The organism is Robertmurraya mangrovi (genome assembly GCF_034427655.1).
GTDB lineage: Bacteria > Bacillota > Bacilli > Bacillales > Cytobacillaceae > Robertmurraya_A > Robertmurraya_A mangrovi.
Window position 1 is genome coordinate 115344 of record NZ_JAXOFX010000008.1, and the last position, 57671, is coordinate 173014.

The following is a 57671-nucleotide window of genomic DNA, read 5'->3' on the forward strand; positions in this document are numbered from 1 at the left end:
AAAATTTTTTTAATCATGCTGTACCTCCTATATGTAAGCTCTATTTTATTTTACATTAAAAGAACAAAACATATAAAGTTCTTAAAAGCCAAAAAGAGACGGCAAATGTGACAAAACTGTAAAAAATTCCTTGTATGGTTTCTTGAGGACTCCATTTGTTCTTCTTAAAAGCATAATAAACATAAAAAATAGTTGTGACGACGGCAATAATGAGTCCTTTTGTTCCTCCATCAAAATAAAGAATACCGAGTGGGTTTTCAACAATCAAAGTGGGTCTAAAGAAAACGATGCTAAGCTTATAGATGAATAAAAGCATGACAAATGCATTAAAAAGAACATCACTAAACTCTTTTTGGAATTCCTTTCTATCCCGGAACACATACTTAATGACGAGGTAAACAAATAAAATACTTAAAAGAATGAGTAGCCATTTTGTATTTAAATTTAATGGGCCAATTTGAATAAAATCCATTTCATAACTCCTCTACTTTACTTTTCCTGTCTTTATCTTACCTTATGCATTTTCATCCCTACAATTAAAAAGCTTATCTAATAATCACCATATTTCCGTTTTTTCTGAATATTATGTATCATTATAATCAAAGGGGTGAAAGGACATGAAGATACTTGTCTTAGGAGGAAGTCGTTTTTTAGGAAAAACCTTTGTAGAAACAGCTTTGAATCAAAATCATGAGGTGACTATTTTTAACCGTGGGACAAGAAATGAAGAATTAAAGGAAGTAGAAATCCTAACGGGTGACCGATATGGAGATTTGAGTGCTCTAAAGGGAAGAAATTGGGATGCAGTACTAGATACAAGCGGATTGGCACCACATACCGTGCGTAGAGCGACTGATATTCTGAAGGACAATGTAGGGCAATATACATACATCTCTAGTATATCGGTTTATAAAGATTGGGTTCCAACCAATATTACAGAGGACTACCCTGTTCATACTATGTCTAGTGAAGAAGCAGATAAGATTACATTGGTAGGCCCTGACTTTTCAATGGAATATTACGGTGCATTTAAAGCTATATCAGAAATGGAAGCAGAAAACAATATGCCAAGTCGAGTGATGAATGTTCGAGCCGGTCAGCTTGTTGGTCCTCACGACTATACCGATCGTTTACCATACTGGATTGATCGTGTAGCGAAGGGTGGAAAAGTGCTAGTCCCTGGTAGACCGGATCGTCCTGTTCAATTAGTAGATAACCTTGATTTAGCGAATTGGTTTTTGAAAATGATGGAACAAGGAAAAGGTGGTACTTTCAATTCAACTGGCCCCGATTATACCTTAACGATGAGTCAATTGCTTGAACACTGCAAGGCCATTAGTGGAAGTGATGCAGAATTTGAATGGGTCGATGAGTCATTTATAAGAGATAATAATGTCGCACCATGGACAGAGCTTCCTCTTTGGATACCGGAAACCTATCCGCTTTCTGAAGGTGAAGAACCATGGAGAGGTACTTTCTCTATAAATGTTGATAAGGCCATCTCAAGTGGGCTAACTTTCCGTCCTATTGAGGAAACTCTTAAAGATGTATATAAGTGGCATTTAGAACGACAACATACCTCGTTTGAATGGAGAGCTGGTATTACGTTGGAACGAGAAAAGGACCTGCTAGCGAAGTGGAGTTTAGTAAAGTCCTAATCAATTTTTTAGTATAAGAAAACACCATGCCCTAGAGGAGCATGGTGTTTTATTTATCTTAGTTCTCTTGTAATTTCTCACGAAGAACCATTGGTAGAATACCACCGTGACGGTAGTAGTCGATTTCAATTTCAGAGTCGAAACGGATAACCACTTCGAATTCTTTTTTGTTACCAGCTTCGTCTGTTGCTGTAACTTTGATTAGGTCACGAGGTTTTACAGTTTCATCAACTTGAACGTCGATTGTTTCTTTACCTGTTAAACCTAATGTCTCAGCACTTTCTCCATCTTTGAATTGAAGAGGAAGAACACCCATTAACGCAAGGTTTGAACGGTGAATACGCTCGAAGCTTTCAGCGATAACTGTTTTAATTCCTAAAAGGTTTGTACCTTTCGCAGCCCAGTCACGTGAAGATCCCATTCCGTAATCTTTACCAGCTAATACTACTAAGCCAGTTCCTTCTTCTTTGTACTTCATGCAAGCATCATAGATAGAAGTAACTTCGCCTGTTGGCCAGTGAGTTGTGTAGCCACCCTCTGTACCTGGAGCAATTTGGTTACGGATACGGATGTTAGCGAAAGTTCCACGCATCATTACTTCGTGGTTACCACGACGAGATCCGTAAGAGTTGAAGTCGCGAACTTCTACACCGTTTTCACGTAGATATTTTCCAGCAGGAGTATCTTTACCGATTGCACCAGCAGGAGAAATGTGGTCAGTTGTTACAGAATCACCGAATTTACCAACTACACGTAGACCAGATAAAGGTTTTACTTCTTCTGGATCTGGTTTTAACCCTTCAAAGAATGGTGGGTTTTGAATGTAAGTTGATTGATCATCGAATGAATATAATGCTTCGTTCGTTGTTTTGATTTCGTTCCAACGCTCGTTGTCATTAAATACATTTCCATACTCTCTACGGAATAATTCAGGAGTTACAGTTTGATGTACAACATCATTTACTTCTGCAGTAGTTGGCCAGATGTCTTTGAAGAATACATCGTTACCATCTTTATCTTTTCCGATTGCTTCGTTTTGAAGATCGATATCAACTGTACCAGCTAAAGCATAAGCAACTACTAATGGTGGTGATGCTAAGTAGTTAGCTTTTACAAGCGGGTGGATACGTCCTTCAAAGTTACGGTTACCTGAAAGAACAGAAGTTACTAGAAGATCGCTATCAGCAACAGCTTTTTCGATCTCATCTTTTAATGGACCAGAGTTACCGATACATGTAGTACATCCGTAACCTACTAGGTTGAAACCAATTTGCTCTAAGTAAGGAAGTAATCCAGAGTCACGTAGGTACCCTGTAACTACTTTAGAACCAGGAGCTAATGATGTTTTAACGAATTTAGGAACTTCCATACCAAGTTCAACTGCTTTTTTCGCAACTAAACCAGCGCCTACTAATACGTAAGGGTTAGAAGTGTTTGTACAGCTTGTAATCGCAGCGATTGCAATAGCACCAGTTTTCATAACAGTTGAATCACCGTTATTGAAGTTAACTGTTACTTCTTTTTCGATTTCAGCAGCGTCAAGACCAAATCCTTGGTTTCCTTGTGGAGCTGTTAACGCTTTATTGAATTCGCCTTTCATTGCAGAAAGTGGAATTAAATCTTGTGGACGCTTAGGACCAGAAAGATTCGCTTCAATAGCTGAAAGATCAATTTCTACTACATTTGTATAAACTGGCTCTAAATCAGGATTGAAGAATAAACCATTTTCTTTGCAATATGTTTCAACGATTTTAATTTGCTCTTCAGAACGACCAGTTAAGCGCATGTAGTTTAATGCTTCACCATCAACTGGGAAGAAACCACAAGTAGCACCATACTCAGGAGCCATGTTTGCAATTGTTGCACGGTCAGCTAGTGGAAGTGCAACAACACCAGGTCCGAAGAACTCAACGAATTTACCAACTACACCTTGGCTACGAAGAACTTGAGTTACTTTTAACGCAAGGTCAGTAGCAGTAGCACCGTTTGGAAGTTCGCCTGTTAATTTAACCCCAACTACTTCTGGAACTGGGAAGTATGAAGGTTGACCAAGCATTCCAGCTTCCGCTTCAATACCACCAACACCCCATCCAAGTACACCGATACCGTTGATCATTGTTGTATGTGAGTCAGTACCAACAAGAGTATCTGGGAATGTTTCAAACTCACCTTCGCCATTTTCAAGAGCGTGAACAACATTTGCTAAAAACTCTAAGTTAACTTGGTGAACGATACCTGTTGCAGGTGGAACCGCACGATAGTTATCGAACGCTTTTTGAGCCCAGCTTAAGAACTGGTAACGCTCTTGGTTACGTTCAAATTCAAGAACCATATTAGCTTCAAGAGCAGCAGGTGTACCATATTCATCAACCTGTACAGAGTGGTCAATAACTAGGTCTACTGGCTTTAATGGGTTAATTTTGTCTGGATCTCCACCCATGTCAGCCATTGCTTTACGTAAAGAAGCAAGGTCAACGACAGCTGGAACTCCTGTAAAGTCTTGTAGGATTACACGAGAAGGTTTGAATGGTACGTCAACCTCTTTAACCTCGTTTGTTCCCCATTTTGCTAAATTTTCAACGTGCTCTTTCGTGATTACACGACCGTCGTATTGACGAAGCACAGACTCTAGTAAAACCTTAATAGAATATGGTAGATTCGAAACTTTACCAATTCCAGCTTCTTCTAGAGCAGCTAATTGATAGTAATTGTACTTTTTCCCATCTAATTCAAATGATTTACGGGAATTAAAAACGTCATGTTTAGACATATGTATTACCCCCTCTTGTAATAATCATATACCAATATAGGATTAATTGTCGAAAAGTTTTTAAATCCTAACTTTTCTCACATTTCCTATATTAATACAACCTTTTATATAAGTAAATAACAAGAAAGTTATTGTTTTTGATAAGTTTTCCTTATCTTAAAAATGATATTTACTATATAAAAAGTGACAAACCTTCTTAAATCAAACGCTTACAATAAATTCGACTGTCTAAAAGGTTCAAAATAATTATACCAAAAAATCTTTGATTATATTTGTATGAAGTTCTTAGATTAGAAAAAAATAACGAAATGGAGGTGATCATCATGGGTAAAAGAAAAGCAAATCACGTGATTGAAGGAATGAATGCAGCAAAATCCCAAGGTATGGGTGCTGGATATAATGAAGAACTTGCAAACGAACCTCTAACAGAGGCGCAGAAACAAAATAATAAAAAGCGCAAAAAAAATCAATAAAGAACAACCCCCTTCACAACTGTAAGGGGGTCTAATTCTATTCGGTTTGGTTCACTTCTTCTACGATTTGACGGAGATCTTGCTGGAATTGCTCTAGCTGTGCTCGTTGATGCTCTGAAGCTACTTCAAGTGCATTTTCAATCTGTGCAAATGCCTCATTGACTTCATTTTTTAAATGTTTTAACTGATGACCGTAACTTGCACTATCCTGAACAATATCATTATAAAGTCCTTGCGCTTCATTCACACCTTGCTGAGCAGCTTGAAACGCTTGCTGTTTATCTTTATGGTATGGCATTTTTGAGTACACTCCTTATTGTTTGTTATTTATGTTGAAATTTAGCTTATAAGTATGTTGTTTTCACCTGAAAATTTGAAGCGACCTTTACGTTAAATTGTGCAGTGCATGATAAAAATATTCGGTATAAAAACACTTTTACACCCCATCCTATAGTTAGGAGGGATGTAGAAATGGTTAATAAAAACGATGGAAAAGATATGAGAAGAAATGCTCCAAAAGGAAATGAATCGGGGCAACCACAACCATTAAGTGGTTCTAAAAAAGTAAAAAATCGTAACCATACGAGACAAAAACATAATTCGCATCATGATATGTAAATAAACGAAAAGCTGTAGAATCAAATCGTTCTACAGCTTTGTTTCTAACTAATATTTAATAAACAATCAACTAACAAACACTCTTCTTCTTTACTCACCGTTCTCAAATCTATCACAATTTCATCTTTCTGAATCCTAACAACAACAGCAATCTCACTCTCATTCCTAAGTTTATATGCAACCTTTTCAGCTGAAAGAGTTTTGTGTTTAAGGACGGCTACATAGGTAGGTAGCTCTACTTCCGGCATGGTACCTCCACCTACTTGGCTAGTGGAAGCTTGAATAGCGGTATCGAAAGTTTCGGTTCCTAAAGCAGCCACAAAATGTTCAACCCTCGCCTTCAATTCAGCTTTAGTAGCTAAGACATCCCGAACAACTGGAATATTCTTCACTCCATTTTCTCCCTTAAGATAATCCATCAAAGTTCCTTCGAGAGCAGCCAATGTCATTTTATCAACCCGTACAACACGGGCTAGTTGGTTCTTTTTCAGCTGGTCAATCAGTTTCTTATTCCCTGCAATGATACCGGCTTGTGGTCCACCTAGAAGTTTGTCCCCACTAAACGAAACGATGTTTACCCCCATGTCTAATACGTCCTTCACCACAGGCTCATCACCAATTCCATTTTTACGATAGTCATACAGTACCCCGCTACCTAAATCCTCATAAAAAATCACATCATGCTTTACCGAAAGTTCGACCAACTCCTCTGTTTCAACGGTTTTCGTAAAACCCAAAATTTTAAAATTACTAGTATGGACCTTCATAATCATAGCCGTTTCTTCTGACAGAGCTTCTACATAGTCTTTTACATGCGTTTTATTGGTTGTTCCTACTTCAACGAGTTTGGCACCACTCTCTTCCATTATCGATGAAATTCGGAACGATCCCCCTATTTCAACCAGTTGACCTCTTGACACAATCACTTCTTTATCATGGGCCAATGCACGCAAGATTAAGTAAACAGCTGCAGCATTATTATTTACCACCATGGCCGCTTCTGCACCTGTAAGTTCTTTTATGAGATCTTCTACATGGGTATGCCTAGAACCTCTCTCCCCTTCTTCAAGCTTATACTCTAAGTTAGAGTAATTTTGAGCGGTTTCCACCACATGTTTGATCGCATTTTCACTTAACCTGGCCCTACCTAGATTTGTATGTAAAACTGTACCCGTACAGTTGATGACCCTTTTTAAAGTGTAATCAAATCTTTTATCGATTTTTGACTGTAACTTTGCAAACAGCAGATTGATAAAGCTTTCTGTTCCAGGTTCGGCTCCATCCCAGTTCCCTTTTATTATAGATTCTCTTATCTCGCTAATGATTTCTTTAAGTATGTTAGTCAGTTGATTTTGATCAATCCCATATTCACTTAAAAGTTGTATAAACTTTTCATTTTTTTGGACTTCATGAATGGGAGGTATAGATCTTAATAGCTCTTTCAATAGAGACCCTCCAAATTTTAATCACTTATTACAAAATTAGACAGGTCTATTATAACATTTTTCACCTTCAAAGTTAGACATGAATAGAATGAGATTAGCTCTATTATTATTGTCTTGTTTTCTTGGCCTACAAGAAAAGGAGTGGAAAATAAATGTCAGGTTTAAAAGAAGAACCCTCTTTTGATATAGAACAGATGGAGAAATGGTTAGAAACGTATTTCCTCGATCCCCTCACTACTTATTTAGACGAAACCACATTCCGGGTAGATATTTTTGAAACGGATCTAGAATTCATCATAGAAGCATTATTACCCGATTTTAATCCCAAACACATTTCCGTCTATTTATGTAACAATAAAATCCAAATACAAACGTACAAGAAAGGGATTGGTAAAAAGGAGTATAAAAAGCGAACCATTGACTTCCCTTTTAGCGTCATAGAGAAATATGTTCATGCTCATTATTCAGAAGGAATCCTCGAAGTTTATATTTCAAAAGAAATACCAGGTTCGGGTAAAAATCATTTTGTACGATTTAACTAAATATCCACCCAAACAAACATACTTCTCATCACTTGAGAAGTTATTTTTATTACAAATACATTTCAGGTGCCTGTCACCTTTAATAATATTAAATAAAACCCCTATTCAAAAGTGAATAAGGGTTCCTTAAAAGGCATTATGCCTCCATTTTATTAATAATTTCTTGAGCTTTCGGGAACACGCCCGTTTCAAGCTTAGAATAATATTTTTCACCATTAATGGTTACTTCAAACGCTCCACCTGAAACTGGAATGAGCTTCATTTCCGTGATTTGTGAGCGAAAATGGGTAAACAGTTCTTCCGCGAAACTCGCGGCTTTTGGTGCGTAGTTTCACATCATGCAGAATTCAACAGTAATTTGGAAATTCTTCATTTTTATTCCTCCAAAGATTAAGATTTCAAGATTTCACAAAAAATTCTTACTTTGTGATAAGGTAATTGTAGTACAAACTATATTTTTCCGCAATCCTTCAACATTATCAGGAAAAATTGTCTAAAAATGATTTTCTTCCTTACACACTGTATACTAAAAAAGGGAGGTGGACAAGCATGAGTGAACATGAAAAAATCAGACTTACTTCATTGTCAACAAAAGCCGGCTGAGGATGCAAAATTGGTCCTGAGGACTTGGCGCAAGTTTTGCGTCTATTACCAAAGCAAGAACCGGTACCAGAGCTATTGGTTGGTCACGAAACGTCAGATGACGGGGGTGTTTTTCAATTAACAGATGATTTAGCATTAATCCAAACGGTAGATTATTTTACCCCCATCGTGGATGATCCATATATGTTTGGCCAAATCGCAGCGGCAAACGCGCTTAGCGATGTTTATGCCATGGGTGGAACTCCAAAAACGGTTTTAAATATTGTTGGCTATCCAGTAAAAAAATTAGGCGCAGAAATGCTTGCCGATATTTTAAGAGGTGCAAGTGACAAAGTAAAAGAGGCTGGTGCGGTGACGGTTGGCGGTCACTCGATAGATGACCAAGAGCCGAAATTCGGTCTTTCCGTTACTGGAATTGTACACCCGAAAAAAGTATGGAAAAATATTGGGACTACACCTGGTGATGTCCTAGTTTTAACGAAACCTATAGGCGTTGGTATTATGACAACGGGTATTAAGCGGTCAGCGGTATCAAAAGAACAAGAAGAAGCAGTTACAAACGTAATGGCTACTTTGAACAAAAATGCAGCTGAGCTCCTAAGTGAATTTTCTCCAAAAGCAGTTACAGATGTAACCGGCTTTGGATTATTAGGTCATGGGAGTGAAATGGCTAGAGGTAGTAATGTTAGTCTAGAGATTGAATTTAGTCACGTTCCCCTACTAGAAGGTACATACGAACTGGCAAAAAACGGTATAGTTCCTGGTGGTTCAAAAGCAAATCATAACTGGTTGGAAAATGATGTACATTATGAGGATATTTTACCTGAAGAACAACTCATTTTATGTGATGCCATAACTTCTGGAGGTCTACTTATTGCCTTATCTTTAGATGAAGCTAGTAAATACGTTGATATCGCAAGAGAAAACGGTGTTTCAGAATGCTCAATTATTGGAAAAGTAACCGAGAAAAAAGATAAATTAATTTACGTAAAAAGGTGAAGTCATTTTGATTTCACCTTTTTTGTATCCAAATTTAAAATTATCTACCATCGATATTGTTTTTTCAGGTAGGAAATACTTTATATATAAATATTATTAGGGGGTGTAGTAATGTCTGGATGGAGAATACAATCACAATTTCTTGGGGCAGGTCTTGCCAATAACCGAGATGTCGGTGACGATACAAAATTAACGGAAGATAGATACGAGTTATATGTTAACAATGAATTTGTAGGCTATAAAACACTTCTAAACCAATCGGATAATTTAAAAGACGTGAATGATTTCTTACAAAGACAAGGGTTTCAACAATTTACAAGTGATCTAGAAGGAGATCATTATAATATCAGTACAGAAAGTGATTTAGTTCAACCGATAAAGGATGCTTTAGGAGTTTACTGCAGCAATAGGTAACGACTGTATAAGGCGAAAAAAAGACCGAAAATTATTCGGTCTTTTCCCCTATTAACAACTTTTCTTTTAATTTTTCAAGCATATCAACCGTCATTTTAGACAGGTCATACTCAGCTTTAAAGCCCCACTCTTCTTTTGCAGCGGTCGCATCGATTGAATCTGGCCAGCTATCAGCAATACCTTGACGGATTGGATCCACATCATAAGAAATTTCAAACTGAGGAATATGCTTTTTAATTTCAGCAGCAATTTGCTCAGGATCAAAGCTCATGGCTGTCACGTTGAATGAGTTACGATGCTTTAACATGCTAGCATCTGCTTCCATTAAATTCACTATAGAATTTAATGCATCGGGCATGTACATCATATCCATGTACGTCCCTTTATTAATATAAGACGTATATTGTTCGTTTTTAATTGCCTCATAATAAATTTCTACGGCATAGTCCGTTGTTCCACCACCCGGAGGAGTTACATATGAAATTAAGCCTGGGAAACGAAGTCCTCTCGTGTCCACTCCGAATTTATGATAGTAATAATCGGAAAGTAATTCTCCCGCTACTTTGTTCACTCCATACATGGTTGTTGGACGGTGGATCGTATCTTGTGGTGTATTTACTTTTGGTGTCGATGGACCGAACGCACCGATCGAGCTTGGCGTGAAGAATTGGCTCTTCGTATCTCTCGCCGTTTCAAGAGCATTCATCAATCCGCCCATATTTAAATTCCACGCAAAAACAGGGTTAGCTTCTGCTGTTGCAGATAATAATGCAGCCATATGAATGATTGAGTCTACATTATATTTTTTTGCAATTTCTAACATTCTATTTCCATCAGTTACATCTAAAATTTCAAATGGTCCAGACTGAGCAGCCTCACTGTCTGAATTTCGAATATCAGTTGCTACTACATTGTCCGTACCATAAATATCTCTTAATTTTACCGTTAGTTCTGACCCGATTTGGCCTAAAGCACCGGTTATTAATATACGTTTCATCATAATCCCCCAGAAAAATTAATACGAAAATCATCGTTGATTGTCTACTTTATCTATACGAACGAAGGAACGAACGGGGTTAACCCCGTTCCGTTACCAACTTGACTTATTGGATAATTCCCATCTCTTTACCCACTTTTGCGTAAATCGCAATCGCACGGTCTAACATTTCTTTAGTGTGGGCAGCAGATGGCATATTACGTACACGACCTGTTCCACGAGGTACAGTTGGGAATACAATCGATTTTGCATAAACGCCTTCATCATTCAAGCGTTTACTGAATTGTTGTGTTTTCACTTCGTCCCCAATAATACAAGGTGTAATTGGAGTCTCACTTTGACCAATATCAAAGCCCAGTTCTACTAACCCTTTTTTCAAGTAGTTTGCATTTTCCCATAGACGCTCATTTAATTCTGTGCTTTCCATTAGGATTTCAATCGCTCTCATACTTGCTGCCACATCTGCTGGAGTTAACGATGTTGAGAATAAAAATGGTCTGCTGCGAACTTTTAACCAATCAATTAAGTCTTGTTTACCCGCTACATAACCACCAACAACACCGATTGCTTTTGAAAGAGTTCCGATTTGGAAATCCACTTTATCAGATAATCCAAAATGTTTAACCGTCCCAGCACCTTTACCCAATACACCAGAACCATGCGCATCATCTACGTATGTAATTAAGTCAAATTCTTCTGCAATTTCAACAATCTCAGGAAGCAGGGCAATGTCTCCATCCATTGAGAAAACTCCGTCAGTGATGACCATAATTTTGTTATAAAGTCCTGACTCTTTTGCTTCTTTTGCTTTTGCTCTTAAATCTTCCATATCGGAGTGGTTATAGCGGATAATTTTAGCCTTTGACAGACGGCAACCATCGATGATAGAAGCATGGTTTAGCTCATCTGAAAGAATGGCATCATTTTTATCCATAACCGCTGAAATGGCAGCCATATTACAGTTAAAACCTGATTGATAGGCAATGGCCGCTTCTGTATGTTTAAACTCTGCTAGTTTCTCTTCCAATTTCACGTGTAGTTCAAGCGTTCCATTAATCGTACGAACCGCACCTGCACCAACACCAAAACGGTTAAGAGCATCTGTAGCAGCATCTTTTAATCTTTGATCCGTTGCTAATCCTAAGTAGTTATTTGAAGAAAGGTTTACTAACTCTCTACCACCAATAGTAATCGTTGGTCCATTTGGACTTTCAAGTGGATCGATAACATTGTATAAACCTCTGCCTTTTAAATCCTCTAAGTTTTCTTTTAAAAATGAATCCAAAATTTTACTAGACATATTAATCCCCCTATTTCATAAATGAAAATGTCATTATTACGTATACATTTGTGTTTTTCAGAAATACACTAAATGCCTTTTAAAAATCAAGTTATATAAGGGTTTACTCATAATTACTTTAACATATAATTCTAATTTGTACATATATAGAGGACATACATTTTATTATTTTTTTCTATTTTATTAGTGTTTCCTATTTTTAGTTCATTTACATATTAAATGTTATTGCTTACTTTACACACGAGTGACTAAATACTTCAAGCTTAGTTGTATTATTTTTCCTCAATCTAATATGACCTCCGTTTTTCATTAGAACTCCTCGCCTTTTTACTTCTATTGTAAGAATGGTACGAAATTCTTTAGATAAATTTAGTTTTCTTGCTTGTCTCAAAGTCTTTAGTAGTTGAACATTAGTCAGCTTTTTTAAGGAATCCATTCATTTCCTCCTAATTACATCATGGTTTATATATGTATAACCGAATTCTCTTACTCATAAACTAGCAAACTCTCTCTAGCAAATTTTATGGTAAAATTAGACTGACCATTGAATTTGGAAGGTGACCTTTTGAAAAAAATACATTATGCTTGGATCGTTCTTTTCTTATCCTTCATTGCCTTGCTCTCTGCGCAAGGAGTGAGACTATCATTCGGAGCTTTTGTTTCACCTTGGGAAATAGACTTTTCTACTAGTCGAGCGATCGTTTCACTCATTGCCTTTGTCAGTTATCTAGTTTACGGATTATCTCAACCCTATATTGGGAGATTAATTGATACATACGGCGTTAGAATGATTTTGTCATTTAGCATCTTGTTGATTGGTGTAACCACCATATTGACCTACTTTGCTACTAATCCGTGGCAATTAATCATTATCTATGGAGTCATTTCTTCTATTGGTTTTGGTGGAGCATCCAATGTTGCCGGCTCTATTATTGTCGCCAACTGGTTTTCTGAAAAAAGGGGATTTGCTTTAGGATTAATGTCTGCTGGTACCGCTGTAGGACAGTTACTGCTCGTTCCGTTTTCACTATATTTAATTAGTCATTTTGGATGGAAAAATACAGTCCTAATACTAGGATTTTTCCTAGTTTTTGTGATTTTTCCGATTATATTCTTTTTCATTCGTAATTTTCCGGCTGACAAAGGGATAGAGGCTTATGGAAATATAGAAACACACCAGAAGAAGTTAGCTACAAAAGAGGAAACACCTTCTACAACACCTAAGCATTTATCTATAATTCAACTCCTGAAAAACAAGGCGTTTTTATTTTTGTTGTTGCCGTTTTTTGTTTGTGGGGTAACAACAAGTGGACTAATGGATACCCACCTTATTCCGTTTGCGCAAGTTTGTGGGTTTTCACCTGCTGTAACAGGCACTGCCGTTAGTTTATTGGCGGGTTTTAATATTGCGGGAACCATCTTTTCAGGCTACTTAGCTGATCGGTTAAATCCTAAATATATATTAACTATTCTGTATGGTAGCCGTGCTTTAACGATTGTATTACTCATCTTAATATCTAGTGATCAACATTTATTTCAGTTTGCAATTACTCAGTCACACTTGCTTATTATTTTTGCTATTACTTTCGGAATTGTGGATTTTGCCACAGTTGCCCCTACCATCAAACTAGCGACAACCTATTTCAAACACTTATCTGTAGGGGGAGTCATTGGATGGCTATTCTTAAGTCATCAGGTGGGCTCGGCGCTAGGAGCATATATTCCGGGAGTTCTATTTGATTTAACAGGTGGATACAATATTTCGTTTGTGCTATCGATTTGTTTATTAGTGGTTGCTTCTATATTTAGTTACTTGTTACCGAATGTGGTAACCACAAAGGATTGAACTAAAGCAAAAAAGGCCTTGATTGGCCTTTTTGCTTTAGTTGTTCAGTTTTTACCAATATTTTTTAGTTTATTCGAGCGGCTTCCTACAAATTGGACATAAGTTTTTCTTATAGCTTCGTGGAATCCTTTCATTACAGTACCTACAACCTTTTCTAATAACGGGTTGATTATCCATATCATTCGAATAGCCATAACCATTCATAGCATATTTAATAAAAAAGCTCGTGAATACAGCTAAAATTCCACCCGCTGTTAAAAGTGCGATTATCATGTCATTCACCTATACTTTCCACTACATAACTAAATTAATTGGCGTAACTAGTCATTTTCTGAGAACCAGGCTTGACTCAGCAGTCTTATCCCGTCTTTAATCTGCTCAACGGTCAATCCTCCAAATCCCAATAATACGAGGTCATCGGAAAAAGGGGTTTCACCTTGCCAATACGGTTTTGTTGAATAGACTTTAACACCCTTCTTAAGTCCTTTTTCTATTAAATCTAAATAATAATCGTTTTTCACTCGCAACAGAATATGTAAGCCTGCTTTTTCACCAATCACTTCTACTCTATTACCCATCATTAATTTAATAGATTCAAGTAGTACTCGATGTTTTTCGTGATAGAGTTTTCTCATCTTCCTTATATGTCTATCAAAATCACCACTACACATAAATAAAAATACTGCTCTTTGTATGATGGGTGAGACACCTTGGCTATAGATATTTAATTCATCCTTATACTTTTCTATTAAATTAGGAGGAAAGACAATATAACTTAGTCTTGCTGAAGGCAAAAAAGATTTAGAGAACGTACCAAGATAGATTACCTTTTCACCTTTATCCAGTGACTTTAAAGCTGGTATCGGCTGTCCTTCGTATCGAAATTCACTATCATAATCATCTTCCACAATAAACGCATTATGCTGTTTGGCCCAATTTAATAGTTTTAACCTCTTCTGAATACTCATCACCATACCAACTGGAAATTGATGTGAGGGTGTTACGTAAACCAGCTTAGTATCCAGTTTCTCGAGCTGGTCCAACTTTAAACCGTCGGACTCTAATTCAACGGCATGTGTTTCGCATTGATTTAATTTAAAAACGGAGCGAACCCCATCATATCCTGGATCTTCCATAGCAACCGTTTTACCTTGAAGTTGTAGAATCTGAAGGAGAAAATTCATAGATGATTGAGTCCCAGCAGTCAGCAACACCTGCTCAGGCTGACAATGGATTCCTCTTGAGTGAAGGAGGTAAGAACAAATTTGTTCCCTTAGCTTGTAATCCCCTTGCTTTTCTCCATACATTAAAACGTCGGAGGGTTGATAGAGAGCTTCATTTAAATACTTTTTCCAGATTCTAAGAGGAAATGAATCTAGTTCAATATCCCCATATTGAAAATCATACAAAACTTTTTTTGTAGGCTCTGTTTTAACTTTAGGAAATATAGAAAATGATTGAGATTTCGGAAAATCCTCTTCAAGTTGAACCACCCGCATCCCACTCTTTGGCATGCTTTCAATATACCCTTCCGCAAGCAGCTGCTGATAGGCTGTCTCTACTGTATTTTTACTCACCTTTAAATGCAAAGCTAACTGGCGAATGGAAGGAAGTTTCGCACCTGCCACCATTCTGCCAACCTCTATTTCATCCTTTATGTGTTGATATAACTGTACATATAGAGGCTTTCCTTTTTCTAAATTTAATATTGGTGTTATATCCATTTAATCTGTCCCTTTATAAAATGAATGATATATCTCTAACTTAGAGGTCAGTTTGAATGTTTATACCATACCACGAATTAGGGGAATCGAATAGAAAAAAATGTTAAACATATCTAATTGCTTTTAACACAAATACAAAAAAGAGCCAATCTCTTTACGATGGCCCTTTGAAACATTCCTTTTGTAAACCATAATCCAATGTGTACCTTAATTAATGTGGTAAATTATCATTCAGTTTTCGTTGATCAGCAATGTCATTTTGGCCATCAAGAAGATGTGTCATTCCTCTAACTAATGTGTCATCCTCTAGTAAGCTCCAAATATGATAGCCTAAATCCTCTCTTTTTAACAAAATATCCTCTAAAACTTGAACCGTACCGAAATCATTTAATTCATGGGCACGTTTAATGGTTTTTCTCATCATTCCCTGGATTTTGATTTCATGTTCTAAGTCGTTACGTAGAAAATCTCTCATTGTATAGCGTCCTTCTACTTCATGCTTAATATAGGAAATTTCGTGTTGGGTAACAGGATGTGCAGTAGGAACCACTCCAAGTCTTGCAACCCTCTCCCCAACATCATCAATATGCTTTTGAGTTACATCAATATGTTCATCTAATATATGATGCAAACTACCAAATGACTCTGCTCCTTCTGTTAACCAGTGGTGCTTTGTATATTGGTGAAGGGCAACATTAAGTGCACAAAGATGCTCGTCTAATTGAAGGCCCATTTCTAAACGAGTCTCATAAGGAAGACTAATTCCAGATCCTTCTTTTCTAGCGGTTCTTGGCTGTTGACGGAGGACCATTTTTTCAGGGTGATTAGATACATGTCCAGGCATATTTGGATCAAAGCCTGTTTTGTTCAATTTAAATTCATCATGAGCAAATCCTTGGTTATCATGAGTTTCCATTATTTTAACTCTCCTTTTATATGTAATAAATACAACCATATTTTGTACGGAGAGTGGTATTTTATCCAACATTGTTTCAGTTAGTACAAAACCTTTCTACTTTCCCTTATATTACGACATTGTCCTAATTAATAAGACAAATTCTGAATAAAAATCCAAGAGCATATATTACACGGAACACAAGTATGTGAAGGAGCTGATCCAAATGAATTCTGTGTCTCCAACCTTGTTTAGCTTAATTGATCCCTATGTCTATCAAACTTTATTAACGATTGTTGGTAGAGAAGTAACTGTGCAAACCGTTCGTGGTACCGTACGAGGAAATTTAAAAACCGTCATGCCTGACCATGTAGTTGTTGAGTCAGCAGGGACACCTTTCTTTATTCGTACACAACAAATTATTTGGGTATTCCCTAGTACAACAACGTATAAGCAAGCATAGAGAGGAGGTATTTCATGTTTACTAGAATGGATCGGATCGCTATTGAACTTCCCATTCCGGAAATTGGTGATGCAAATGCAGCAGCTGCCGTCCAAGAATTACTAGGCGGAAAATTTGGAGAAATGTCTACTCTTAACAACTATATGTTTCAATCTTTTAATTTCCGCGGTAAAAAAAAGCTGAAGCCGTTTTATGATTTGGTGGCTAGTATGACTGCTGAGGAATTTGGTCATGTAGAGCTTGTTTCCACCTCTATCAACCTTTTATCAAAAGGGAACACATTTCCGGGAGACCCAGACATTGCCCCTCTTCAATTAGGTAAAGATGCAAGAAATACACAACATTTTATTGCATCTGCACAAACCGCATTACCTTTTGATTCTATGGGTAAGCCATGGACTGGAGACAATGTATTTAGTAGTGGAAATTTAGTATTAGACCTACTCCATAATTTTTTCCTTGAAGTAGGAGCACGTACACATAAAATGCGGGTATACGAAATGACCGACCACCCGACGGCAAGAGAAATGATTGGCTACTTACTCGTTAGAGGCGGAGTTCATGTTGTAGCTTATGCAAAAGCATTAGAAATCGCAACAGGCGCAGATGTTACAAAAATGATTCCTATCCCTAATCTAGACAATCGGAAATTTGATCATGCCAAAAAATTTGAGGATCAAGGACTCGGGAATATTCTATATACATGGAGTGTAAAGGACTATCGTGACATTGATCAAATTTGGAAAGGATCTCACCCTCAAACAGGAGATCCACTTAAAGTCATTATTGGCAATCCTGAAGGGGCACCAGTACCAGATTTAGAAGAATTACCAGAAGAGTTTGCTCCAGGCATAACAAGAGATGATTATGAAAGAATCGCAAAAAAATTAATGAGTAAACTCTAACAAAAGGCGGTTTTCAAAACCGTCTTTTTAGTTTCTAACTTCCTAGCCCACCAATTTAAAAACCCCTTTTCCCTTCCTGTTGTCAACTGAAAAATTTTCGACAATTTTATTAAAAATTCGATATTTTCATCATTCCACGTTACAAATATAGTGTATAATTAGCGAGTATCGTGTTAGCTTAAAATACATAGACACTCATTCACTACCATAGGCTAAATTTACATGTTAGTAGGAATAAGATGGTCATACACCATTTCTTTTATTCCCTAAATTGCCTTACTAAAAATAAACAAAAAGGAAATAGTATATGACGAAAAAGAAAATCGCTTGGGTTACAGATAGTACTGCTTTTATTACAGAGGAACTTAAAAATCATCCCGATGTTTATGTTGTGCCTTTAGGTATTACTTTTGATGACGCAACATTTTTAGATGGTGTAGACCTTGATACAGAGGAGCTATACGACCGAATTAATACTCAAAAAGAGATACCGAAAACCTCTCAACCATCAGTAGGAACGTTTGCTGAATTATATGAGAACTTACGAACGAATTATGAAAGCGCTGTCGCTATCCATGTTTCAAGTAAGCTAAGTGGAACGATGAGCAGTTCCATTTCTGGTGGTGACATGGCAGGTATGGCATTAGAAGTGGTTGATTCAAAGTCTATGTCTTTTGCAATCACTACGTTAATACACATCGGACTTGAACTTGAAAAACAAGGTAAAGACTACAAAGAGATCGCAAACGTCTTACGAGCGGAAGCTGATAAAAATCAAAACTACATTCTTCTTGGTAACCTAGATCAATTTTATAAAGGTGGAAGAATGTCAGGAACACAATATTTACTTGGAAGCATCTTAAAAATTAAACCAATTATTCGAATTAATCCCGAAGGAGCATTCGAACTGTTTGATAAAGTTCGTTCAGAGAAAAAGGCTGTAAAACGATTAATCGAACTTCTTGGTGAAGCATATGAGAGAAACACGATTAAGCAAGTGGAGATTATGCATGGTAAAGTTCTGAACAAGGCGAAAGAACTGGAACAAGAGGTCCTTGCTGTTTATCCTAATTTAAAAATTGTTATAGGAGAAATCAGCTCTACCATTGCTGCACATGCCGGTGAAGGTACAGTTGCTATCCTTTGGCATAATGAATAGATATTATGGTCACTTCAAGTTTGAAGTGGCTTTTTTATATTTTTTAGATGTCCCTCTCCCCTATTTCTCCAGGCAAAATTGTTACCTAAAGTTTGTATTTTTCTTCAAGGATTACAAACAATACCTATGTACAACATGAATGGAGGAATATGGATGAAGAAAGTAATTAGCATTTTATTAGTAGCTATTATCTGTTCAAATGTATGGGTCAACCACGCACTAGCTGCAGTAACTGAAGATGAAGTAGCTACTGTATTAGCCGAAAAGGGGTTAGACAGAGCTACTTTCCAGGAAAAACTAGATTACTTTGAGTTAACGCTAACTGATTTTGAATCAGCAGAAGATTTAAGTGATTTTATTGGAACACCTATTACAAATGAAAGTCTTGATGAGATGTTATCTCGATATGGTATGACAAAAGAAGAATTAGATGCTTTATTAGCTGAGTACGGGACATCTGTTGAAGAACAATGGTCTATTGAAGAAATAGAATTTGCGCTGGACTTTTATCAAAATCATGAAGCAGAAATGGAAGGTTTAGAAGAGTTTTTAGCGGCTATTGGCCTTACGGAGGATGAAATCCATAAGCTTTTTGCCCACTTTGAGTCACTAGATCAAGTAGCTCTTGAAGAAAAAATGGAACAAATGGGGACAAGACTTGAAACATTCTTAACCTATGATCCGGAAGCAGAATTTACAGACGCTCAAGTTGATGAGTTAATTTCTGTTTGGGAAGAAATGCTTGGTATCCTCCATTTAAGCCCGAAATTCTACCTTGTGGATGCTAGTGGTGCTAAAACGGCGGTTACTTTCCGTGAACTAACAGCAATGGAAGAGTTAACAAGTGATGCTTTATTAATTGAATTATATACATCTGCTGGAGAGTTGTTATTAGATATGCAAGTTTCAGCAGACATGCTTACAAGTGACTTTATCGTTAATGCAGGTGAAAAATTAACGGATATTGGAGATATTGCTGGTGAGCTCACGAAACTGAAACACCAACAAATGCCTGACACTGCTTCACCATATGGTATGAACATTCTAATAGGTTTATTGCTTGTAATGATCGGGGTAACTCTATTTATTATCAGGAACAGAGCGACCAAGCAGGTATAATCATGAACGCGCTTTTTTCAAAAGGAATTTCTTTAGCTTTAATCGGAGTTGGATTAATCGTTCTATTTTGGAATACAGCTTTATTTCTAGAAGGATTTTATGCGGGTGAAAATATAGAAATCAATGAAAGTTTGGAGGAAAGCTCGACTGCTACCTCCTCACCTTACTCAAAAATCCAGGTTACTAAAAAAAAGCTGCCATTATACTCTACCGCTCCTGATGTTGGAGAGAAGATTGGTGATATTGCGATTCCTAGACTTGAACGCTCCTTGCCTATTATTGAGGGTACCTCTAATGCGGTTTTAAGAAAGGGAGTTGGACACTTTTCAAGCAGCGTCCTTCCTGGTGAAAAAAACAATTGTATTATTTCTGGACATCGAGATACGGTTTTTAGAAGGCTGGGGGAAATTAAATTACATGATCCCTTAATCGTCACGACAGAGGCTGGGCAGTTTCTTTATAAAGTGAAAAGGATTCGAATTGTTGATGCAGACGATTCTACGGTAATGAGTCCTAGACCTAGAGCTACGTTGACCGTCACGACTTGCTATCCCTTTTACTTTTTAGGGAATGCGCCACAGCGATATGTCATTGTTGCTGAATTGGTTAAGAGTACTCGTATGTAAAATGGGTTGGTGCCTGCTAATAGGTACCAACCCTCTCTTTTTGATGCTAAAAAAAGATCTATTTTTCTATCCAAGTATACATATATTGTTTATCTTCATACTCTTCAGTTGATTTGAAGGTTTTAAGCGGCTTAAATGTATCAATCATGACCGCTAGCTCAAGAGTTTCTTTCTTTCCGATACTCGCTTCTGTTTTTCCAGGATGAGGACCGTGTGGAATGCCGCTTGGATGTAAGGTAATAGAACCTTCCTTAATTCCTTTACGGCTCATGAAATTTCCTTCCACATAATATAACAATTCATCACTGTTCACATTGCTGTGATAGTATGGTGCAGGAATGGCTTCCGGGTGATAGTCATACAATCTTGGAACAAACGAACATACGACAAAATTATGACCCTCAAACGTTTGATGAACTGGCGGTGGCTGGTGAACGCGTCCTGTGATCGGTTCAAAATCTTCTATATTAAATGCCCAAGTATACAAATATCCGTCCCAACCAACCACATCTAGAGGATGATGATTCACAACATGTGAATGTAGGTATCCTCTTGATTTGGTAACCACTTGAAACTCACCTTTATCCGCATATGTGATTAGTTTTTCAGGACCACGGATGTCTCTCTCGCAAAATGGACTATGCTCTAGCAATTGTCCATATTCATTTCGATAACGTCTAGGAGTGGTAATCTGACTAAAAGATTCTACAATGAGTGCCTTTGTAACCTCATCTTCAGAAGGAATTACTCGATAAATCGTCCCAATCGGAATGACAACATAATCACCCGGTCTATACGTAATCGTTCCAAACATCGTTTCAAATACACCCGAACCGTAGTGAATGTAGAACATTTCATCTCCATCACTATTTCGGTAGTAGTCATCCATTACTTCGTTGATATTAGCTGTTGCAATAAGGAGGTCGTCATTTCCTAAAATATACTCTCTACCTTGAACGGCATTACCGCTCTTTTTAATTTGATCGGTTAGGAAATGGCGATGTTTTAATGACTCTTGATCTTCGTATGGTGGTATGTACTTGCCGAGCAGCTCCACTTTTGCAATTTCTGTTGGCATATGATGGTGATAGAGGATTGATTGAGTACCGGAGAATCCTTTCGTTCCCATTACTTGCTCTCTATATAATGTACCATCTTCTTTTTTAAACATCGTATGTCTTTTATGAGGAATCTCCCCCATTTTACGATAAAACATGATTTCACCTTCTTTTTTAATTGTGCTAGGATTCTATTATTCTTTTGTTTTTGGTTGGAGAGCTATGAAAAATTTTATCTAGCCGGGCTTATTTCGTTTTATCCGCGAAAAATTTGATATATCCGCGTTTATTTTCATTTATCCGCGAAAAATTCAATATATCCGCGTTTATTTTCATTTATCCGCGAAAATTTAGATATATCCGCGAACTATCATTTATCCGCAAAAATTCCGGCATATCCGCGTTTACTAACATTTATCCGCGAACACAGCATCTTCTCCTCGAGTGTAAATCTCTCACTCTTTATCTTCAACAACCGTATTTTTTAAAACTCCTAAACCGGTAATCTCCAACTCTACTTCATCCCCAGGTTCCAGCCAGCGATAGACATCTGTTCCTAACTCAAGGATACAGCCTGTTCCAACGGTTCCAGAGCCAATCACTTCACCAGGGTAGAGTGTCGTGCCTTTTGAAGCGCGTTCGATCATTTCAGCGAAAGAGTAGTAGATATCATTCATATTGCCTTCAGAAAGCAGATCGCCGTTTACTGTACAAGTCATACTCAAGTCGTATCGATCATTCACTTTATAAGGAGCCAGTTCGTCTTTTGTGACAATGTAAGGTCCTATAGAAGTTGCGAAGTCCTTACCTTTTGCGGGGCCGAGCCCTACTTTCATTTCTTTCCTTTGTAAATCACGAGCACTCCAGTCATTCATGATACAGTAACCGAAAATGTAGTCTTCTGCTTGTTCCGCTTTTATATTTCTTCCTTCTTTTCCAATGACACAAGCAATTTCAAGCTCGTAATCGAGCCATTCGCATTCACTCGGTCTAGGAATAGATTCATTTGGGCCAACAATGGCTAAATGGTTAGAAAAATAAAAGACGGGGATTTCATACCATTCAGGAATCATTTCTAATCCACGATTCGTTCTCGCCGTTTTAACATGTTCCTCAAAAGCATAGAAGTCTCGTAAACTCTTAGGATTTGGTAGAGGGGCCTTTAATATGACATCCTTTAATGAATAAACCCCTTTACCACTTTCTCTTAATGAAGGCGTCGAGTGAATATAATCCATATAGAAGGATTGATTTTCTAAAAATAACAGCATGTTTTTGGGTAGCACCCCGTTAGAGGCTTCATGCATATCTAAAACATGCTGTTCATCTTTCAGCCAACCGGCTCGTATAGACCCATTTTGCTTTTGAAATGTCACAAATTTCATATCATCACACCCTGGCTCTATATTTTCATTACTATTATTTTAATTTCCTAACAAGCTCGAATGTCTCCGCTAAAGGTTTCGTATACGTGTTTCCTGCTAAGCGTCCAACTGGGTTCAGCTTTTCTGTATCAATTCTGCCTTGATCATACAACTCATCATCCACATGGACTAAGAGTACTTTTCCGATTACGAGACTTCCTGCACCTGGTTGATCTCCGAAATGCAAAGCTTCATATAGCTCACATTCTAATTGAACTTTTGATTCTTTTACTCTTGGTGGAAGAACACTTATACTATCTATTTTTGTTAGTCCTGAAACGTCAAACTCATCAATGTCTGATGAAAAATCTGTAGCGCAATCATTCATTTCTTTTACAAACTCTTCGCTGACAATATTAATCACAAACTGTTTTGTATCCTCGATATTTTTCAGCGTGTCCTTCTTTTCACCGTCTGTTCCTCTTCGCATCGGACTAAAACAAACAAGCATAGGCTCCGCACTAATAGCGGTAAAAAAGCTAAAGGGTGCTAAGTTTGTATTTCCATTTTTATCTATGGTTGAAACGAAAGCTATTGGTCTTGGTAAAATGGAACCTACGATTAATTTATAAGCTGATTTCCATTCAAGTGTTTCAGGCCTTAAGTCCATTTTCCACAGTCCTTTCAGAAACAATTTCCTTAACTGCTTTTAAAAATTGCTCATTGTCTTCTCTTGTTCCGACAGTCACTCGGAACGCATCCTCGTATCCGGTTAACTTCATTTGCCTTACGACGATTCCGTATTCCAATAGTTTTTGGGAAATGGGATGAGAACTGTAACAGAATAAGAAGTTTGTTTCAGACGGGAAGCTATCTACTCCAATTTCGCCCAGTTGTTTTTGGACAAACTCAATTTCTGTATGATTCTTCTTAGCACACTCTTGAATAAAAGCTTGATCCGACAAGGCGCTTGCTGCTGCTACTTGAGCCAATTGGTTCACATTGAATACATCTTTTACTTTATGAAGGGCATCCACTATCCCTTTATTCATGATTCCATAGCCCACTCGGAGTCCAGCCAACCCATAAATTTTTGAGAAGGTACGTAAAATGACTAGATTTGGGTATTGTTTTAATAAAGGAACGGTTTGTAAATAATCACCATTAACATATTCATAGTAGGCTTCATCTATTACGACTAACACATCATCAGGAACACCGTCTATAAATTCTAATAACTCCTTACTGTTAACGGTCGTTCCAGTAGGGTTGTTTGGGTTACACACAAACACCATTCTTGTTTTTCCAGAAATGGCTCGATCCATTGCTGAAAGATTGTGTACACCATCTACTAATGGTACCTTTACAGCCGTTCCACCTTCTAAAAGAATATTCGTTTCATAGCGCGGAAAAGTTATATCAGCCATAACGGCCTCATCACCTTTACTAATAAAAGCCCGTGCTAAAAGTCGAATGATTTCTTCTGATCCATTACTAATGATGAATTGTTTTGAATCCACTTCATAAAACGATGACAGTTTTTCAATGATATGGGTTGTGTTCCCATCTGGATAAAAATGGATTGAAGATAATTGATTATTGATTGCCTCTTTCACTGAAGGAGAGCAACCATAAACACTCTCATTATCCGACATTCTAATGATCGACTGCAGTTGATACTTTTCTTTTAAGTCTTTTTCCGTCATCCCTAGACTATAGGGTGCAACTTTACTTAACTCTCTTCTAGTTTTATACTTGTTCATTAACTTCACCTAATTTATAAAAGATTGTGTTTCTTCATTGGAAGAAATTTACTACCATCTTTTCTATGAAAAGCGAAAAATATAAGTGCCGAAATATTCCATTTTTTCCCCTAGATGCTAAGAAAGAGGGAGCTTTCCTCCCCCTTTCAGTCGTCTTACAAGTTTCCTCGTTTTGCTTGTTCTCTTTCGATAGATTCAAATAGAGCTTTAAAGTTCCCTTCTCCGAATCCTCTTGCCCCTTTACGTTGAATAATTTCAATGAATAATGTTGGGCGGTCAACAATTGGCTTGGTGAAGATTTGTAGTAGATACCCTTCGTCATCGCGGTCTACTAAAATACTTAATTCGCGAAGTTTATCAATTTCTTCATCAATGTCACCTACACGTTCAGATAACATTTCATAGTAGCTAGCAGGAGTATCTAAAAATTCAACGCCGTTCTTTCTTAAAATACTTACCGTGCTAACGATATCTTCCGTTAAAATGGCTAGATGTTGTACACCAGCACCATTATAGAACTCTAAATATTCTTGGATTTGAGATTTTCTTTTTCCTTCAGCCGGTTCGTTAATTGGGAACTTAATTCTTCCACCATTATGCATTACTTTTGACATTAACGCAGAGTATTCTGTGCTAATATCTTTATCCGTAAAGTGCTTCATTTCTTTGAAGCCCATTACGTTTGCATAGTAGTTAACCCACTCTTCCATTCTTTCAACGTTACCAACCACGTGGTCAATTCCAATAAATCCTGCTTCTTCATAAGGAGTACTCGTTTGTAAAGGCTCATACCCTGGCATGAATACACCTTTATAATCTTTACGCTCTACTAAAGTATGGATCGTATCTCCATATGTACCAATCACGGCTTTCTTTACCGTTCCAAGTTCATCATTAATCGCATATGGAGCACTAATTTCAATCGCTCCACGTTGAACGGCTTCCGTGTAAGCCTTTTCAACATCATCTACAGTTAAAGCTACGTCTTTTACACCATCTCCGTGTTTCTTGATAAAGTTCGTTACACGGCTAGAATCTGTTAATGAACCTGTAATGACTAGACGAATTTTTCCTTGTTGTAAAACGTAAGAGATCGTCTCACGATTACCTGTCTCCAATCCTGAATAAGCAACTGGCTTGAACCCAAATGCTGTAGTGAAATAGTGGCAAGCTTGTTTGGCATTACCTGAATAAATCTCAAGATAATCTACTTCTTTTACTGGGAAGAAATCCTCCACTTGTGGTTGGTTCGCTTTTAATTGTTCTTGCATGTTTATTCCTCCTATTTCAAATGTTATTAATATTCTGAATTAATAGTAAACCATTATATTCCAACTTCTCAAGAGTTCGGTGTAAAGCTATAACACTGTTCTGCAATAAAGTTTTCACTATCTTTGTGTTACTTTTTCCTTCTTTGGAGGAAGGTGGATGGCTTGATCTTTAAGGGCTTCGACGGCCTCGAGTAAGGATTCGTTCATACTAGGATGTGGATAAAGAGGAAATTTAATATCTTCGTCTCTAGCAACCATTTCTAATGCTAGAGTGCCAGTTGATAGAAGTTCAATTGCACCATATCCAATCATATGTATTCCTAGTAAAATATCACTTTCTTTTTCCATAATCACTTTAACCAGTCCGTCTTTTTTACCTACTAAAGTAGCAAATCCATTTGCACCCAAAGAAAATTCACTTGTGACCACTTGAAAACCTTGTTTAACTGCTTCTTCTTCACTAAGTCCAACGGTACCAATGGGTGGACTGGTCCTGATTACGTTAGGAAGGTACTGCAAATCCGTTTCTTGGTTTAATCCACCAATCGTATCAGCAGCTGTCTTCCCTTGCTTGATGGCTTTGACGGCAAGAGCTGGACCACTTGTCACATCTCCTACTGCATAGATATGGCGGGAAGTAGTTTGCTGCTTTGAATCGGTTTTAATATAGCCTGATTGAATTTCAACAGGTAACCTTTCTAAACCTAATCTTTCTATATTCGGTAAAACCCCAAGTGAGTAAAAAAGATGGGAACAAGAAATCGTTTTTGTCCCTTTTTTACCATCAAGGAGTAAAGTTACTTCGGTTTCTGTTGTAAATACTTCAGCCAAACGATACCCCTTAATGATTGTAATTTTTTCCTTTTTCATTTGTCTTGTCAGCTCTCGATTGATAGAAGCATCGAAAGAGAAATTTTCTTTTTCCTCATCTAAAATCAATGTCACTTTAGATCCGAAAGTTTGAAAAGTCATCGCCATTTCTAAAGCAATATAATCACTTCCATAAACAACAAGCTCTTCCGGTATTTCATTGATATTCGTGATAGAAAAAGAATGATAGATTCGTTCCTCATTGATAGGGATGTACTCAGGCGTGTACGGTCTTCCCCCAGTAGCAATAATGGCATCTTTAAATTTATACACTTCATAAGTGTCGCCATTTTCGACCCCTATCTTTTCTTCTGATAGAAAAAAAGCAGTCCCTTTTAAAATTTCAATCTTATTCGCTTTACATAATGCTTCTACACCTTGTCTTAGTTGTGAGACTTTTGAATTTTTATAGTTTAGTAAAGATGAAAGGTTGAATGTAATGTTCTCTCTTTCTATACCAAGTTTCGCGTCCTGGGAAGTATCTTTTAATCTTTCACTCGCATGGGTAAAAACTTTTGATGGGATACAGCCTTTATTTAAGCAGACTCCACCAAGCTCTTCTTGTTCAATGACAGTAACTTTACGACCTAATTGAGTGACCCGAATGGCAGCATGGTAACCTCCAGGACCTCCACCGATTATAACGACATCCCTTTCATGGGCAAGCTCCCCAACTACCATTTAGACCAACTCCAGTAAAAGCATTTTTGGATTTTGTATCAACTCAGCCAAACGATTCGTAAATTTAACAGCCGTCGCACCGTCTGCAACTCGATGATCAAAAGACATAGAAACATTCATAATCGAACGAATAACAATTTGATCATCATCGGTGACTACCGGCATTTTTTTCGTTTTATGGAAGGATACTAGAGCCACTTGAGGGTGTTGAATAATAGGCGTAGCACCTAGACTTCCACCTAAAGGACCTACATTTGAAATGGTAAACGTTCCACCAGTTATGTCTTTCACAGTCAATTGGTCATTTAGAGCTTTTTCCGTTAGCTCCTTCATCTCTAGATGAATTTGTTTAAGAGATTTTTGTTCGGCATGTTTAATGACTGGAACAATTAAGCCCTCTTCCGTGTCAACAGCGATACCGATATGATGTTCTGATATTAGTTCGATTTCTTCTTGATCTTCGTTTAACCTAGCATTGAAAATCGGGAATTCTTTTAATGCGATCGACAAAGCTTTAATGAAATAGGCCGTTGCTGAGATTTGGATTTTCTTTTCTTTTAATTCTTGTCTAAATTGGATTAAATTGGTTACATCTATTTCTTCGAAGTGTGTACAGTGAGGTATCGTATAAAGAGATTGAGTCATTTTTTTGGCAATTTGTTTTCTTCGACCTCTAAACGGAATAGTGTTTTTCTTCGTTGTTATGAGAGGGGGTGTTTCTTTAATTGGCTTAATATTCTCGATAGGCTTTTGCGTTTCAAGTGATTGAATATAGGCATAAACATCCTCATCGGTAATCCTACCTGCTACACCCGAACCGCTAATTAACTCAATATTAACTTGATGGTCTCTCGCGATTTTTCTTGTATATGGGGACGCTAGGATTCGCTTTGTTTTTTTGGCAACTGTTGAGTACTCGTTAGGCTGATGAGTACGGGTAACAGTTGTGCTTTCTTGAGTCTGATGAACGTTTGTAACAGCTGTGTTGTCTTGATGCTGATGATTTTTTGTAAACTTTGTATTTTCTTGAATCTGATGAGTATCTCCAGATGAGGATTCTTCTATGATTAAAATGGTTGTACCGACCGTAACGGTTTCTCCAGGTTGGACTAAAAACTGCTTCACTACTCCACTTTTTGGAGCAGGAATCTCTGCAGTCATTTTATCAGTTTGCACTTCTACCAATGGATCATCTGCTTTTACTCTGTCGCCAATATTCACGAGAAACGTATTGATATCTGCTTCGGTCATCCCTTCCCCGATATCATGAAGCTTTACTTCAACCATAATTCTCCTCCTAAGCTAAAACTTCATTACTTTTTCTATTGCGTGCATGACCCGTTTCGGGGTTGGCAGGAAGTGGTCCTCAAATCCGAAGTATGGGACTGGTGTGTCAAACCCAGTTACCTTCTCTGTTGGTGCCTTTTGATATAGGAAAGATGTGTCATTAATGATGGCAAGAACATCATTTCCAACACCCGTTGTTGGATGGGCTTCATGAACAATGACCGTTCTACCTGTTTTTTGTACCGATTCAGCGATAATGTCTTTATCGATTGGGTAAAGAGTACGAAGGTCAATGACATCACAATGAACCCCTTTTTCTTTCATGTTTTGTGCAGCTTTTACCGCAACAGGAACCATGGCACCCCAAGCAATAACGGTCACATCCTCGCCTTCCATTACCTTTTTGCCTTTCCCAATTTCAACCGTATATTTTCCTTCAGGTACTTCTTCACGCTCTGAACGATAACATCTCATTGGTTCTAAGAATAATACCGGGTCTGGGTCCTCAATGGCCGCAATTAATAAACCTTTTGCGTCATATGGACTGGATGGACAAACCACTTTAATCCCTGGCATATGGGTAAATAAGGCTTCTGTTGAATCACAATGGATTTCGGGTGCTCGAACACCTGCTCCGTATGGCGCTCGAATGACCATTGGAACGGTATAATGACCCATCGTTCGCATTCTTAAGCGAGAAGCATGTGTCATAATTTGTTCGTACGATGGATAAATAAAGCCTAAGAACTGAATTTCGACGACGGGTAAAAATCCGTTCACAGCCATACCAATCGCAGCACCAACAAAACCAGCTTCACTTAATGGGGTGTCCATTACTCTAGTTTCTCCGTATTTCTCTTGTAAACCATCGGTCGCTCGGAAAACTCCACCATTTTTCCCGATGTCTTCACCAAGTAAAATAACTTCCTTTTTCTCTTGAAGCATCGTGTCCATCGCATCAGTAATTGCTTGAACGAGGGTTAATGTTTTTGTTTCTACTGTCGTTTTCAACTCTTCTCACCCCCGATAAACTGTAAATAATCTTTCTTTTGTTGCTCGATGGTCCAAGTTGGCTCGGCAAATACATAGTCAAAAATATCAGCCGGATTGGCTTCGGGAAATTGCTCCATTTCCGAAACAGCCTTCTCTATTTCTTCTGAAGCCTGTTGTTCGATTTCAGAAACCCATTTTTCATCGAATAATCCTTGATTTTTCATCCATCTTTCTAGCCTAATGATAGGGTCTGTTTCTTGTCTCCGTTCATGGCTTTCCGATTGATTTCGATATTTGTTTGGATCATCTGCTGTTGTATGAGCACCATATCTCCAAGTAAGTGCTTCAATTAATGTTGGTCCCTCACCATTTCTCGCTCTTTCTAACGCCTTTAAGGTCTCAACATAAACAGCCAACACATCATTTCCATCTACTCGAACGCCAGGTATATCATAAGCAAGAGCTTTTTGAGCGATCGTTTCAGAATTCATTTGCTTCTGAATTGGTACAGAAATCGCATATTGGTTATTTTGATTAAAAAAGACTACGGGTGCTTTTACCACACTGGCAAAGTTCAAGCCTTCATGAAAATCTCCTTCTGAAGTGGCACCATCACCAAAATAACAAATGGCTGCTTTTGTAGTGCCCTTTATTTTTTCCGCATAGGCTGCTCCTGCAGCATGTGGAATTTGTGTTGCTATTGGAATACCAGGCGGGAATATGTTTTTCCCTTCTGGTGGTACACATCCTTCATTTCTTCCATTCCAAAAAAGTAAGATATTTTTTAACGAATGGCCAAAAGTCATTGCAGCTCCGTGGTCTCGGTAAGTAGGAAACATCCAATCATCATGGGATAGTGCAAGTGCACTCCCTACTTGAGAAGCCTCTTGCCCTTCAAAAGGAGCATACGTCCCAATCCTACCTTGCCTTTGTAAACTAACTGCTTTACGATCGAAAACTCGGATTCTAATCATTTGATGATAAAAGTCTTTTATTTGTTTTTCCGTAACCAAATGATTGCATTCTTGATTTACAATATTTCCGTTTGCATCCATCACTTGTTGGATCGGGAATTGTTGTTTCAAATACTTCACCCCTCTTACTTGTAACTAAAAAACAGTTTACTAGTATCGTAATATTAGAAATTGAATAAAAAATTATGTTCTAACCGCCCACTTTGGACGTTTCATATGTGAGAAGAAACTATTTCGCTTTGTTCTTGCTTCAATTCTTTCCTCACAGAAACGGTTCGCTGCTTCTACTGTCGTGATCCCTTCTCGCTCTGCCTGTTTATACACATTTAGAATGGATGTGTAAATCGCTTTTGTCTTTCTCAATACTCTCTCTTTGTTTGGAGAGTATAACTCATCGGCTACTTGGATCAAACCACCGGCATTAACGATATAATCAGGAGCATATAGAATCCCTTTTGCTTGTAACATTTGCCCATGTCTCATATCTAAAAGCTGATTATTAGCTGAACCTACTACGGCTTTTACTTGTAGTTGCTCAATCGTTTCATCATTTAAAATCCCGCCCATTGCACAAGGAATGAACATATCAGCTTGCTGCTTATAAATTTCATCACTGTTTACAACTTTTACACCAGAGCCCATATTCTTCGCTTTTGTAACAAGAGAATCGATAGCTTGTTGATTGATATCAGTTACGTAAAGGTCTGCACCTTCTTCTAGTAATCTTTCAGCTACCTTTAAGCCTACTTTTCCTAGCCCTTGAATAGAATAACTTTTTCCGGATAAGTCATCAGTCCCCCAAAGGACATTACTAGTTGCTTGAAGACCATAAATGACACCTTGCGCAGTTGGAACAGAAGAATCTCCACTTCCTCCATACACCTCATCTACCCCAACAATGCAATTCGTTTCTTTTAATGCATGGATAAAGTCTTCAGGAGTTGTTCCCATATCTGTCCCTGTGTAAAAACGGCCATTCAATGATTCTACGAATTGGCCAAATGCACGGAACAGTTCAGGTGTTTTATCTGTTTTTGGATCGCCAATAATAACGGCTTTCCCTCCACCAAAATCGACATCAGCTGCTGCACACTTATAGGTCATCCCTTTCGATAAACGTAAAACGTCTTCAATGGCAGCATCTACGGTTTGGTAAGGAAACATGCGGCAACCGCCCAAAGCTGGACCTAATCTTGTACTATGAATAGCAATAATCGCTTTTAAACCAGTTGCTTCATCATTACAAAAAACTACTTGTTCATGCTCTCTAATTTGTTCAAACATATCCACTTTAAAATCCCCCTTTTTTCCTTTAAAGAATGTTAGCGCTTTCATTAATATTAAAGGCGTATATAATCATTTGCCACAAGAGTACTATAGACAACTAATATTCTTATTTATTGTCATTGTATTTGTGAATGCTTATCCTCGATTAAATAACTGTTGAAGTTTGGCTTTTGGAACTATCACTTGCTTTACTTCCCCTGTCCCAATGACTCCATGTTCATTTTCAGCCATAACTTCTGTAATAATGTAATTACGGTCCATTTTCTTTAAAATAGCCTTAACCGTTACCATTGAACCTTCTAAACTAGGAGCAAGATGTTTTACCGTCACTGCTCCACCCATTCCTTCTTCATCATCTTCTAAAAAAGGAAGAATGATTTTTCTTGAAGCCCATTCCATATGATAGACCATAGAAACCGTTGAATACACAGGGTGGACGATGGTACCCTCAAATTGAGCGAACATATCAGGTGTTACCTTGATTTGAATACACTCTGTATATCCGACCTCTAATCCTGGCTTCATTCGACCCCTCCCAACAACTACATATAATATGTATGACGTTTATTTAACGTTATGATAACACTTCGTTAAATAAATAGTCAATAAATTGTAAGAAATTTTAATATTTTCTCAAAATAACAAATGATATAATAATAGACTTTAAATCCTCCTACATACATATACCATTTCGAGATTGAATATCCTCTATTTTTAAGGAAAAATAAGAATTTTTTCATAAAAAAAAGGACTAGTTAGCCCTTTTTTGTGATAAAGTATAACATTATTAAAGTGGTACATCATTATAGCTTCATACCATGATTCTGTTATAACCTAAGTAAGCAACGCCCTGTCGTTTGCCAGTTTTGATCCACGAATTCTCTGGAATTCATTTAATAATTTTTCAATGGTTAAATGTTTCTTCTCTTCTTCATCTACTTGTAAGATAATCTGTCCTTTATCCATCATGATAAGTCTGTTCCCTAAATCTAACGCTTGTTGCATGTTATGGGTAACCATCAAGGTAGTTAAATGATATTTTTCTACGATTTCCTTTGTTAGATTCGTAATAAGCTCTGCTCTAGATGGATCCAAAGCAGCCGTATGTTCGTCTAGTAAAAGAATCGATGGTTCAGTGAAAGTAGCCATTAATAAGGAAAGTGCTTGACGTTCTCCCCCAGAAAGTAAGCCAACTTTTGCGGTTAGTCGGTTTTCTAACCCTAAATGAAGAGATTCCAATACTTCCTTAAAGTAAGCTCTTCTATCCTTTGTAACCCCTTGCCTAATGGTACGTTTTTTATTTCTAGAGTAGGCCATGGCTAAGTTTTCTTCAATCGTCATACTCGGTGCCGTTCCTGCCATTGGATCTTGGAACACTCGGCCTATCAAACGTGCTCTTTTATACTCAGGCATATTCGTCACATCTTGATCATCAATAATCACTTGACCTACATCCGGTTGAAGAACACCAGAGATTACGTTCATTAACGTCGATTTCCCGGCACCATTACTACCGATAATCGTCACGAAATCTCCTGGTTTCAATATTAATTGAATATGGTCTAGACCCACTTTTTCATCTGGAGTACCTTCATTGAAAATTTTATGAATCTGATTCAAGTGTAGCATTTGACTCACCCTTTCCATTAGAAGGTACTGCTAATACTTGTGTGGCGCGTCTTTGTGCACGCCTTTTTTTCTCTTTGTACCCATCAATGATCTTAGGCATGACTAGAGCCAAAATAACGATGGTGGCTGTAATCATTTTCATATCTCCAGGTTTTAAGAAATCTACACGTAAAGCTAGAGATACGACAATTCGATAAATAATGGCACCACCAATAACGGCAAGAGTGGTTCTTGCAATCGTCTTTGTACCAAACAAGGCTTCCCCAATGATAACAGATGCAAGACCGATAATGATCATTCCAATCCCCATACCAACATCTGCAAATCCACCTTGTTGGGCAATAAGCGCACCTGAAAAAGCAACCATCGCATTGGATAAACCAAGTCCTAAGATGACCATCATATTTGTATTTGCCGATAAACTACGAATCATTCTTTTGTTATCACCCGTTGCTCTTAAAGCCAAACCAATTTCTGTTTTTAAGAACCAATCGGTTATGAACTTAATAGCTAATGTGATCATTACCATGAAAATGAGAATACCCCATGTACGTGGAAGGCTGTCACCCAATCCAACAGCTGTTAGAATGCTATTGAAAAATGAATCGATTCCCGTTCGATCCCAAAAATCACGAACATTTGTCATTAACGTTTCAGTATTTAATAATGGAACATTTGATTTACCCATAATTCGTAAATTGATTGAATATAAAGCAATCATCATTAAAATTCCTGAAAGTAACGCATTAATTTTACCAACCGTATGAATAATCCCAGTGATACATCCTGCAATGAATCCAGCGAACAAGGCAACCATTGTAGCTACAAATGGATTTGCACCACTTACAATTAACGTTGCCGCTACGGCTGCACCTGTTACAAAACTCCCATCTACGGTTAAGTCAGGAAAGTCCAAAATACGAAAGGACAAATATACTCCTAAAGCCATGATTGCGTAGATGATTCCAGATTCAAATGCTCCAAATATCGCTGTAAACACTAGCAATCATCCTTTCTATTCTTCCCCTTCATAGAACCCGCCTTCTTGTTCCCATTCTTCTTTTACTTCTAAACCTTGTTCTCTAGCAGCCTTCTTATTGATAACCAATTTTAATGAATCTGGTAGCTCTACTTTAATTTCTGACGGTTTCTTTTCACCTTTTAAAATGGAAGCAGCCATCTTACCAGATTGATAGCCTAAATCGTAATAGTTAAATCCACTAGCAGCCACTGCTCCACGCTTCATGGAATCAAGTTCACCTACAAATAGAGGAATCTTTTTACTGTTAGCAACGGAAATAACAGACTCTAAAGCAGAAACTACTGTATTATCCGTTGGAATGTAGAATGCATCCACACGTCCAATTAAAGATTCAGCAGCCTGTTTCACTTCAGCTGATGTTGAAACGGTAGCCTCAACGACTTCAGCACCTTTTCCTTTAGCTAATTCTTTTACCGCGTCGACTTGAACACCAGAGTTTTGTTCCCCGGCATTATAAATCACACCAATTTTCTTTACTCCCACTTGATCTGTCATAAAGTGAATCGTTCTAGCTGTGCCATCCGGGTGATTATCGGTTGTTCCAGTAATGTTATCTCCCGGCTTATCAAAGGATTCTACAAGACCTGCTCCAACTGGATCTGTTACCGATGTGAAAACAATCGGAATGTCCTTTGTAGCGTTCAGAGCACTAACTGCACTAGGTGTCGCATTAGCAAAAATTAAATCGACTTTATCTCCAACAAAGTTGTTTGCAATGGTTTGTGTATTATTCATGTCAGCTTGTGCATTTTGGAAATCATACTTAACATCAAGACCGGCATCTTCTAACGCCTTCTTGAAACCGTCTGTTGCTGCATCTAACGAAGGATGCTCAACAAATTGTGAGATTCCAATTTTATACTGCTTTTTGTCCCCATCATTTGATGCTTTTTCTCCACTACATCCGGTTAAAACTAGGAAGCCTGCTAATGCTAAAGAAACAGATTTTACTATTTTCTTCATTTAAATCCCCCTTACTTTTAGTTAAATATTTATAAAACTAGCTTTATTGAAATTACCTCTCTTTCAATAAAGCTAGTTATCACCGTGTTTTTATGTAGTTTGTATTTCCTTTTATAAGTAAGTACCAAAGCAGTTATATTATTCATTCTATGTAATCGGTTACATTATATGATATTTACTATTAGTAACGTAAATACAACGTTATATTATCATTCGCATTATATCAATGTCAATAATATTCTGATAATTTGATATATTCTTTAAAATGTATGCGTTATTACCTATAAATATGGTGAACAATCTATCTTATAGCGATAAATATTAGGCACCAAAGTAAAAAGCAAACAACAATCGATTGCTGTTTGCCTATCTATTCAATCTATAAGCTATTATATTATTCTTTTGTAAAATCTACTTCTTCACCATATCCTAATGTCACTACCGTTGTTCTTTGAAAGTCTTTAAGTAACTCTTTTAATTCTTCATCCTTATCGATCATAAAGGCCACTACTGGGAAATTTTCAATTAGTTTTGTAAGAGTTTCTTTTTTAGGAGCTTTTTCTTCGGATGGAAAGGTATGGCTTGGAATGACATATTCAACATCTAGTAATTCCTTAACCGCATAAGCTGCCTCTTTAGGACCCATCGTAAAATGTCCTGATGAGGAGAGAATCGCAATGTCTGGCTTATACACATCTTGGATTAACTTCATATCTAACATAATCGCTGTGTCACCGGAATGATAGACAGTGCGGTCGTTTTCAAAACCGAGAATGTATCCACAAGCCTCACCGGCATAAATAGGAGTACCTTCTGTTTCTCCATATGAGGATGTATGTTTAGCTTGAACCATTGTTACCTTAACGTCATCTAAAACGACTGTACCTCCAAAATTGATTGGCAGAACATTTTTTATACCTTTTTGAAGAAGTATAAGTGCAAGCTCATATTGTGCGACTACGAGAACTCCTGGATTCACATTTGTAATGTTAGTTAGTCCACTAGTATGATCAAAATGACCATGAGTTAAAAATACAGCATCAATGGACTTATAAAATAATGGTTGATCCAACTCCTTTGGGAAACCAGGATTCATATCAAAAAATGGGTCAATTAAATAGTTTTTGTTATTTTTACTAGTAAATTGATACATCGCATGACCTAAACGTCTAATCTTCAAAAGAAACCCCTCCGAATATGTACTTAAAGCTATTTACATTTATGCTAGGGAGGGGTGTAATATTCTACAAAATACGGTCAGGGCTGTTGATATTTGAATGGTTCTAGTAATTTCGTCCGTTGATTTCCGGTCCAGGCACTTGCTTTCCGCGAGGAGGAAGTCGAGCCTCCTCGCCGTGCCGTCTGTGGGGTCTCGACCTTTCCTCTACATCCCGCTGGAGTCAAGTGCCTTCCCCTCCAATCAACTCAGTGCTTAATAATAAATAGAAAAAGATGTGGCGAAATTATTCGTATATCCCTACTGCCTTTATTACTAGTGCTTATTAGAAAGTCACAACCCTATAATAAGTGACTTACTTTATTTATTTCTGTTTTTGCTTCATTCATTATTTGGGTTAACAATTCATTAATTGTTGGTATATCATCGATTAGTCCGGATATTTGCCCACTGTTCATGAAACCTTGGTCTTCTTTTCCTTCTATCGCACCTAGTATGTGGTAGTCTTCTGAGGTTAGTTGATTAAAAGTTTCTAAGGTTGTACCTTCTTGTTCTAATTGAAGTAGTTTTTGAGAGTAGGATGTGTTTAGCACTCTCCTAATTCTTCCGACTGAACGACCAACTATAACCGTATCATGGTCAGTGGCTTGAACAATTTTTTGCTTATATATAGGATGAAATGGGGCTTCTTTTGTAGCAATAAACCGTGTCCCCATTTGTACTCCACTTGCCCCTAGTACAAGCATGGCTGCTAATCCCTTTCCGTCTGCAATTCCTCCTGCTGCTACAACAGGTATGTTCACATTTTTAACAATTTGCGGAATTAAGGTTAGGGTAGTCGTTTCTAGGTTTGAGTTAATTCCAGCCGCTTCATATCCTTCAGCTACAATTACATCAGCCCCTGCATCTTCAGCCTTTTTCGCTTGTTTAACCGAAGCGACAACGGTAACTACCTTTACACCGTGTTCATGGAGCTTACTTATATACGGGGTAGGATTTCCTGCCGATAAAGTAGCAACTGGTACCTCATGTTTTACCACTAATCGCAGAATTTCTTTTGTATATGGCGTAACATTAATCGCTACATTTACGGAAAACGGCTTGGATGTCCGCTTCTTTGTATCTATGATAATAGCTTCTACCTCATCAGGCGTGAGTGTACCAGCGCCAATCGTACCTAATCCTCCAGCTTCTGAAACAGCTGCTGTTAAAATGGAGTTGCTTATATTACCCATTCCACCTTGGAGAATGGGGTGTTTTATGCTTAATACGTTTAATAATGTATTCAAACAAATTCCCCCTTCGTTAAAATAATGTTATACTATTTTTAATAGTAAGACAATTGAAACTTTTCGAGAGGGGTTTTGAACTTTGTTACATTCTTATTCTAGTAAAAAACCAAATGTGGATGAATCCGTATTTCTTGCTCCAGGCTGTCATGTGATTGGTGACGTAACAATTGGTAAACAATCCAGTGTTTGGTTTAATGCTGTGTTACGTGGAGATGAAGATGCGATTAAAATTGGGGAACGTTGCAGCATACAAGATAATGTTACTTGTCACTTATTCGAAGGATCTCCATTAGTTGTGGAAGACGAAGTAACAGTTGGTCATAACGCGATTCTTCATGGATGTACTGTTCGTAAAAGAAGCATTGTTGGGATGGGTTCAACGATTTTAGATGGTGCAGAAATCGGAGAAGAGTGTATTATTGGAGCCAATACGTTCATACCTGCTGGCAAGAAAATTCCTCCTCGCTCCCTAGTGGTCGGTTCACCAGGAAAGGTAATTAGAGAGATTGAGGAAAAAGATTTAGAGCTTATTCAGCTTTCTATTGATACTTATGTTCAAAAAGGAAAAGAATATAAGGAAAATTTAAGATAACAAATAAGCCATCGTTTTGATGGCTTATTATTATTCTAAAATATAAGGATGATCTAATACATCGTAGTCTTTGTCTTTAATCAGTTCATTTCCTTCTTGAAAAACACTCTCGAAAAATTGTGAAGCAGGCTCGGCCAATTCTTTGTAATATTCACTAAATAGCGAAGCCGCATGACCCCCTAGCCATTTTTCCGGTAACAATTCTTCTGGTAAACCAGGGTCTACGAATAAAAACTTACGATATTCATGTACGAGTTTCGTTCTTTCCACAAAGCATTCAGCTGGTGTCATTTGACCTTTTTGAATTTTATTTTTATCAATAATGTATTTTTGGCTGTATTCGCCTATAAATTCTTGATATTTTTCGTTGATTTCTTGCAGGTCCCAGCTTTTTTCTACAATTCGAGTATTTTTGTGCGGACCATCATATGTAGCAATAAAGAAATCAACATAATCTTGAATTTCGTATTTTTCAATTAAGTCATATACTTGTTTGTCTAGATTGTTCGCTGACACCCAGCAGCTGTTAGACATCGTACCAAAACCGCTCCAAACCAGTTCCTTTCGCAGCTCGTCGCGGACCGTTCGGATTTCCTCGGGAATGGTGTACATAAGAATTCTCCATTTACCGTCCCATTCTTCAGGCTTCAGTTTGAAAATCCTTTTCGCTGCTTCATCGATTCTTTTTTGACCGCGTTCAGTTAAAGAATAGTAGCTTTTGTTACCTATTTTTTCTGACTGTACCCAGCCTTGTTTATTCATACGAGAAATGGCTGCCCTGACAGATTGATCATTATGACCAAACTCGTTTAATAAGCGAATTAAACTGCCAATCCAAATTTTGCTTCCATAATGTGAAATGTAATCCCCATAAAGGGTAAATATCATCGATCGAGTATTCAATGCTGCTTCATCCTCCGTGACATGGTTGGTTCATTTAGATTAGATTCTATTTTACCGAATTTGACCCTCGGTTTAAAATCGTCATAATATTATTGTACAACAATATTTGAATTTTGCAAAAACGTTTATTTGACAGAATTGTTACTATTTTAACAAAACCATAGAGAATTTTCTCCCTATGGCTCTTACTCCACAACATTTTCAATAATGGTTGCAATTCCTTGCCCTACACCTACACACATCGTGGCTAAACCATACTGAACTTCTCTTCTCTTCATCTCATATAAAAGAGTGGTCAATATGCGTGCTCCGCTCGCTCCAAGGGGATGTCCTAATGCGATTGCACCGCCATTCACATTTACTATTTCTTTATCTAACTCTAATTCTCGAATACAAGCGAGAGATTGAGAGGCAAAAGCCTCATTCAGCTCAACCAGCCCAAGATCTTCTACATTTAGATTTGCCCGAGCTAGAGCTTTCCGGGTGGCATAGATAGGACCAACACCCATAATAGAAGGCTCAAGCCCTGCTGTTGCTGATACCACATATTTTGCTAAAGGTTTCAAGCCGAGTTCTAGCGCTTTCTCTTTACTCATTAATAACAACGCTGAAGCTCCGTCATTTACACCTGAAGCATTACCAGCTGTTACGGTCCCGTTTGGAAATAACGGCTTCAATTTTGCTAGCTGCTCAACAGTCGTATTGGCTCTTGGGTGTTCGTCTTGGTCGACTACGACTTTATTCCCTTTTCTATCCGTGTACTCGACTGGTACGATTTCATCTGCAAATCGATTGGATTCCATGGCAAGCTGCGTCTTCTGCTGGCTTTGGACGGCAAACTGATCTTGTTCTTCTCTAGTAACCTTGTATTGAACTGCCACGTTTTCAGCTGTTTCTGGCATACTATCTATGCCATACATTTCTTTTAATTGTTTGTTTATAAAACGCCAGCCAATCGTTGTGTCATACATTTCCATATTTCCACGAGGGAAGTCTGCTTGAGGTTTTGCCATGACAAAAGGAGCACGCGTCATGCTCTCTGTCCCTCCGGCGATAAAAATATCCCCTTCTCCTACCATGATGGCTCTTGCTGCATAGTTAACTGCATCTAATCCTGATCCGCACAGACGGTTAATAGTTGTTCCAGCGACTTGTACGGGTAGACCAGCTAACAAAGAAGACATTCTAGCCACGTTTCGGTTATCTTCCCCTGCTTGATTGGCATTTCCAAACACTACCTCTTCTATTTGAGAGGGATCAACCTCCTGGTTTCTTTCCATCAATGCTTTTATGACAACAGCACCCAGGTCGTCAGGACGAATTGTTTTTAATGCACCTTTGTATTTTCCAATTGGTGTTCTAACCGCATCAACAATGACCACTTCCCTCATTATTTCTCATCCCTTCTTGTATAGTCATATACGCCACGGCCTGTTTTCCTACCTAATCTCCCCGCTTTTACATACTGCTCAAGTAAAGGAGCAGGTCTGTATTTTTCCCCAAGCTTTTCGTGTAAGTACTTCAGGTTATTATATCGAGTATCGAGTCCCACTAAATCCCCAAGTTCGAATGGACCCATTGGATAGTTCAGTCCTAGTTTAATAGCCTTATCAATATCCTCTGCTGTTGCTACTCCTTCTTGCAGCATGTAAAACGCTTCGTTTCCAACAAGTGCGCTAATTCGACTCGTCACAAAACCAGGAAACTCATTTACAACCACCGTTTCTTTCCCCATTTTCATAGAGACCGATTGAATCACTTCGGCTGTTTCATCGCTTGTTTCTAAACCACGGATAATTTCAACAAGGGGCATTTTATGTACAGGATTAAAAAAGTGCATCGCAATGATTTGTGATGGGCGTTTCGTATAGGAACCAATTTCGGTCGGACTCATGGTAGATGTGTTTGTGGCAAAAAGGCAATGCTCAGGTGCATGCTGGTCAATTACTTCAAAAATCGTTTTCTTAATTTCCATTTTTTCAGGTACGGCTTCAATGACTAAATCGGCCTCTTGAACATATTTCACAAGCTGATTGGAATAAGTTAAACCACTCTTTGCCGACTCCATCTGATCATTAGTTAACTTTTGTCTAGCCACACCTTTTTCAAACATCTCATTAATTTCTACTTCAGCTTTTTCTAATTGCTTTTCATCAATATCAACTAAAACGGTTTGAAAACCACCGACAGCACTGACATAGGCAATTCCTCTACCCATGACACCAGAGCCAATGACTACAATGTTTTTTACCATACATATACTCCTCCAAACATGATAAAGATGAAGGCTGACTCCCACATAACGAGCCAGCCTCACCAAAAATAGTTTTATAGATTAAATGGATTTAATGGACGACTTCCATAGTACGAGATGATACTCTTTGTTTCCGTATAAAGGTCTAATGTTTCAATACAAAGCTCACGGCCAAAGCCTGATTGTTTGTAACCTCCAAATGGTGTTCCAGGGAAAGCGGAGAATGGACAGTTCACCATCACAATTCCAGCTTGGATTTGTTTGGACACTCGAGTGGCACGTGCGTAATCTTTTGTCCAAAGGGCAGAACCTAACCCATATTCACTGTCGTTTGCAAGCTTCACGGCTTCTTTTTCATCACTAAACTTCATAATGACAACAACTGGACCGAAGATTTCTTCTTTTACCACTTTCATGTCGTGGTTTACGTTAGCGATAATCGTTGGCTCATACCAGTGACCGTTTTCAAATCCTTCTAACTTCGCTTCTTTACCACCTGTTAAAATGGTCGCTCCGTCTTCAATAGCAGACTTCACATATCCATCAATGACTTCAAGCTGCTCACGACTAATAATGGAGCCCACATGTGTTTCTTTATCAAACGGATTGCCTAGCTTTAAGCGTTTTGTTTTTTCTACAAACTTTTCCACGAACTCATCATAGATGTTTTCGTGAACATACAATCTGGAACGAGCTTCACAAGATTGACCAGTGTTATAGAAAATACCAAACAGTGAGCCGTCAACCGCTGCGTTTACATCCGCATCTTCAAACACGATGTTTGGAGATTTTCCACCAAGCTCTAAAGTTACTCGCTTTAATGTTTCAGAAGCTCTAGCCATAATATTTTTACCAATTGGAGTTGAACCTGTGAATGCTACTTTATCCACTTGCTCATGCTCCACTAAATAGTTCCCGATTTCAGAACCTGAACCTGGTAAAATATTGACTACGCCTTCAGGAACTCCAGCTTCAATACAAATTTCTCCAAGAACAATAGCGGTTAAAGGCGTTAGTGTAGCTGGCTTCACCACAATTGAGCATCCAACCGCGATAGCAGGAGCAATTTTCCATGCTGCCATCATTAACGGATAGTTCCAAGGGATAATTTGCGCACAAACACCAACAGGCTCTTTTTCCGTCACATTTTGGAACGCGCCTGGCATGCTGTTGACTGCACCACGGTGGCTGACAATCGCTCCAGCATAAAATTCAAAGTCTTCAATTGCTTGCATTACTTGACCTTGTGCAGCTGCAAGGGATTTACCTGTATCTAAAATCTCTAATTCTACTAATTCATTAAAACGAGCGCGCATAATGCTTGCAATTTTATTTAATACACGGCTGCGCTTGTTAACAGGAAAGTGTCTCCATTTCCCGAAGTCAAATGCATGACGGGCTGCTTGAACCGCTTTTTCTGCATCCTCTTTCGTAGCTTTTGCCACTGTAGCGATAGGCTCACCGGTTGCTGGATTATAGGTTGTGTATGTATCACCGTTTGAGCTCTCTTCTCTTTTTCCATTAATAATTAAATGATACGTTTCTCTTTTCGTTGATAATGCTTCAAACTTTTCTTCTTTTACTGTAGACAATGGATTTGCCCCTTTCTATTTGCCTGTAAATACAGGACGTCGTTTTTCCATGAAGGCGCGAACTCCTTCTTTATGATCATCTGTTAAACCAGCAATTCGTTGTCCTTGAGCATCTCTTTCTAGAAAATCCTCAAATTCAGAGTGCCAGCTTGTTTTAAGATTACGTTTAATTAGTCCAATCGCTTTTGTCGGCATAGTGGCCAATCTCTCAGCAAATTGCGAAACTTCTTCTGACCAAGTATCAACTGAGATTACTTTTGTTACTAGGCCTAAATCCTTCGCTTCCGCTGCCGTAACCTTTTCACCTAACACTGCTAATTCCAAGGCCTTTGCGTGACCAATTAATCGAGGTAGATGATATAGATTACCTGCATCAGGCACTAAACCTACATGAATAAATGCTTCTACAAAGCTAGCTTTTTCCGAAGCTAATCGGAAATCACAAGCTAAAGCTAGACTCATTCCTGCACCCGCAGCCACACCGTTAACAGCGGCGATAATTGGCTTTTCACATTTGTCTAATTCTACTATCATCGGATTATATCTTTTTCGGAGAACTTCCCCATGGTCCATATCGTCATTGACACCAGCTAAATCTTCACCCGAACAGAAAGCTCTACCTTCACCAGTAATGACAAGTGCACGAACAGATTCATCTCTTGAAGCATTTTTGATGGCCAATTGAACTTCTTTGTTCAACTGCTCGGTAAAAGCATTCAGTTTGTCTGGTCGATTTAGTGTGATATAGGCAACTGAATTTCGCACTTCATATAGAACGGTTTCAAACATAGGACATGCCCCCTATTTCCCTTTAAATTGAGGTTGCCTTTTTTCGATAAAAGCTTTCATGCCTTCCTTTTGATCCTCTGATGAAAATAACAGATAAAAGTTTTTACGCTCAAACTGCATTCCTTCATATATAGAGTGATCAATCGCTTTTAGCACAGATTCCTTGATTAGCCTGATTGAAATTGGAGCTTGCTTTGCTAATTGCTCTGCAAACTTATACGTTTCTTCAAATAATAATTCTTTTGAAAAAGTTTGATTGATGATTCCGTAATGAAGAGCTTCCTTTGCGGTAATTCTTTTACCGGTAAAAAGCCATTCCATTGCTTTCGTTTTACCAACGAGTTTCGTTAATCTTTGAGTACCACCAGCCCCTGGCATAACACCAAGATTCACTTCAGGAAAGCCGAACTCCGCATCTTCAGCTGCAAAAAGCAAATCACAGCAAAGTGCTAGTTCAAAGGCACCTCCTAATGCAAAACCATGAACGGCACCGATAATGGGCTTTTTAATCAAAGCTAATCGATCCCAATCAACAAATTGGTTTAACAACTCTAAATCCATTGCACTTGCATTCGCCATCTCATCAATGTCTGCACCTGCAGCAAATGCTCTTCCTTTTCCAGATAAGACGATAACACGAATGTTATCGTCCTTATCAAATCCTTCCATTGCTTGCACAATTTCGGAGATCATTTTTGTATTAAGAGCATTTAACACTTTAGGGCGGTTTAATTCGATGGTTCCAATAGCCCCTTGAGTCGTTGTCTCAATAAACTCAAATGAATTACTCATTAACCTCTTCACCTATCATTAATGTGATAAGGTCCCCAGCAAATTTCATAGCATCTCTACCAGAAGCTTTTCCTTCGTCTGTTCTCATGGCCGTTTGCAAAGCCTCATGGCTGTCATAGTACATTTCACACATTAAATAGTATTTTCCTTCGCCACCCATTGGGCTTCCTACTACCTTTGTCACTTCCATTTTACGTAGACCAGGAATCTTTGCCGTAAGTGGGGCATGTGTATTGAAATAGTGCGCGTCAAAAGCCTCTTTGTTTTCAGGATGTTTGTATAAAGCGATTAATTTTACCATTCTCGAATCTCTCCTCAGAATATAGTTTTTTTATATAGTAGAATCTATTTCTATTAATTGGAAATAGTTTCTTATTCATGATATGAAAACAAACTCTATTTATTACATCAACGTAGAAATCGGTTTCATCGCCTCAAAAGGATTTTTACAAGATTTACAGTAAAGGATACTTCTGCATGCGGTTGGACCAAATAAGTTTTCGATTGTCGTATATGTGGATTCACAATAAGGGCAATCCACATGCCATTCACCTGTTTCATCCAATTGTATAGGCGGTGGAGCAATTCCAAACTCTTTTAATGCTCTTCTACCATCCTCGGTGATGCGGTCTGAAGTCCACGGTGGATGATAAACAAACTGAACATCAACCTGCTCTATCTCTTTTATTTGCGAAAGAACCTTAACGACATTATTTTTAATAATGTCTAGTGCTGGGCATCCCATAAAAGTAGGCAAGAGCTGAATAGAAACGGAGTTCTCTTTCGTCTCCACACTCTCTATCATTCCTAAATCAACAACGGAAATGGAATCAATTTCTGGATCTTTTACTAAGTGAAGCGCTTTCATTACTTCATTTTTTAAATCCACTTTCATCATCCTTTTACCAGCTCGCTGCTGGGTCAACAAGATAAACTTCACTTAACGTTTGAAGTGCTTTTTGAAGATCTTCGGTGTGTTCTCCGTTTCGACCATTCCCATGCTTCATACCAAATTTCTCCGGTATGGTAAAATTGATAGATTCAAAGATGGGTTGAACCATTTGGATCCATCTCTGTTTTAACGTTTCTTCGGCATCTATTAATTGAAAACTTGAAATCGCTTCGTTTTTTGGACCGAGCGTGAGTAGTCCGTCTAACTCTTCAAACACTCGATTTGTTGCGTGTAACATTTTTTCTCTAGCTTCTTCATTTGCTTTTGTTAACTGGATGAACCATGTTTTCCAATGCAACAAATGATAGTAAAGCTCCATATTTACTTTTACCGCAACCTCACTTAAAGGCTGGTAGGATGAATTTTTCATAGACTCGATTCGAATCTTCTTAACCGAAGTGTAGAAAAAGTTACGAACAACGGCGAAAGCCCAATCATACTGAGGCTCCACTAAATACGTACCAGGTCCATTAACCATTTCTAGTAAAACAGCATTTTTTCTCTCGGAAGCTTCTCTTGCATGGGCAAGGTCGTCTACTTTTCCGATTTGTAAATCCTCTAAAAGCTGATAAAACATCGCCGCATGGCCCATCGTATCTTGACTAATCGATGAGTACGCTACATCTTCTTCTATATGCGGAGCTAAGCCTAACCACTCCGAACCACGGTATGCTAGTATAAAATCATCATCCGCTAATTGAAAGAGAAGCTCAGTGAGTGCGGATTTGTATTCTGAATCTTTGATTGCATCATCCATGCTCCGTTTCATTTTTCAACTTCCCTCCCCATGATAGAATTTCTTTTTCATCCAACATTTCTTGCTCATAATGACGCCATTTTTTCTTTAAATAGCCGTATCCTTTTGTGTTGCGGTAATCTTTATTGTCTAGCCTTTGCAGTGTTTGTCGTTCTTCTAGTGTCATTTTTCTAATATGATCCCTTTTCACGACCCAAATATCTGCCACTGGCTCTCTTCTCATAAAGTTTTCCTGTGCCATCACGAGGGCAAGCTCCTCGTTCGGTGCTAAAAGGGAGAACTGATACTGCATTGGCGATTTATCCGTTCTTTTACTAAACACTTCATATTCCTGGTAGAACTCATTTTTAACCAAAAAAAACCCTCCTTCCTATGACTTTGTTGCTAAACTTTCACGAACCCATGCATTTGTGTGATATGAAATTTCTCGTAGTCTTAATCTTTCTTTTGATTTAGGACCATTATTTTTTACAATTTGCTTGAAACGATTCCAGTCAGGCTGCTGATAAATCCACTTACCTTGCTGCTCATCATAATGCATCGTGTCATCAGGAATGGTAAGACCTAGTGAGAGAACTCGAGGAATGTATTTGGTGAAAAAGTCTTGACGTAGATCTTCATTCGTTTTCGTTCTGATTTTATATTTGATCGTCGTATCTTGTTTGGAGGTACCTGTAACCGAAGAATCTCCTGGTCCGAAAAACATGAGAAGTGCTTCCCACCAACGATTGATGGCACCTTGCACCATTTCCCTTTGCTCCTTCGTTCCTTCCGCTAATGCCATAATTATGGCTTCCCCGTGTTGGGCATGGAATACTTCTTCTGCACAAATTCGTTTTAATGCTCGAGCATATGGACCATATGAGGCATCTAGCATATTCGTTTGAGAGATGATTGCTGCACCATCCACTAGCCAGCCAATCAATCCTGCATCTCCCCAAGTTGGAGCTTCCATATGGAACACATTATGAAACTTTAAATCTCCTTTAAACAAATCTTGCATAATATCTTCTCTATTTTTTCCTAATGGCTTCATTAAATCTTCTGCTACTCTTAGCAAAAGTTGTCCGTGACCCATTTCGTCTTGAACCTTTGCCATTATTCCTAACTTTCTTTTTAAACTCGGAGCTTTAGGTACCCATTCCTTTTCAGGCAATGCCCCCATAATTTCACTTATGCCATGCATTGAAATGAGTTTAATTAATGTAAATCGATAGTCATCTGGCATCCAGTCATCGGCCTCTATTTTTTCGTCGGCCTCTATACGCTTTAAGAAATGCTCGTATTTTTCTTCCTCTGTTAATTCATGAAAGGAAACATGGTTCGTCAACTTCAATCACCCTCTTATTTGTAATCAACCTATTTATATACTTATCGATCGCTACCTTTTTAAGATATTCAATGATTGCTAAAGTAAGAATGTTTATTGGTATAAATTTTATATAACGTTATAAAACCGTTATTAAATTTACGTGTCATACTTTAAAACAAAGATATCGTGAAAATGGTAAAAAGTCAATTGATTTTTTCAGAAAATTATAATTTTTACGATGAATTCTGAGTATTTTTCAAAGAGCAAATTTGTCCAATGGAATGAAGGGCGATTTAAACCCATATAATTTAAGGTTCAGAGGATTTCTGATGAAAGGAGTGAATAGAGTGCCTTACTATTGGGGTGTAGATTCGGCATCACCAGTTACAAAAGAGCTGTATGATTGTGTACTTAATAACTTTGGAAAACCTAGCTATTGGGGCAGGTATATTGCGCTTGTTCCCGGGGCAGCCGATGTACTTACGAGAGAAGAAATTCGGTTATTACGTAATAGCGGAACAAAGATACTTCCGATTTACAGTAATTTTTTAGAAGCTACTGGCTACAGAGAAGGAAAAGTTATTGCCCAAAATGCCGTCTATAATGCACGAAGACTGGGCGTACCAAAAGGAAAAGTGGTATTTGCTAACTTAGAGAAATTTTTCAAAATTGATGAGGCATGGATACGAGGTTTCGTGGACGGGATGTTCCCTAGTGGATATAAAGCGGGTCTATATCATGATCCGGTTAAAGGTGATTTCAGTGCCGCTTATTGTGAGGCGGTCAATAATGACAATAAGGTTGCAACCCAATTAATTCTTTGGAGTGCAGAGCCAGAGCCTGGAGTATCTCGGGCTAGAAATGCTCCGAATTTTAAACCGAAAAAACCTCCTTGTAAAGCGAACGTTTGGGGTTGGCAGTACGGTAGAGATTCACCTGTTTGTCCCATTGATACAAACCTGATTAATAGTCGATTGTTTGAGTTGCTATGGTAAGAGATTTATTTAGACTGTTACCTCTTTGAGGAACAGTCTATTATTTTGCACTGATATTAATCTGGATTGTTCTTCTCGTTGTTGATTTCCTAGGGTTTATTTTTGTCGGAATAAACATTTCCTCTAAGGGAACTTGCTCCTCTTTATCTTCATGTAGATCCATCGTACAGTTTAAACACTTAATGGCCCTTATAGGGATATTAGATAAACAGTACGGACATTCCTTTGAAGACATCGATTCGATTGGAACTTTCTTCATTCGATTGACTTGAAGGATCGTAAAATAAGTAGCAAAAGCCACGATACCAAAATGGATAATCGTTTCAAGAAACAGCCCATAATTAACCGTTACAGCCCCTGCCTCTTTAGCTTCTGTTAATGATTGAAAACGGCCGCCGGATAAATTGATATATAAATTGGAAAAATCTACTTTTCCTAATACTAAACCAATAGGCGGCATGATAATATCCGTCACAAAGGAATCTACTATTTTAACAAAAGCAGTTCCAACGATTACACCAATCGCCATATCTACCACCGTACCCCGAACAGCAAACTCCTTAAATCTTCTTAAGAATTGGATAAAAATCACCTCGTCCTGAGCTTGTCCCTATAACTTATGCAAGAGTGATGGTAAAAATGATAGAGTTTGTTACTGAGTCATTTATTACATTCATTTTCAAGAAAAATAAAAGAGGAGCTATCTCAGCTCCCCCTTAATTTTCAATCTTATTCTTCGTCAAATACTTTTACTTCTTTCATTTTTGCACCGTTACCCATGTTAAGAGCCACTTCTAGACCATTTGTAACTTGTCCAAAAACAGTGTGCACTCCATCAAGGTGAGGTTGTGGCTTATGTACGATAAAGAATTGACTTCCGCCTGTGTCCTTACCAGCATGTGCCATAGACAAGCTACCTGCTAAATGCTTATGAGGATTACCTTCTGTTTCACATTTAATGGAATAGCCTGGTCCACCTGTACCATTTCCGGTAGGGCAACCTCCTTGAGATACGAATCCAGGAATGACTCTGTGGAATGTTAAGCCATCATAAAAGCCTTCATTTGCTAATTTTTCGAAGTTAGCTACTGTGTTAGGAGCTTCATTTGGGAAAAATTCAAGATCGATTCTTTCACCGTTTTCAAAGTTTATGTATCCTTTTTTAGTCATGTCAATCTCTCCTTTATTAAAATCAGCTTTAATAATACCATTTTTATCACAAGAAACAAAGTAAAGTAATCAGCAGCTGTCAAAGATTAATTGAAAGTGGGCACTATTGGATTAGATACCCACTTCAAGTGATTAATCCCACTGTTTAAGTTTGCTAATCACCTTTTCTTTTATTCCTAGTAAAAACGTCTTTTCACCTTTACCGACTTTTTGTTTCTGCCATTCGTTGTAGCTTGCTACACCAATTAAGATAGAGCCTGCGATTAATAAGTACGCCCACCAAGGTAAATTGCCCCAAAATGGTCTAGTTTGTAAGAAGACATTCAACAATAGTACACCCGATCCAACAAAGAAGTATGATTTAATGCGCAAGAATACTCCCGCTAATAAGGAAATTAAAGACAATGACCCTACAATTAATGCGTCATAAATCGTGTTGCTTTCTAACCCGTCTTGAACGAGTGTCAAGGAAACTGCTATTAAAATTCCCCACTGTAATTTCCCCGTTATTTCTTTGTAACGGTTCTTCAGACAAGTTTGAAGGTAAATGATTAATGCTACAAACGGTAAAACATAGGCTTCTCTCTCAAGCAAAGCTGGAATCTCAAGTTCAGATAATAGAGAGTAGTATGGTTCTAATAGATAAGCGCCTGCTAAAAAGGCTGGTATCCAACTCCACTCATATGGTACTCGCTTTCTTTGTAACCAAAGGGTCAGTACAATGAGCACACCTGGCAACACTTTTACGAATAAAAAGTCTCTATCTAGAAGATATAAGCACATGAAGAAGAGAAGTGAAACCACGCTGTAGGCATCCACATATTTAAAAGGAAAATTAGAATGACTGACAAGTAAGCTTTTGTATGCATATTGACTAACTAATAGTAATATGACCCCTAATCCTGCTAGCAAGCTTAGCTGGTAGATTGAATCAAGGTTCCACGAAAATTCTAAACTTCCCATTAACACGCTTAATAACGGTACGATTACTAAGAAGTCCCACTTAATATAGTGTAAGAATAAAAGTAATCCCGTTGCATACCCAATGGTAAGTAGGAATGCTGTAAAGTCATACGGGTATGCTGCTACAAAACTAAATATCCCAAGAATTGAAAATGGAACGAGATAGTAGTTTGTTCGTCTTTTATTAACATCAGTAGATAAGAACCAAAATATCACGATTAATATACTCGTAACCAGAAACGCTAGCTCACCCGTTAAACCGTCTGCAAACATAAGAGTAGTTGAAACGGTTAAGAATAACGAAGTAAAGCCGCTGTATAAAAACGATCTCACTTTCCATTCTTGGTTAACCATTTTTGTACTAACAGCATAGATTCCGATGGCTAAAATAAAACTCCACACCGCATGCTCCCAATACGATAGGAACGTCCATATTAATGCTAAAGGAAGATAAATATGTCCGATTAAAGCAAAGCCCTTAAATAAATCTGCGTCTTTTAGGCGTAACGTATATCCAATGGATAATAAAAGAATGGCTCCACCTACGAACTGAATATAATCAAAATAGGTCGTTTCTATAAATAACAAGTGAATGGAGTGAAGAACGGTAAAATAAGCAACTAGTACAGTCACACTAACTAAGTAAGTTAATTCTTTTATCTTGGTAAATTTATATAAATGTACATACATTCCAATACCCACTATTAAAATTGACGGTTGAACCCAAACTTCATCTATGTCTACGATAAACGATGAGAGAATTGCAATTGTATAGAACATTTGAGAAACGATAAAGCTACTTCTCTGTAAAGGTTTGACCAAATAGGAACATGCCAATACGATAAAACTTCCTAAGGCAAAATGAACAGCCAAACCAAAGTGCTTGCTATACTCGTAGTAAAGTGAATTCAATTCTTCTCCAAAGGCAACAACAGCTAAACCAATCAGAAATGGTATAAACCATGGCGTGGTAACTTTATAGATTAACCTTTCCTCAAGCTTAATGGATAAGTATAAACTTCCAGCCAGCAAGATGAGCATGAGTCCTAGTTCCCACCATGAACTGGTAATCATCGTAACTACAATGGTGACATACATAATGACTAATCCGATATCTCTAGAGCTAGCCAAAATTTTATTAACATGCTTATTGTTTAGATATATCCCAACTCCAACAAATAGGACGAACCCAATAAAGAACACTGGTAACAAAAGGGATTCAAAAGCTAAAACAGAGTCGATGAGTAAAACAACCTCTAATAAAGCAGCTGATAAAAATGTTGGTGTTAAATAGGCAAATAGTTTACGGTTGAATACATTTGTTAAGTACAGGAAGTTGGCAGTAATCACTAAATATCCCAACAGTAGAACGAATGATGGCTCACCCATTTTTAAAAGTAAACCTTCAAAAGTGATATAAAGAAAGGCGAAAAATGAGATGACTGCACTCGTCCAGTTGAACACTTTCTCCCATGGATACTGTTCATCAAGAACTTTAGGTAATGCCAGGAATCCGATCCCTATTAATGCATATAAAATAGGACTAAATGAATCTAACATTGTGTGTTCAACCATTTGATAAATCCCATAGACCATCATCGCACTAAAAACAAAATGAAACTCTTTTTTGCCTGTTACATAGACGACAGAGAGATAAAGAATCGCTGTTAGGATTAAATTAAATCCGAAGAACACTTCATTGCTGTAGAAAAGTAACATGAGCAACGTGGTTAACACTAAATTGATTTGAGCAAAATACACGAGTTCTTTCGTGAAAAGTTTGATACTCTCATTATTTTTCAAACGATGATATCCTGCCAGCAATAGGCCATTAAAGATCATAATTCCTAGATAGAATCCATCTTTCTCAAGCTGAACGGCTGCAAGTAAATAGCCCGTGCCAACGGTGAGAGCTAGATAGGAGAACCAGACAAACAGCCTGGATGATAGCTTTTTAGCTAGCCATATATAAACAGGCAACACGGCATAACTACTGAGCACCCCAAAAACAAAGCGCCCTTCTCCGTTAAAAGAAAGATAGGAACCTAGCAATTCAAACCAACCAATCGATAAAAGAAAGATGGGCAAAAATAAGCTTCCTAGAACATTAAACGCAAAGGCTGTTTTTTCAATACGAAGCACTCGCCCAGAAACGAAAGCCATTCCAAAAAATAAAATCGAAACAAAAGCAATGGAACTTGCCTTCATCCAATCGGTTAACGTTTCCCATTTACTTGTCGCTACATATAAACCACCGATAAGTAGTAATATAACTCCTAAATTTAAAAGCCAAGTAATGTTTCTCTCTCTTATTTGTTCTGATGACAAAACCTTTTTAACTGGTTCTTTCTTTACGGGTGCTGGTTTTACTATTACTTGCTTCTGTGGTTGAACCTTTTCTTTCTCTTCTTCCACTTGTGAATTTGTTTCTATTTGTGATGTAGCAACATGCTGTACGGTCCTAGCCTCTTCGGCCTCTAAATCTTCATAAAACTTTCGCTGCGTCTGTACTACATGATTATACAGATTCTCCGAAATATATCTTTTTTCTTTTAATAAGCCTAGTTCTTCTTTGACTATCCTTTTACGGTCATCTCTTGATAAAGGCTCCATCTTTCTTCCCCTCCTCAAGTTTTATCCACTTTATACTTTTAGTGTAATTTTACACAAAATCCAAATTATTGCAATACAAATTTGGAAAAAACGGTATGACAATCACATAAAAAATTTATTTCCTTAGGATTACTAAATATTTTTCAAAAATAAACAGGAATACATTCCTCCGTTAGCGAATAAAGTAGCATTTCCGTTTTTTGAAAGGGGTCAGAAATGTGAATCAAGCAATTAATCAATATTTACATGAAAACAAAGAAAACCATTTAAAGGAGCTTTTTGAGTTTCTTGCTATACCAAGTATTAGTGCTCTTCCCGATTATAGTGGTGAAGTGAAGCGTGCAGCGGACTGGACAGCTGATGCGTTAAGAAGAATTGGGATGGAAAATGTAGAGGTTTATCCAACAAAAGGTCACCCTGTAGTTTATGGAGAGTGGCTGAAAGCAGAAGGAAAACCAACCGTCATGATTTACGGGCACTATGATGTTCAGCCTGTTGATCCATTAGAATTATGGGAAACTCCTCCTTTTGAAGCTAATATTCGTGATGAGAAGATTTTTGCCAGAGGTGCTAGTGACGATAAAGGGCAAACGTTCATGCATATTAAGGCTATTGAGGCCATTTTACAAACAACAGGTACACTGCCAGTTAACTTTAAATTCTGTATCGAAGGAGAAGAAGAAATCGGTAGTCCAAACCTTCCTGCCTTCGTTGAAGAAAACAAAGAGCTTTTAGCATCAGATGTGATTGTCATTTCTGATACTAGCTTATTGGATAAAGGGAAACCAGCTATCTGTTACGGTCTAAGAGGACTTTGCGGAATTCAAATTGATGTGAAAGGTGCCGTAAGTGACTTACATTCCGGGCTTTATGGTGGGGCTGTTCAAAATCCAATCCATGCTTTAGTGGTAATCGTGAATTCCTTCCATAACGAAGACGGCGTGATTACTGTTGAAGGTTTCTACGATGATGTAGAAGCTATTACGGAAGATGAGAAGAAAGCATTTGCTGCTCTTCCAACGACAGACGAACAGCTTCTTGAGCAATTAGGCTTAAAAGAGCTTCATGGAGAACAAGGTTTTACAACCTTAGAGCGTTTATACGTAAGACCGACTCTTGAAGTAAACGGAATTTACGGTGGATTCCAAGGAGAAGGTATTAAAACCGTCATTCCAAAAGAAGCTTCAGCAAAAATCACTTGTCGTTTAGTACCTAATCAAAATCCAGATGTGATTGCTGATTTATTACAAAAACATGTTCAGGAACGTGTGCCGGCTGGTGTTGAAGTGAATGTATCTTTATTTGATAAGGGCCATCCTTACGTAACACCTTTCAATCACCCTGCCATCCAAGCAGCTGGCCGTGCCTATGAAAAAGTTTATAATGTACCGACTGCCTATACTCGTGGGGGTGGCTCGATTCCAATCGTAGCTGCTTTTGATCAAATTTTAGGATTACCTGTTGTTTTAATGGGCTTCGGCTTACCAACAGAAAACTTCCATGCACCAAACGAGCATTTCCATATCGAAAATTTCGATAAAGGAATGGAAACACTGTGCTATTATTGGTTTGAGCTAGAAAAATCCTTATAAAAATGGTTAAGAGAGCCGTGAGAGCGGCTCTCTTTTATTATTGAGTAGTGAATTTCATCGATTTTTGCTTTGATAGCATTAGAAATTAAAGGATATCAGCAAATTTTGCTCAGATATCGTTGAAAATGATGAGGACAACATCGATTTTTGCTTGAATAGCATTAGAAATTAAAGGATATCATCGACTTCAGATCAGATATCATCGGAAATGAAGAGGATATCCTCGATTTTTGCTTTGATAGCATTAGAAATTAAAGGATATCATCGATTTCAGGTTAGATATCATCGAAAATGAAGAAGATATCATCGATTTCAAATAATATATCATCATTTTTTCCGATATATCTTTTTTTCGACAAAATCCCTTATTATAAACTATACAAATACTCTCCACTATTCTTCAGTAAAAAACTCTTTTCTCCCATAGAAAATAAATGAAGTTCATGCATCGCTCTAGTACATGCTGTATAAAACAAACGACGTTCACTTTCTCTGCCATAGACATGATTAGAAGCATCGTAAATAATGACGGCATCGAACTCAATCCCTTTTGCTAAATAAGCTGGAATGACGACAATTCCCGATTCAAAAGTGATGGTGCCTTTCTCCATTAAATGGACATCTAAATGTTGATTTAAATAGGCAAATGCCTCTGCACTTTCTGTTGCTGATTTACAGATAACCGCGATTGTTTTATGTCCCTTGCTTTGCATATCTTTTACTTTTTCTAGAACACTCTCCTGTAACTGTTCTTTCTTTTCAACCTGAGTAAAAGTTGGTTTATTCCCATCACGATTAAAAGCTTCAATTAAACTACCGTCGTGCAACAAAGTTTTAGTAAATTCTACAATCGGTCGAGTAGAGCGATAGCTCCTAGTTAATATGATCGTCTCCTGATCTTCTTCAGTAAAATCAGTGTCCTGAAGCATGGACTTCTGGTAAGTGGAATGGGTATAGATACCTTGGTTAATATCACCGAGCAACGTCATTTTGCTTTGTGGGAACAATTGTTTGATATAGGCAAACTGAAACGGTGAATAATCTTGCGCTTCATCTATAAACACATGGCGGATAGAAAGGTTCATTTTCCTACCTTCAATTAAATCCTTTAAATATACATATGGAGTCGCATCTTCATAGTTTAGATGATCTTCATTCAGTCTCGATAACGTATACTCTCTGATGTCATTCCATTTTTGTATATCCTGTTCCCCAACAAACAATTGACTATAAATTTTCTTAAAGTTAATAAACCTCATCTTCTTTACTTTTCTAATTAGAGGTTTAAAATAACGGCTTACCAAGACTTCTGCTAGAATTTTTTCTTCTCTTTCAAAATCATCAAAGCTCTCTTGGTTAAACTCTTTCTTTCTCTGTAACTCTTTGTAAGCATCAAGAAAATCTTCTTTATCTAAAAACTGAATTTCTTCCCTTACCCAATCTTTCTTTTTCTCTAACTTCTTCAACTTTCTTAGCTCTTTCAATAGCCATTCTTGAAGTAATTCCACCCGGTTAGGGATTGAGTAACTTTGATCATAAGTATAAAATTTTTCCTTTAACTGTTCCTTTGAAACTAAAACAGTCCCTTTTAGGATGATGTCAGTAAATTCCATCCCTTTTATATCTAGGCTTTTTACATAATTCTCAATCATTTCTTTAAAAAGAAGACTAGACTTGAGCTGGATATTCATTAAACGGATATCATGCTGGTTATTACCCTCACTATTTAAAACATCCTCTAACTGAGTAAAAGAGTCTTCTAAGTTCATTCTCTTTTCAATTCGACTGCCCAAATACTCAAAGAATGTCGTTTGCTGCATGTTCTCTTCCCCAAGCTCCGGAAGAACAGTTGAGATATAGCTATTAAATAATGGGTTCGGTGAAAATAACATAATATTTTGAGAGGTAATAATTCCACGATAACGATAGAGAAGGTATGCAACTCTCTGTAAAGCAGCCGAAGTCTTCCCACTTCCTGCGACCCCCTGAACCATGAGCACCTTGCTTTTTTCATTTCTGATAATCTGGTTTTGTTCTCTTTGAATGGTCGCAACAATACTTTTCATTTGTGTACTAGCGTTGTTACCAAGAACCTCTTGAAGAAGCTGATCCCCAATGGTTACCCCCGTATCAAACATTCCTTCTATTTTGCTATTCTTAATGATAAATTGTCTTTTAAGCTCCATAT

The 57671-nt window shown here is 37.8% G+C and carries 56 protein-coding genes and 1 pseudogene (2 of these 57 cut by a window edge); 15 read left to right on the top strand and 42 right to left on the bottom strand.

The features are described 5' to 3' along the window. Together SM124_RS13510 and SM124_RS13515 are read right to left on the bottom strand one after the other, a co-directional pair. Positions 1-17: the beginning of a peroxiredoxin family protein gene (locus SM124_RS13510; RefSeq protein WP_322447048.1), read on the bottom strand. The gene continues 493 nt to the left of window position 1, outside the view; only the first 17 of its 510 coding nucleotides appear in the window; it begins with the start codon at positions 15-17; its stop codon lies off the left edge, out of view. 38 nt (positions 18-55) lie between these two features. Further along, positions 56-472 carry a hypothetical protein gene (locus tag SM124_RS13515; RefSeq protein ID WP_322447049.1) on the bottom strand — a complete coding sequence of 139 codons (417 nt, stop codon included), beginning with the start codon at positions 470-472 and terminating at the stop codon, positions 56-58. Between the two features lie 145 nt (positions 473-617). Here SM124_RS13515 and SM124_RS13520 point away from each other — a divergent pair, with 145 nt between their 5' ends. Beyond that, on the top strand, positions 618-1658 hold the full coding sequence (locus SM124_RS13520; protein WP_322447050.1) for an NAD-dependent epimerase/dehydratase family protein: 1041 nt from the start codon (positions 618-620) through the stop codon (positions 1656-1658). Positions 1659-1716: 58 nt separating this feature from the next. Here SM124_RS13520 and acnA read toward each other — a convergent pair whose 3' ends face one another. Beyond that, entirely contained in the window at positions 1717-4428 is a 2712-nt protein-coding gene (gene acnA, locus SM124_RS13525; RefSeq protein WP_322447051.1) for an aconitate hydratase AcnA, read from the bottom strand. 323 nt (positions 4429-4751) lie between these two features. Between acnA and sspO the strand changes: the two genes are divergently transcribed. Then, the gene (gene sspO, locus SM124_RS13530; RefSeq protein ID WP_322447052.1) at positions 4752-4901 is read left to right on the top strand and encodes a small acid-soluble spore protein SspO; all 150 of its coding nucleotides are present in this window, start codon (positions 4752-4754) and stop codon (positions 4899-4901) included. Between the two features lie 37 nt (positions 4902-4938). Here the strand turns inward: sspO and SM124_RS13535 are convergent, their stop codons facing one another. Then, the gene (locus SM124_RS13535) at positions 4939-5199 is read right to left on the bottom strand and encodes a hypothetical protein (protein WP_322447053.1); all 261 of its coding nucleotides are present in this window, start codon (positions 5197-5199) and stop codon (positions 4939-4941) included. A 173-nt stretch (positions 5200-5372) separates the two neighbouring features. Between SM124_RS13535 and SM124_RS13540 the strand changes: the two genes are divergently transcribed. Next, positions 5373-5519 (top strand): small acid-soluble spore protein P, encoded by a 147-nt coding sequence (locus SM124_RS13540; protein ID WP_322447054.1) that lies wholly within the window; start codon positions 5373-5375, stop codon positions 5517-5519. 44 nt (positions 5520-5563) lie between these two features. Here SM124_RS13540 and selA read toward each other — a convergent pair whose 3' ends face one another. Then, on the bottom strand, positions 5564-6964 hold the full coding sequence (selA, locus tag SM124_RS13545) for an L-seryl-tRNA(Sec) selenium transferase (protein WP_322447055.1): 1401 nt from the start codon (positions 6962-6964) through the stop codon (positions 5564-5566). Positions 6965-7116: 152 nt separating this feature from the next. On the opposite strand from selA, the gene SM124_RS13550 reads away from it, so the two are divergent. Next, a complete protein-coding gene (locus SM124_RS13550; RefSeq protein WP_322447056.1) occupies positions 7117-7506 on the top strand; it encodes an Hsp20/alpha crystallin family protein in 390 nt (129 codons plus the stop codon). Between the two features lie 136 nt (positions 7507-7642). Here SM124_RS13550 and SM124_RS13555 read toward each other — a convergent pair. Further along, positions 7643-7825: pseudogene (locus SM124_RS13555) on the bottom strand (Rdx family protein); the annotation flags it as partial. Positions 7826-8055: 230 nt separating this feature from the next. On the opposite strand from SM124_RS13555, the gene selD reads away from it, so the two are divergent. After that, on the top strand, positions 8056-9108 hold the full coding sequence (gene selD, locus SM124_RS13560; protein WP_322447057.1) for a selenide, water dikinase SelD: 1053 nt from the start codon (positions 8056-8058) through the stop codon (positions 9106-9108). Positions 9109-9219: 111 nt separating this feature from the next. Then, entirely contained in the window at positions 9220-9522 is a 303-nt protein-coding gene (locus SM124_RS13565; protein ID WP_322447058.1) for a hypothetical protein, read from the top strand. Between the two features lie 31 nt (positions 9523-9553). On the opposite strand, the gene SM124_RS13570 is transcribed toward SM124_RS13565, so the two are convergent. The 3 genes from SM124_RS13570 to sda all read right to left on the bottom strand — a co-directional run bounded on the left by SM124_RS13570 (position 9554) and on the right by sda (position 12255). Next, the gene (locus SM124_RS13570; protein ID WP_322447109.1) at positions 9554-10519 is read right to left on the bottom strand and encodes an L-threonine 3-dehydrogenase; all 966 of its coding nucleotides are present in this window, start codon (positions 10517-10519) and stop codon (positions 9554-9556) included. Positions 10520-10625: 106 nt separating this feature from the next. Further along, on the bottom strand, positions 10626-11819 hold the full coding sequence (locus SM124_RS13575) for a glycine C-acetyltransferase (RefSeq protein ID WP_322447059.1): 1194 nt from the start codon (positions 11817-11819) through the stop codon (positions 10626-10628). A 229-nt stretch (positions 11820-12048) separates the two neighbouring features. Beyond that, entirely contained in the window at positions 12049-12255 is a 207-nt protein-coding gene (gene sda, locus SM124_RS13580; RefSeq protein WP_322447060.1) for a sporulation histidine kinase inhibitor Sda, read from the bottom strand. Positions 12256-12384: 129 nt separating this feature from the next. Between sda and SM124_RS13585 the strand changes: the two genes are divergently transcribed. Further along, positions 12385-13665, top strand: a complete 1281-nt coding sequence (locus SM124_RS13585) for an MFS transporter (protein WP_322447061.1) — start codon at positions 12385-12387, stop codon at positions 13663-13665. Positions 13666-13985: 320 nt separating this feature from the next. Here SM124_RS13585 and pdxR read toward each other — a convergent pair whose 3' ends face one another. Next, positions 13986-15389 carry a MocR-like pyridoxine biosynthesis transcription factor PdxR gene (pdxR, locus tag SM124_RS13590; protein ID WP_322447062.1) on the bottom strand — a complete coding sequence of 468 codons (1404 nt, stop codon included), beginning with the start codon at positions 15387-15389 and terminating at the stop codon, positions 13986-13988. Between the two features lie 211 nt (positions 15390-15600). Beyond that, complete coding sequence (locus SM124_RS13595; protein ID WP_322447063.1) at positions 15601-16305, bottom strand: Dps family protein; 705 nt, start codon at positions 16303-16305, stop codon at positions 15601-15603. Between the two features lie 205 nt (positions 16306-16510). Here SM124_RS13595 and SM124_RS13600 point away from each other — a divergent pair, with 205 nt between their 5' ends. From SM124_RS13600 to srtD, 5 genes are all read left to right on the top strand, one after another. After that, positions 16511-16747, top strand: a complete 237-nt coding sequence (locus SM124_RS13600; RefSeq protein ID WP_322447064.1) for a YuzF family protein — start codon at positions 16511-16513, stop codon at positions 16745-16747. Positions 16748-16761: 14 nt separating this feature from the next. Next, on the top strand, positions 16762-17652 hold the full coding sequence (locus SM124_RS13605; protein WP_322447065.1) for a manganese catalase family protein: 891 nt from the start codon (positions 16762-16764) through the stop codon (positions 17650-17652). Positions 17653-17959: 307 nt separating this feature from the next. Next, positions 17960-18811 carry a DegV family protein gene (fakB, locus tag SM124_RS13610; protein ID WP_322447066.1) on the top strand — a complete coding sequence of 284 codons (852 nt, stop codon included), beginning with the start codon at positions 17960-17962 and terminating at the stop codon, positions 18809-18811. Between the two features lie 153 nt (positions 18812-18964). After that, positions 18965-19930, top strand: coding sequence for a processed acidic surface protein (locus SM124_RS13615; RefSeq protein ID WP_322447067.1), 966 nt, complete (start codon positions 18965-18967; stop codon positions 19928-19930). Between the two features lie 2 nt (positions 19931-19932). Beyond that, entirely contained in the window at positions 19933-20556 is a 624-nt protein-coding gene (gene srtD, locus SM124_RS13620; RefSeq protein WP_322447068.1) for a class D sortase, LPxTATN-specific, read from the top strand. 58 nt (positions 20557-20614) lie between these two features. Here the strand turns inward: srtD and SM124_RS13625 are convergent, their stop codons facing one another. From SM124_RS13625 to SM124_RS13700, 16 genes are all read right to left on the bottom strand, one after another. Continuing rightward, positions 20615-21772 carry a homogentisate 1,2-dioxygenase gene (locus SM124_RS13625; protein ID WP_322447069.1) on the bottom strand — a complete coding sequence of 386 codons (1158 nt, stop codon included), beginning with the start codon at positions 21770-21772 and terminating at the stop codon, positions 20615-20617. Positions 21773-22069: 297 nt separating this feature from the next. Further along, positions 22070-22999: a fumarylacetoacetate hydrolase family protein gene (locus SM124_RS13630; RefSeq protein WP_322447070.1), complete on the bottom strand. Its 930-nt coding sequence runs from the start codon at positions 22997-22999 to the stop codon at positions 22070-22072. Between the two features lie 34 nt (positions 23000-23033). Then, entirely contained in the window at positions 23034-23648 is a 615-nt protein-coding gene (locus SM124_RS13635; RefSeq protein ID WP_322447071.1) for a flavin reductase family protein, read from the bottom strand. Continuing rightward, a complete protein-coding gene (hisC, locus tag SM124_RS13640) occupies positions 23632-24741 on the bottom strand; it encodes a histidinol-phosphate transaminase (protein WP_322447072.1) in 1110 nt (369 codons plus the stop codon). The genes SM124_RS13635 and hisC overlap by 17 nt, the downstream gene beginning before the upstream one ends. 155 nt (positions 24742-24896) lie before the next feature. Next, positions 24897-26012, bottom strand: coding sequence for a 4-hydroxyphenylpyruvate dioxygenase (gene hppD, locus SM124_RS13645; RefSeq protein WP_322447073.1), 1116 nt, complete (start codon positions 26010-26012; stop codon positions 24897-24899). Positions 26013-26129: 117 nt separating this feature from the next. Beyond that, positions 26130-27563 carry a dihydrolipoyl dehydrogenase gene (gene lpdA, locus SM124_RS13650; RefSeq protein ID WP_322447074.1) on the bottom strand — a complete coding sequence of 478 codons (1434 nt, stop codon included), beginning with the start codon at positions 27561-27563 and terminating at the stop codon, positions 26130-26132. Beyond that, entirely contained in the window at positions 27564-28850 is a 1287-nt protein-coding gene (locus SM124_RS13655; protein WP_322447075.1) for a dihydrolipoamide acetyltransferase family protein, read from the bottom strand. A gap of 15 nt (positions 28851-28865) precedes the next feature. Next, positions 28866-29861, bottom strand: coding sequence for an alpha-ketoacid dehydrogenase subunit beta (locus tag SM124_RS13660; protein ID WP_322447076.1), 996 nt, complete (start codon positions 29859-29861; stop codon positions 28866-28868). Further along, the gene (gene pdhA / locus SM124_RS13665; protein WP_322447077.1) at positions 29858-30928 is read right to left on the bottom strand and encodes a pyruvate dehydrogenase (acetyl-transferring) E1 component subunit alpha; all 1071 of its coding nucleotides are present in this window, start codon (positions 30926-30928) and stop codon (positions 29858-29860) included. Before pdhA ends, SM124_RS13660 begins: the two co-directional genes overlap by 4 nt. Positions 30929-31000: 72 nt before the next feature. Then, positions 31001-32101: a Leu/Phe/Val dehydrogenase gene (locus SM124_RS13670; RefSeq protein WP_322447110.1), complete on the bottom strand. Its 1101-nt coding sequence runs from the start codon at positions 32099-32101 to the stop codon at positions 31001-31003. A gap of 138 nt (positions 32102-32239) precedes the next feature. After that, positions 32240-32629 (bottom strand): thioesterase family protein, encoded by a 390-nt coding sequence (locus tag SM124_RS13675; protein WP_322447078.1) that lies wholly within the window; start codon positions 32627-32629, stop codon positions 32240-32242. Positions 32630-32938: 309 nt separating this feature from the next. Further along, positions 32939-33733, bottom strand: a complete 795-nt coding sequence (locus SM124_RS13680; protein WP_322447079.1) for an ABC transporter ATP-binding protein — start codon at positions 33731-33733, stop codon at positions 32939-32941. After that, positions 33708-34733 (bottom strand): ABC transporter permease, encoded by a 1026-nt coding sequence (locus SM124_RS13685; protein ID WP_322447080.1) that lies wholly within the window; start codon positions 34731-34733, stop codon positions 33708-33710. Before SM124_RS13685 ends, SM124_RS13680 begins: the two co-directional genes overlap by 26 nt. Positions 34734-34748: 15 nt before the next feature. Further along, on the bottom strand, positions 34749-35738 hold the full coding sequence (locus SM124_RS13690) for an ABC transporter substrate-binding protein (protein WP_322447081.1): 990 nt from the start codon (positions 35736-35738) through the stop codon (positions 34749-34751). A gap of 394 nt (positions 35739-36132) precedes the next feature. Beyond that, positions 36133-36918, bottom strand: coding sequence for a metal-dependent hydrolase (locus SM124_RS13695; protein WP_322447082.1), 786 nt, complete (start codon positions 36916-36918; stop codon positions 36133-36135). Positions 36919-37256: 338 nt separating this feature from the next. Further along, entirely contained in the window at positions 37257-38204 is a 948-nt protein-coding gene (locus SM124_RS13700) for an NAD(P)H-dependent flavin oxidoreductase (RefSeq protein ID WP_322447083.1), read from the bottom strand. An 82-nt stretch (positions 38205-38286) separates the two neighbouring features. On the opposite strand from SM124_RS13700, the gene SM124_RS13705 reads away from it, so the two are divergent. Then, positions 38287-38799 carry a gamma carbonic anhydrase family protein gene (locus tag SM124_RS13705; RefSeq protein WP_322447084.1) on the top strand — a complete coding sequence of 171 codons (513 nt, stop codon included), beginning with the start codon at positions 38287-38289 and terminating at the stop codon, positions 38797-38799. Between the two features lie 30 nt (positions 38800-38829). On the opposite strand, the gene paaX is transcribed toward SM124_RS13705, so the two are convergent. From paaX to paaA, 11 genes are all read right to left on the bottom strand, one after another. After that, the gene (gene paaX / locus SM124_RS13710; RefSeq protein WP_322447085.1) at positions 38830-39702 is read right to left on the bottom strand and encodes a phenylacetic acid degradation operon negative regulatory protein PaaX; all 873 of its coding nucleotides are present in this window, start codon (positions 39700-39702) and stop codon (positions 38830-38832) included. A gap of 185 nt (positions 39703-39887) precedes the next feature. Beyond that, positions 39888-41093, bottom strand: a complete 1206-nt coding sequence (locus tag SM124_RS13715; RefSeq protein ID WP_322447086.1) for a 3-oxoadipyl-CoA thiolase — start codon at positions 41091-41093, stop codon at positions 39888-39890. After that, complete coding sequence (locus tag SM124_RS13720) at positions 41093-41956, bottom strand: 3-hydroxyacyl-CoA dehydrogenase (protein WP_322447087.1); 864 nt, start codon at positions 41954-41956, stop codon at positions 41093-41095. Before SM124_RS13720 ends, SM124_RS13715 begins: the two co-directional genes overlap by 1 nt. A 74-nt stretch (positions 41957-42030) precedes the next feature. After that, entirely contained in the window at positions 42031-43548 is a 1518-nt protein-coding gene (locus tag SM124_RS13725) for an aldehyde dehydrogenase family protein (protein ID WP_322447088.1), read from the bottom strand. 15 nt (positions 43549-43563) lie between these two features. Continuing rightward, positions 43564-44337: an enoyl-CoA hydratase-related protein gene (locus SM124_RS13730; RefSeq protein ID WP_322447089.1), complete on the bottom strand. Its 774-nt coding sequence runs from the start codon at positions 44335-44337 to the stop codon at positions 43564-43566. Between the two features lie 12 nt (positions 44338-44349). Next, positions 44350-45129 (bottom strand): enoyl-CoA hydratase/isomerase family protein, encoded by a 780-nt coding sequence (locus SM124_RS13735; protein ID WP_322447090.1) that lies wholly within the window; start codon positions 45127-45129, stop codon positions 44350-44352. Beyond that, positions 45122-45430: an EthD family reductase gene (locus SM124_RS13740; protein WP_322447091.1), complete on the bottom strand. Its 309-nt coding sequence runs from the start codon at positions 45428-45430 to the stop codon at positions 45122-45124. The genes SM124_RS13735 and SM124_RS13740 overlap by 8 nt, the downstream gene beginning before the upstream one ends. A 102-nt stretch (positions 45431-45532) precedes the next feature. Next, complete coding sequence (gene paaD / locus SM124_RS13745) at positions 45533-46027, bottom strand: 1,2-phenylacetyl-CoA epoxidase subunit PaaD (protein ID WP_322447092.1); 495 nt, start codon at positions 46025-46027, stop codon at positions 45533-45535. Positions 46028-46031: 4 nt separating this feature from the next. After that, positions 46032-46850 carry a 1,2-phenylacetyl-CoA epoxidase subunit PaaC gene (gene paaC, locus SM124_RS13750; RefSeq protein WP_322447093.1) on the bottom strand — a complete coding sequence of 273 codons (819 nt, stop codon included), beginning with the start codon at positions 46848-46850 and terminating at the stop codon, positions 46032-46034. Further along, complete coding sequence (paaB, locus tag SM124_RS13755; RefSeq protein ID WP_322447094.1) at positions 46831-47193, bottom strand: 1,2-phenylacetyl-CoA epoxidase subunit PaaB; 363 nt, start codon at positions 47191-47193, stop codon at positions 46831-46833. Before paaB ends, paaC begins: the two co-directional genes overlap by 20 nt. Positions 47194-47208: 15 nt before the next feature. After that, positions 47209-48168, bottom strand: a complete 960-nt coding sequence (paaA, locus tag SM124_RS13760) for a 1,2-phenylacetyl-CoA epoxidase subunit PaaA (RefSeq protein ID WP_322447095.1) — start codon at positions 48166-48168, stop codon at positions 47209-47211. A 329-nt stretch (positions 48169-48497) separates the two neighbouring features. Here paaA and SM124_RS13765 point away from each other — a divergent pair, with 329 nt between their 5' ends. Then, positions 48498-49145, top strand: coding sequence for a glycoside hydrolase domain-containing protein (locus tag SM124_RS13765; protein ID WP_322447096.1), 648 nt, complete (start codon positions 48498-48500; stop codon positions 49143-49145). A 40-nt stretch (positions 49146-49185) separates the two neighbouring features. On the opposite strand, the gene mscL is transcribed toward SM124_RS13765, so the two are convergent. From mscL to SM124_RS13780, 3 genes are all read right to left on the bottom strand, one after another. Continuing rightward, the gene (mscL, locus tag SM124_RS13770; RefSeq protein ID WP_407691409.1) at positions 49186-49674 is read right to left on the bottom strand and encodes a large conductance mechanosensitive channel protein MscL; all 489 of its coding nucleotides are present in this window, start codon (positions 49672-49674) and stop codon (positions 49186-49188) included. A gap of 200 nt (positions 49675-49874) precedes the next feature. Beyond that, positions 49875-50315 (bottom strand): peptidylprolyl isomerase, encoded by a 441-nt coding sequence (locus SM124_RS13775; protein ID WP_322447097.1) that lies wholly within the window; start codon positions 50313-50315, stop codon positions 49875-49877. 132 nt (positions 50316-50447) lie between these two features. Further along, the gene (locus SM124_RS13780; protein WP_322447098.1) at positions 50448-53891 is read right to left on the bottom strand and encodes a hypothetical protein; all 3444 of its coding nucleotides are present in this window, start codon (positions 53889-53891) and stop codon (positions 50448-50450) included. A gap of 218 nt (positions 53892-54109) precedes the next feature. Between SM124_RS13780 and SM124_RS13785 the strand changes: the two genes are divergently transcribed. Further along, positions 54110-55483 carry a dipeptidase gene (locus SM124_RS13785; RefSeq protein ID WP_322447099.1) on the top strand — a complete coding sequence of 458 codons (1374 nt, stop codon included), beginning with the start codon at positions 54110-54112 and terminating at the stop codon, positions 55481-55483. Between the two features lie 368 nt (positions 55484-55851). Here SM124_RS13785 and helD read toward each other — a convergent pair whose 3' ends face one another. After that, positions 55852-57671, bottom strand: the 3' portion of a protein-coding gene (gene helD, locus SM124_RS13790; RefSeq protein ID WP_322447100.1) for an RNA polymerase recycling motor HelD. Its footprint extends 493 nt past the window's final position; 1820 of the gene's 2313 nt are visible here — the last part of the coding sequence; its start codon lies off the right edge, out of view; it ends in the stop codon at positions 55852-55854.

Coding starts and splice junctions, on each gene's coding strand:
- SM124_RS13635 (WP_322447071.1), bottom strand. CDS start 23,648: ATGGACTTAAGGCCTGAAACACTTGAATGGAAATCAGCTTATAAATTA.
- SM124_RS13775 (WP_322447097.1), bottom strand. CDS start 50,315: ATGACTAAAAAAGGATACATAAACTTTGAAAACGGTGAAAGAATCGAT.
- paaD (WP_322447092.1), bottom strand. CDS start 46,027: ATGATGAAAGTGGATTTAAAAAATGAAGTAATGAAAGCGCTTCACTTA.
- SM124_RS13730 (WP_322447089.1), bottom strand. CDS start 44,337: ATGTTTGAAACCGTTCTATATGAAGTGCGAAATTCAGTTGCCTATATC.
- lpdA (WP_322447074.1), bottom strand. CDS start 27,563: ATGGTAGTTGGGGAGCTTGCCCATGAAAGGGATGTCGTTATAATCGGT.
- pdxR (WP_322447062.1), bottom strand. CDS start 15,389: ATGGATATAACACCAATATTAAATTTAGAAAAAGGAAAGCCTCTATAT.
- SM124_RS13605 (WP_322447065.1), top strand. CDS start 16,762: ATGTTTACTAGAATGGATCGGATCGCTATTGAACTTCCCATTCCGGAA.
- SM124_RS13540 (WP_322447054.1), top strand. CDS start 5,373: ATGGTTAATAAAAACGATGGAAAAGATATGAGAAGAAATGCTCCAAAA.
- SM124_RS13550 (WP_322447056.1), top strand. CDS start 7,117: ATGTCAGGTTTAAAAGAAGAACCCTCTTTTGATATAGAACAGATGGAG.
- SM124_RS13570 (WP_322447109.1), bottom strand. CDS start 10,519: ATGAAACGTATATTAATAACCGGTGCTTTAGGCCAAATCGGGTCAGAA.
- SM124_RS13690 (WP_322447081.1), bottom strand. CDS start 35,738: ATGAAGAAAATAGTAAAATCTGTTTCTTTAGCATTAGCAGGCTTCCTA.
- SM124_RS13535 (WP_322447053.1), bottom strand. CDS start 5,199: ATGCCATACCATAAAGATAAACAGCAAGCGTTTCAAGCTGCTCAGCAA.
- SM124_RS13675 (WP_322447078.1), bottom strand. CDS start 32,629: ATGAAGCCAGGATTAGAGGTCGGATATACAGAGTGTATTCAAATCAAG.
- SM124_RS13600 (WP_322447064.1), top strand. CDS start 16,511: ATGAATTCTGTGTCTCCAACCTTGTTTAGCTTAATTGATCCCTATGTC.
- SM124_RS13735 (WP_322447090.1), bottom strand. CDS start 45,129: ATGAGTAATTCATTTGAGTTTATTGAGACAACGACTCAAGGGGCTATT.
- sda (WP_322447060.1), bottom strand. CDS start 12,255: ATGGATTCCTTAAAAAAGCTGACTAATGTTCAACTACTAAAGACTTTG.
- SM124_RS13565 (WP_322447058.1), top strand. CDS start 9,220: ATGTCTGGATGGAGAATACAATCACAATTTCTTGGGGCAGGTCTTGCC.
- SM124_RS13740 (WP_322447091.1), bottom strand. CDS start 45,430: ATGGTAAAATTAATCGCTTTATACAAACATCCTGAAAACAAAGAGGCT.
- SM124_RS13780 (WP_322447098.1), bottom strand. CDS start 53,891: ATGGAGCCTTTATCAAGAGATGACCGTAAAAGGATAGTCAAAGAAGAA.
- SM124_RS13715 (WP_322447086.1), bottom strand. CDS start 41,093: ATGAGGGAAGTGGTCATTGTTGATGCGGTTAGAACACCAATTGGAAAA.
- SM124_RS13630 (WP_322447070.1), bottom strand. CDS start 22,999: ATGAAATTTGTGACATTTCAAAAGCAAAATGGGTCTATACGAGCCGGT.
- mscL (WP_407691409.1), bottom strand. CDS start 49,674: ATGGCGATTGGTGTAATCGTTGGAACTGCTTTTGTTAAAATAGTAGAT.
- paaC (WP_322447093.1), bottom strand. CDS start 46,850: ATGAAACGGAGCATGGATGATGCAATCAAAGATTCAGAATACAAATCC.
- SM124_RS13515 (WP_322447049.1), bottom strand. CDS start 472: ATGGATTTTATTCAAATTGGCCCATTAAATTTAAATACAAAATGGCTA.
- SM124_RS13655 (WP_322447075.1), bottom strand. CDS start 28,850: ATGGTTGAAGTAAAGCTTCATGATATCGGGGAAGGGATGACCGAAGCA.
- SM124_RS13520 (WP_322447050.1), top strand. CDS start 618: ATGAAGATACTTGTCTTAGGAGGAAGTCGTTTTTTAGGAAAAACCTTT.
- SM124_RS13615 (WP_322447067.1), top strand. CDS start 18,965: ATGAAGAAAGTAATTAGCATTTTATTAGTAGCTATTATCTGTTCAAAT.
- sspO (WP_322447052.1), top strand. CDS start 4,752: ATGGGTAAAAGAAAAGCAAATCACGTGATTGAAGGAATGAATGCAGCA.
- hppD (WP_322447073.1), bottom strand. CDS start 26,012: ATGCAAGAACAATTAAAAGCGAACCAACCACAAGTGGAGGATTTCTTC.
- fakB (WP_322447066.1), top strand. CDS start 17,960: ATGACGAAAAAGAAAATCGCTTGGGTTACAGATAGTACTGCTTTTATT.
- SM124_RS13575 (WP_322447059.1), bottom strand. CDS start 11,819: ATGTCTAGTAAAATTTTGGATTCATTTTTAAAAGAAAACTTAGAGGAT.
- SM124_RS13595 (WP_322447063.1), bottom strand. CDS start 16,305: ATGGAAACTCATGATAACCAAGGATTTGCTCATGATGAATTTAAATTG.
- SM124_RS13625 (WP_322447069.1), bottom strand. CDS start 21,772: ATGTTTTATCGTAAAATGGGGGAGATTCCTCATAAAAGACATACGATG.
- SM124_RS13720 (WP_322447087.1), bottom strand. CDS start 41,956: ATGGTAAAAAACATTGTAGTCATTGGCTCTGGTGTCATGGGTAGAGGA.
- SM124_RS13680 (WP_322447079.1), bottom strand. CDS start 33,733: ATGCTACACTTGAATCAGATTCATAAAATTTTCAATGAAGGTACTCCA.
- SM124_RS13670 (WP_322447110.1), bottom strand. CDS start 32,101: ATGTTTGAACAAATTAGAGAGCATGAACAAGTAGTTTTTTGTAATGAT.
- acnA (WP_322447051.1), bottom strand. CDS start 4,428: ATGTCTAAACATGACGTTTTTAATTCCCGTAAATCATTTGAATTAGAT.
- hisC (WP_322447072.1), bottom strand. CDS start 24,741: ATGAACAAGTATAAAACTAGAAGAGAGTTAAGTAAAGTTGCACCCTAT.
- srtD (WP_322447068.1), top strand. CDS start 19,933: ATGAACGCGCTTTTTTCAAAAGGAATTTCTTTAGCTTTAATCGGAGTT.